Origin of the sequence: Stecheria intestinalis, assembly GCF_009696165.1 — a bacterium.
In the GTDB taxonomy this organism is placed as follows: domain Bacteria; phylum Bacillota_I; class Bacilli_A; order Erysipelotrichales; family Erysipelotrichaceae; genus Bulleidia; species Bulleidia intestinalis.
The window spans coordinates 1-57,671 of sequence record NZ_VUMN01000011.1; the positions used below are offsets into that span (position 1 = coordinate 1).

The following is a 57,671-nucleotide window of genomic DNA, read 5'->3' on the forward strand; positions in this document are numbered from 1 at the left end:
TAATGTGAGGATAACGCAAGTTATCATCATATGTGGATAACTTGCCGAACGCGAGGGAATGAAACCGATCGTTCTCGCCAGAAAGAACTTCCTGTTTGCGGATACAGAGAGAGGCGCGACAGTCAGTACATATTATTTTTCGATTCTGATCTCTGCCAAGCTGAATCATCTGGATCCAGAGAAATATCTGGCATATGTCTTCCGTGAACTGACTGAACATGATCTGAGCCCTGAATCCATAGAACGAGTCCTGCCCTATTCCGATCAGCTTCCCGACACGCTGAGAGTCAGATAGCCTATCAAAGATAATCCCCCCGGCACATCTATGTCTGCTTTTTAAGACGTTGGTGTGCCGGGGTTAATACTATGCAGACCTATTGACGCTTACCCTGCAGCTGAGAATATTCGGCAAAACACGGAGTTTTATTAGAAACAGGATTATTGATGATGGGAGCCGGCTGTAAATCTGATTCCTGCTGAGCAAAAGCCAGATCTACAGCTTTCTTATGCCAGTAGTAATACTTCTTCCTTGGCTCGCCGATCCGCTCGCAGTATTCATCAACAGTAAGTTTCAGCTCTTCACGTTCCTTGAATCTCTTCATCCAGATGGCAAGCTTCATCGCATTTTTATTCATATGCCCCCAAACATCCCATTTTCGTTTTAGGATCTTTGGTACATATTCGCATAGATTTGGGATAATGTATCCGTACTATTTATTAAGCGTTTACGAGTAATTCATGAACTTTCTTTTCCTCCAACACGTATGTTAAAGAATTAACAATGGTTCCAACATTAAGGGATTATTAAAATTAAAAACTGGCCAGTCATTTTATCTATCAGATGAAGTCAATCCAGTAACTTTACTAGAAGAAGAGAAACACAACGCCGTTTTCACGTGCGCATTATCAATGCTAGTTAAAAAAGTTGTTAGCTATCACTTCCAGAAATATTTTACGAAGTATAATTTTTATATGTCCGACTACAGCAAACAGATTGACGCTGAAAACGAGCGCAGACTCAGCGAAATTCTCCAGGAGCTTCCCCAGTTCGCCAAGCTCTACTTTGACGATGCCCGCCGCTCCAAGCTCCCGCGCACCAGGCTTGGCTATGCGCGTGACCTGAAGCATTTCTTCGACTGGCTGCAGACGACGGCAGGATTCCGTGATGTGAATCTGCGCACCGCATCCCCTTCCATCCTGGAGCAGCTCACGTTTGAAGATTTCGAAGAGTACAAGTCCACGATGGAGTATTCCTCGCGGACAGATCAGCGCGGCAGGCCTCTTCTCGCCGAGAGCACTACCCTTGCGCGTCGGCTTTCAGCTCTCAGGTCCTTCATGAAGTTCTATTACACGATCGGCGCGATCAGGCAGAACCCCGCGATGTATATCTCTATGCCGAAGATCGCCAGTCACGAGATCATCGCTCTGGATCCCTCAGACGTCGATCTGATCCTGCAGACCGCAAGGAGCACGGATGGGCTGACGAACAACCAGATCGCCCGGCGCCGCATCACCGAAAAGCGTGACATCGCAATCCTGATGGCGCTGCTTGGCACTGGGATCCGCGTGTCGGAGCTCGTCGGTCTCGACACGAAATCCGTCGACTTCCGCAATGGCATGATCACAGTCACGCTCAAGGGAGGAAACGACGGCCACTCCTTCTTCGGTCCTGAGGTAGAAGCTGCGCTGCAGGATTACATCGAAAACGGCAGGCCCCTTCTGAGACCCGCCGTGAATGATGATGCGCTGTTTCTCTCTGTCCGCCATCAGCGGATGACCGTGCGTGCAGTCGAACTGCTCGTCAAGGATTACACTGAGCGTGCCGGGATCGCAAACGCTGACCGGATCACTCCGCATAAGCTGCGGGCGACCTACGGGACGCAGCTGTACGCAAACTCAGGAGACATCAGACTGGTAGCATCAACGCTGCACCACAAGTCCATCGAGACGACGTCGAAGCATTATGTCAAAGACTCCGAGGATCAGCATGATCAAGTGGTGAAATACTCCAGTAAGATGTTTAAAGAATAGATTGACTCATTGATGAACTGCTCAGATCAGAAGCACTGCAGCCTTGGTTTTGAAAATGAGCGTTTGCGCTGTCAGAATTCTGCATCCAGAGAGCAGGCTATTGACCACGTCCCCGTTACGGACGGTTGTGATTCATATTATCTTATGTTGCAACTATACTTATCAGATTCTTCTTTGCCGCATTAGCTCCTCTTTCGTGATGTGCTCCGCATGCCGGGCGTGTCCATTCACGGGCCTTCAGCCAGCCATAATATCTTCAGCAGGGCCTGTTGTTTACTTCGCCGCATACAAAACACGTCCAACGGGTACATGCATGGTTTACTTTCATAAACATTTCATCAACGACAGGAAAATCAATGCGGAACCCAGGATCTGTCTGACTGGCTATTGTGAATAACCCAAAGAACTGTGGCCGATTCTTGATAGGATATGTATAATAGGAATTAGTCAAAGTCTTTGAACCATTCTTAATAGGGAGGTAATTCTATGGAATATGCTAGACAGAAATATCTGAATATGCTGATAGAAAGAAAATGGAATGGTCTTGTCAAAATTGTGACCGGGGCAAGAAGAGTGGGAAAGTCCTATCTGATGAATGAACTTTTCTATCAAAGCCTTCGCAGTGATGGCGTCCCGGCAGATCATATCATTCGGTTTTCGTTTGATTCAGACGAGGATATCGATCTGCTGAGCTCGTATTATCCCGAACAGGAAACCAAGATCTATACAAAGAAAAATGTCTATGTTGTAAATGCGGCAAAATTCAGAGCATACATCCGCGATCATACAAATGATACCAATCAGTTTTATCTGCTTCTGGATGAAGTGCAGCTGCTGGAAAACTTTACCGGGACACTGAACAGTTATCTCAGGCTCAAAAATTTTGATCTTTATGTGACAGGCTCCAATTCACATTTTCTTTCCACAGACATTGCGACGGAATTCAGAGGAAGAGGATCGGAGATCCATATGCTGCCTCTGACATTCAGAGAATACTGTGAGAACGTTCCTGCGGATCGGGTACAGAGCGCATGGGGTACATATCTGATCTATGGGGGAATCCCGATTGTGGCTCAGATGCAGACAGAAACGGAAAAAACTACCTATCTGAAGAATCTGTGCAGCGAAACCTATCTGAAAGATATTGTTAACCGCAATGACATACGTAAAACGCAGGAATTATCTGATACGTTTGATATGTTCGCATCAATGATCGGCTCACCAGTCAATATGCTGAAGCTTGCTAATACATTTCACTCCATGCACCATAAGGAAATCAATGCTGGAACACTGGCCAAATTTGAAGAACTTATGGAAAACGCATATCTGATTTCTAAAGCGAAGAAATACAGCATCAAGGGAAAGAAATACATCGATCAGCCTTTCAAGCTGTATTTTGAAGACACCGGTGTACGTAATGCCAGACTGAACTTCAGACAGATCGAGGAAACACATCTGATGGAGAACGTCATCTATAATGAGCTGCGTGCACGTGGATTTAATGTAGATGTAGGTGAAATGGATGTAAATGTTCCAACCGTCCGAACAGACGCCAATGGAAAAACAATTTATGCCAGGAAGGCATTAGAAATTGATTTCGTTGCAACCTTGGGCAGTCGGAAATACTATATTCAGTCTGCTCTTTCCATTGCAGATGAAGAAAAGGAATACCAGGAAAAAAGATCCCTGTATGCAATTGATGATTCATTTAAGAAGATTGTTGTGACAAAAAACGGTATGCCCGTGACAAGGGATGAAAAGGGAATTACCACGATGGACCTGTTCACATTCCTTCTGGATGAAAACAGCCTGGAGCTATGATCGTGAATCGGAATCTGCAATTCAGGTAATGCTTATATCTGCTGTGAAAACATTAAAGTCTTTGATTGATTCTCATTATAAAATCCGAAGAAGATTCTGATCACACCGAATCTTCTTTTCTTGTGCGCTTGATTATGCGCTGTTTCTCTCTGTCCGCCATCAGCGGATGACCGTGCGTGCGGTCGAGCTCCTCGTCAAGGATTACACTGAACGTGCCGGGATCGCAAATGCAGACAGGATCACGCCGCACAAGCTGCGTGGGACTTACGGGACGCAGCTGTATGAGCAGCCCGGAGACATCAAGCTGGTTGCATCCACGCTGCACCACAAGTCCATCGAAACGACATCGAAGCATTATGTGAAAGACTCTGAGGAGCAGCATGATCAGGTAGTGAAATACTCAAGCAGAATGTTCAAAGAGTAGGTAGACTGCCTCATCCCATTTGATATATTTTCAGGCAATAAGGAGATTTTCGTTGCTGATTGCATCTCCCATATTCTTGAGATATGAAATGTGCTTATTGTGCTTTTAAAAACTTAATGATTTTTTCTGCTATCAATTTGTGCCCTGTCACATTAGGGTGAAGGCCATCAAAAGTATAATCCTGAGCAAAACTATTCATAGGACCAGAATTATCTCCATACAAATCCAAAACCTGGACATCATCTTTAGCGCAGACATCTTTAATTGCTTTAACATAAGTGCACAAAGGCGGACCAGGCTGTTTCTTTGAGCCATCTCCACGAGAGTCATTTTCATTCAATCTATGCAGAGGAGTAATAAAAAATATAAAAGCATTTGGAAAGTTTCTCTTGAGATATTGAATCAGATAATTCAGTGCGCCGCAAAAGGTGTCAGGAGTTTTATCACTAGTTTTCCCGATAGGTGCATCCCCGTGCCCATAATCATTTGTACCTCCAAACACACACACTATATCCGCGTCTGTGTCCATCGTTTCACATCTCATGCAGAAATCTCTATCTGCCATAGGATCATCTGACGGATATTTTTGACGTGCTATTCTGGTTGCGCAAACTCCATAATTTCTTACAGCTGGTAAGTCCCCTTTCTTTTGAATCAGATTAGGGAAAATATCATCAGGATTATCAATTCCAAAACCATAGGTGATGCTATCACCTAGAATATTCATCTTCTTTCCATTGAGCTCCATTTTTTATCTCCATCCATTTATAGCAATAACAATAAAGCAGCAGAACCGGAATCCCTGTAATAGAAAAAATCATGCAAGCATATGGAAACAGAAAGATAGCTTCAATCCATAAAGTACGTAATACATTAATAGCAATGCAGAGATTGCTTTGATGAAATAAAACTTCTTGTATACGAAGGAAATGACCATCTAATATCATCGGTGTAATAATCTGATAACATAGGAAAATAGCAAGAACTGATTGGCCAAAAATAAGGTATCTAGTTTCAGCAAGGATTGAAAAGGCAAAATATACAGGCATATAAGATGTAAAGAAAATAACCATGTATATCAATCCAATGAGGCAGCCTTCTTTCGCACTTTCTTTATAAAAGCGAAATAACATCCGCGCATTCATTTTAGTGGAAGATTGAAATGAATCTTTAATTGCCTTAAATAATGAACATGTAAAGATCCCTGCATGAAACAGAAGCACTAGTCCTAATAGCAAAAATACTTTTGACTTCAGATGAAGACCAAGCATCAGCAAAGCGAATACCGGTGCTTCAAATAATACATATATTAAGTTTACAGCTTCAAGATTCCATATTTCATCATAGACTTTCTTCCACATACTGCTGGATCACTTCTCTCTGTTTAATGCTGCAATTTTTTCAACTGGGATTTTGGGCTTTCGATCATAAGTAAGCAGCCCATTCTTTTCAGAATCAATATCTGTAAACTGCGTGTAACAATACCCTGCTAAAATCGGGGAAGCTTTAATAGCATCAAAAACATTATTCAGATGAAGGTAATAGCTCTTAGGATCCTGATCAGATGAGTAACCCCAATCGCCTTCTGACATATTGCTGTAATTTAGGGCAATTCCCCCAAATTCAGTCAACAGTATTGGCTCGCCTTTATATTTACCATTTACATATAAATAATGTCCGCCAGGCAAGAACTTCAAAATGTTATCCATGGAAGAATAACGGTTTCTCAAAACATCCTGATTTCCTTCATAGTCGTGAATTGTCAGCAAGTCACTATTAAGATGTTCCCAGCCATCGTTATCAATTACAATTCTAGATTGATCCAATGATTTCGTAATATGATACATTGCTCCACAGTGAGCCTGTTCCATAGCATTTTCTTTTATTTCCTGTATCCCCCACGATTCATTAAGCGGGACCCAGGCGATAATACTAGGATGATTATAATTCTGCAAAATATTCTCAGACCATTCTTTATACATTTCAGCTGCATAACTGCTCGTATATAGATATGCAGAACCGAATTCAGCCCATACAAGCAATCCCATTTTATCCGCAAAATAAAGAAACCTCGCGCATTCTACTTTTTGGTGAATTCTAACACCGTTAAATCCCATCTGTTGAATAAGAGTGATGTCCTTGATGATATCTTCATCGCTCCCAGGTGTCATAAGAGAATCAGGCCAATACCCTTGATCCAGGACCATTTTTAAATAATAAGGGCGATTGTTTAATAGAACCCTGCCATTTTCTACTGAAATTTTCCGCATCCCAAAATAGGAAAAAACTTCATCTATGACTTCACTTTTCTCGTTATACAAAGTATACCGGACATCAAAAAGATATGGATGCTCTGGAGACCATGTAAGATCTTCATAAAAATTCCATGCCGCAATAGCAGTTTGGTTTAATTGGATGGAATAAGTCCCGCTTTCACACTTATTGTGAATTGATAATGTTGAGACAATCTTTCCTTGATAAGATATTTCGGTATCCAGCCTGATCGCCGCGGGCAAATTTAACTGATAGTCAAACCGAACAGATTTTTCATCATAACGAGGAGTTATTCTTACTGAGCAAAGATAAATATCGGATACGAATTCAAGCCACACATTTTTCCAGATTCCTGTTGTATGAGTGTAGAAAATGCTTTTTGGCTTATCCTCCCAATACTGTTTTCCCCTTGTCATGCTCAGATTTTTATGGTCGTCTTCCGCCTGTACTACAATTTGGATACTCTGCTTGTTGTAGATGGCACTCGAAATGTCAAACACAAAAGCTGTCTGCCCGCCAACGTGGGAACCGATATACTGTCCATCAATCCAGACGTTGCATCGATAATCAACTCCATCGAAATGCAGAAGACATTTCCCTGATTTGTTATATTGGATCTCAGTGGTCCTTCTATACCAAACAGAAGAATGCATCTCCGTTTGGTTAATTTCAGACATTTTTGATTCATAACAGAATGGAACAGTTATTTTTTTGTCAAAAATAGGCTGATCAAAGGAGAATTCCCACGTGCCATTCAAATTGACCCAGTTACTTCTGCAAAAGCTTGGATTTGGATGCCCGCAATCCACTATATTTTCACTTGTCTTCATAATAATCACTGTTTCTCCAAAATGAACGTAGCGTCTAACTTGTCCAGGTCTGTGGTTATTGAAGAAATAATCAAATAGCTGTTGTAATGCCTAATATATTGTCCTGAATAATTGTAGGTTTCAAATGAATTTCCTGATGTATCTGAAAGGCCTTCATGCATGATCCATGTAGCATCATTCTTAAACAGATCTGTTCCATCATTCTGAGAAATAATTACCTTTCCATCTTTATGTCGGAGATAATATCCAGGTTGGTCCACAGATTCAAAAGATACTGCATTAGAATCGGCAAGGCCATTGACGAGTTTCCATTGTGAGCTTTTCAAGGCCAAAGATGTTGATTGGTTAGCAATTAGCAATGATCCGGATGTGTCATGGTATACATGACAATCGCTGATGTTAAAGGAACGAAATCTAGCAATGGAATAAATTCTTTCGATCTTCCATAATTGAGTAGCAGAATCAGACAAACTATTTTGTGCAATATTCGCATGCAATGAAGTTGAATTATTTTCTGTGTCCAGGTATAAGCCGCTGCATACATTCTGTATTCGGAAATACCCATTACCAGCCGCAAGGAATCTCCAGCTTTCTGCCGGCGAATAATTCACATCCCATTGTTGAATTAAGGTCCCATCAGCATTCGATCCGTTTGGATTATCCAAAGCCAGATTGCTGAATTGATTAATTAAAGTAAAACTTCCATCTCCATTATCATGAGTCATCCAACTTTGTGTTTTCTCGTTGTTATCAGTCCAGAGGATCATAGTTGTTCCCCATGATGTAGACCCGCCTGCATCATCAAGGCAAAAGTTATTAGCCGAATTAGATATTTTATACTCGGCTCCATTAACAAATATTTGGCCATTCGAAAGGTAGGCAGAGTTTGAACGAATTTCATTCCAACTTCCATTGTAATAGTTATTAATTTCTACCAAATGATTGTCAAAGCCAAGCAATGTTCCACTCCAGCTGCTCCCTTTGTTTTCATTCCTAACCAAAGTTAGAGGCGCTTCTGCCAATTGCCAGCTTTGTCCGTGATCAGTACTCATGAATAATTCGCTTGGTGAGCAAGTATCATTCATTCCTCGCACAAAAATAGTGTCAGCTCCCGTCCCATTATTTAGTACAGCCAATTCTGGGCACTGATGGCATTCATAAGATCCTGATAAAATTAATGTGCCAATATCACTTTGTTCTCCCCAGTTAATACCATCTGAGGAAATCCTGTAACTAACTTTGCCATTATTTCCATCTCCAATATTTTCATAGACCATGAAGTATGACCCATTCGATAGCTTTTCAACCCTGGGCATACCTGGTCTCCACTGAGTAGGGCTGACTCCTCGAACCCATCCTTCAACATACTTTCCAGCAATTATTGAATAGGATCCCCATGTAATTCCTCCATCAGTAGAGATTTCCTCAGCAATGCATTGATCGTATCCTTCTTGTCTCTCATCTGAATAATAGCAAACGAGACTACCATCAGATAGCATCTGAAATTCAGGCTCCCAAACCGTCTGATTATCTGTTCCCCTTGCCGCTAAATCACTATGCTTCTGCCAGGTAATACCATTATCTTCACTACGCCAAATATGAATGCAGTATTCATTGCTACTCCAGTCAGAAGTTGCAAATAGTACAGTCCCAGCCGAATAGTTACCTACGGTCTGAGGTAGAACGTACATTCCGCACATTCCCATTTTGTCACTTGATAACCGTTCCCAATTGGAAGGATCTAATTCACTGACTTGAGTCCACGTTTTTCCATTATCTGAGCTTTTGAAAAATAAATAGCTTTTCATTCCCTGCCAGTTGGAATTTATGGGAAACTCACGGCACCATGTCATAAGAAGATCATTATTATTTAAACGAACACTTCTTTCATAAAAACCATTTGGTTCTGCTGCATTTCCGGAAATTGTAGTTCCCGAAATATCTTCTGCAAGTAAATTTGTTAAAGGAAACAGGAAGCAAGAAAGAATTATGGCAATGCCCCTCATTATTCTTTTTTTCATTTTATTCACCAATTAGTTCACATTGAAAATTGTTGATCGTAGTATTAATTAGCTGCAATCCAACAGAGCCAAACTCGAAATCATCATCTTCATAACTCAGAATTTCTTTATTATTTCTGCCAGAGTAAACTGCTATTTTTTCGTTTTCATATTCCAACAGTAACTGAATTTCGTGAAGGTCAATTTCTACATCTGCTTGTGCTACCAGCACTTCTTCATATCTGGACTTATAGAGAAATGCTTTATGCTCTGTTAGCTTTAGACAATAGCCCACATAAAATTGAAGGCCAAGTATCTCATCATTTCCTTCACCGCCATTTGCAAAATCGTTGCCACGGAAAATGATTCCAACTGTTCCTGTTTCGCTAGAATTCACATCGCCTGTAAGGAGTATTTTCCCGTTATGAAAAACTGTCTTGCTTAAAGGAAATTTCTTGGTCCCTGAAATAGCTTCATACTCAAAGTGTTCCCTCTTTGGCTCAAATATTGGCTCTGCAATAATCCGATTGATTGTTCCATTTGAGCAGTTAAAAAAATACTTAGTTTTTCCCGGGCATAAAGTGATAACCTGTTCAAATCTTTTTTCATTGACTTTTTTGATGCTTCTGTCATTCACAGTCAAATACTCAGCATTTTCTGACGTATTAATTACAAGCAGACATTTTTTATCATCTTCACTTAGAAAATTAAGCACAACATTATTTTTGTCAGAATAGTACTGGTCAAATGGCACATGATATTCAAGGCCTTTCACTTTTATTGCTTCGTTAAATCTGAAAGAGCTGAGGAAAATACTGCCTTTCTTTCCAATCAGTTTTATTTGATATGCAGAAGCAAAACTAATTATTTGTTTCATTACAAGAACTGGCCCGATATGCATGGTGAGCACTTCATTGCAAAGATTCAGTTTAAAGCATTGAAGATTCAAAAAGCTCAACATACTATATGTTGTCTTTCCAATGTTAGTTCCTTTTATTGATAAAGAAACACTGCTATCAAAAGCGGCTATCGAAATATGAAGATCATTGATAATGATTTTAAATTCATCGCTACTTTCTGTTGCCTTAAGCCAGATCTCACCTCTAAAGCTTGAGTTTAGGTTTCCAAGAATTACAGTGCTGGTCTCAGGCACTATCTTTTGTGGTTTCTGCTGGATCTCGGAAGCCCCTGGGATTTCCTGAATTGCTGTATCAGCAGAATAAACACCTACAGTTCCTGATCGCATCATTATCTGAGCAATATTCAAATCTCTTGTCAGATCCGGATTCATGTTGTGGTAAATAATGTAATCCGTATATAGATCAGGGCCAGTTATTGTAGAGCTGTGTCCGAGCCCATAATAAGAATCATCCGTACTAATAATTAGAGGATTATTATTAACTGGCTTAAAAGGGCCTTGTGGTCTATCACTCACTGCAGCGTGAATACGGTATCCATGTGATAAATAATGATTTCCAGTAAAAGTAATATAGTAATAATTTCCTCTTTTTACAGTAAACGGGCCTTCCGTCCAACCGTTTAGATAACAGCCAGTATTAACAGGAGAGCCAATTTCTGTTGGAGAGGCCATCTTTGCACTCAGAATTCCCTCATCGCTTGCCCAATAAAAGTACCACTGGCCATCATCATCAATGAAGACACTGCCATCAATATTGTGCTTAAGGTTATTGGTTATCGGGGAAAACGGACCTTCGGGAGAAATACTTTCTAATACATAATGGCCTGTGCCTGAGGGAGAAGTATAGAGATAAAATTTGCCGTTCCAGTATGTTACTTCCGGTGCAAACGGAACAAGTCCTGGGAAGATATCATCTGAAATTACTGGTCCGCATAGATCCCAGTGAATCAAATCTGTGGATTTCCAACATCGCAAATCCGGATTTGTGCAATAAAGATAGTAAACACCGTCATACTGCATGACAAAGGGATCTGCGAAATCTCCGGACTTTTTGATTGGATTATGATAGTAGTTCATCCTTTTACTCCCGTTAATGCAAAGGATTCAGTAAAGTATTTCTGACACGTAATAAATAGTATCAGTACCGGCAGAATTGCAATCATTGATGCAGCCATCACCATAGGTACATTTGTTTGCTGGATATAGTGAGAATTCATCATAGCTATAGCAACTTGAACCGTCTGTTTTGAAGTGCTGTGAGTAAATACTAATGGTCCGAAATAATCATTCCATGTTGTCATAAACAGCATGATGATATTTGCAATAATTGCCGGCTTGCTTAAAGGAAGAAAAATTTTGAAGTATGCCTGGAAATAATTACAACCATCGATTTTTGCGGCGTCCAGTAGATCAGTTGGAAGTCCAGTCATGTACTGCCTTAGGAAGAAAATATTGTTAATATTGCAAAGCGATGCAGGAACAATCATTGGCAGCAATGTATCAATCCAATGAATCTTTGAATATATAGCAAACAGCGGGACAAGAAGGACAATGAAAGGAACCATCATTGTTGATAGAAGCATCAGAAAGATGGTGTTCTTCATCGGAAATTGAAGCTTTGCAAAAGCAAATGCTGCCATGGTTGATGTAAAAGTTGAAGCTGTCAACACGATAGCACTGATGATAAAACTGTTCTTAATACCAGTAAGCAGATTAGACTCTTTCCAAACATCGATATAATTATTCCAATTAACTGGATTTGGAATCCATTCAGGCGGAATTGTATATACAAGATTCGGGTATTTTAATGAAGTCACAATCATCCAAGCAAATGGAAGCACCATGCTGCATGCTCCAATTGCAATGATAATAAATACAATGGCTCGTTTGATTGATGTTTTCCGCTTCATAATCAATATCCCTCAAATACCCACTTCCGGGAAATTTTGAACTGTAAAAGAGATAGTACCATTATGAGAATTCCAAACAATGTTGCTGCAGCACATGCATACCCCATTTGCGAACTGGTGAAAGCCTTTTGCCAAATATAGAAAACCATAGTACTGACGCCGTAACCTCTGCCTCCATCTGGTGCAAACAACTGTACTTCAACAAACGTCTGCAGCGATCCGATGATTCCTACAATCAGCAGATAGAATGTTGTCGGAGTCAGCAGCGGAAGGGTGATACGGAAAAACATTTGCTTGCTTGTTGCACCGTCTATTTCTGCTGCTTCATATAATGTTTTCGGAATAGAATTTAGTGCAGCTATGTAATATATGGAAATTATGCCGATCATTTTCCAGGAAATCATGATGACAATCATTCGTTTTGTCCATACTGGATCATTCAGCCAATCTGGCCCGGTGATGCCGAAGATTGACAGGAAATTATTGACTAATCCATACTGTGAATTGAACAGCCATTTCCAAATCAAAGCCAGAGCAACAACTGAAGAAATAAATGGAAGATAATAAATAGCTCTGAAAACCTTTTCTCCAAGTATTTTCTTATGGCAGGCGTAGGCAAACAATAATGCAAACAGGATATAGATTGGTACTGGAATAAGCATATAGAACGTATTCTTTAATGAAATCCAGAATTTATGATCCTGAAATAACTTGATAAAATTCTCCATGCCTACAAATTGCCTTTTCGGAGAAAGAATATTCCAGTCTGTAAATCCAGCAAAAATGCAGATGCAGAGCGGCAGGAGGAAAAAGAATAGAAAATATAATATCCCAGGTGTCACAAATAGTAATCCGGCTATATTTTCTTCCCTTTTCAGATTTTTTCTCTTTTTCATAAAACCTCCTGAAATAGTTAACCGAGCGCATATTCTCATACACTCGGTTAACTAACTTTGTTCAATTATTCTCCGTATTTTTCCTTCTGTTCATTTGCTTCATCCAGCAATGCCTGAACATCTGGTTTAATGGATTTGCAATATTCTTCGGCTGTCATTTCACCGTTGTAAACTGCATCAATATTTGAATTGAATTCGTTGAACCAATCCTGATTAAATGTACGAGACTGTGTTGCAAGGCGTGCATGATTTTCCAGAATATCGAATAATACGTCCTTGCTAGCTGGCGCTTTGTCAAAATCCATATATTCGCCATAAGCCATATCCTTTAATGTCGGGATCGCCTGGCCCATCTGATACGCTGTGCGCTGAGCATCTTCATTGAAGCACAGATATGCAGCAAGGTTACATGCAGCTTCTGCATTTGCTGTGTGCGAAGATACTGCAATTCCAGCACTTCCGAACCAGATCTCGCTCTTTCCAGTATTCGGGCTAACCGGCCAATTCATAACATCCCATTCAAAGTCACAGTTTTCCCAGAGATCTGCCAGGCTCCATGTCCCAGCTCCAACCATAGCAAGTTTTCCCTGCTTGAAGCGATCATAATCACTTAAGGATTCTGATTCTGCAACAGTCGGAGCAACGTTATATTTAAGCCTCAGATCAGCTGCCCACTGAAGAGCTTCAGTAAAAGCGGGATCATCAATTTCAACTGTTGTTAGTGTTTCGGGATCAACCCATTCACCGCCATTAGACCAGATCGCTGATTCGAGCGAATAAGCGCCAGACCCATAAATCTTTTCATBGCCTTCACCGCTCGTAAGTTTCTGAGCAGCATCAAGATAATCGTTCCAATCCCACGGATCATCAATTGTAGGAGGTGTAATTCCTGCTTCCTTAAAGAGATCTACATTGTAGAAAATTGGGAATACACTAACATCTTTTGGTAATGCATAGATACTTCCAGATCCTTGATTTTTACCATCATATTTGTAAAGGTCAATCAAAGCTGGCCAAATATTATCTGCGTCGAATATTTCATTGTTTTTCACAAAATCAGTCATATCATATAGATTTCCGGTTGCGGCATATTTCATCATATTGTCTACACCGCAGTAGAAAACATCAGGAGCTTCTCCAGCGCCAAACATTGTTTGAAGTTTTGTATCAAATTCATTATCAGCTACTACGATATACTCAACTTCAACGTCTGGGTACTTTTCCTCAAACTGATCAATTAAAGTTTGGTACGTTTTAATTTCCGAGTCGGTTCCCCATCCCATAAAAGAGATTTTTGTTTTTTCACCGCTCGAAGAAGAACTAGAGACAGCGGATGCACTTACTGTGCTTGCTGTACTTGAAGTATCAGCACCACCACATCCAGCTAACAAAGCCATAGATACAGAAATAGCAGTGCTTAACACCAATGATCTTGTTTTTTTCATCTTTCCCTCCATTTTGTTAAATCGTTGGATTTTATTAATGAATGGTCGCGGCCCAATTTATTAATGATGTTTTCAAATGCATTTTCTGTTTGAATACGGTTTCATTGTAGGCAATTACTCATTTAAATTCAATATTTCTGTTTTATAATATGAAAGCTGTGGAGTTTTTGAAAATTGAAACAGATTAATTATTTTAATTATTTATGCATTTTATATTGCATTTAAAATATGATTTATGGTTTTATTTGCTTAGCGAATCAAGCGCAGAGGCGTGTTATGGCGAAAATTTTATATGTTAGTGCAAATGATGCTGATATCTTATGCAAAGTTGGAAATGCTCTATCATCTCCGACACGAGTTAAAATACTGCAATTGCTTTACTATAAAAGCTATAACGTCAAAGAAATTGCTGCCATTTTAAACATTCCAGCATCAAGTGCAGCGCTGAATGTACGTGTTCTTGAAGAAGCTAATTTAATACAAACGCGTCAGCAACCTGGCAGCCATGGATCAATGAAAATATGCAGTCGAAAAAATGATTATATTAACATCCGCCTTTCCGGAAATGATCCAAACGTAGATCAAGTACGAACATGTTCAATGCCTATTGGCGCATATACAAATTGTTCCATTTCACCGACTTGTGGTTTAGCAAATGAAAAAGGCATGATAGGTTATGACGACAGCCCAAAAGACTTTTTTCTTCCGGAGCGCTTATCAGCTCAAATCTTATGGACTTCATCAGGATTTGTTGAATACAAATTTCCTTATCTCCTTGATCATGATGTAAATCCAAAAAAAATGATACTGAGTTTAGAATTATGTTCTGAAGCACCAAACTACAAAGAAAATTGGAAATCTGATATTACTTTCTGGATAAACAGTATCGAATGCGGAACCTGGACATGTCCTGGCGATTTCGGAAGCAGGCGAGGAAAACTCAATCCCAAATGGTGGGATAATGGCATGACTCAATTCGGAAAGCTGCTTCAGATTGAGATCAACACAAAAGAAACAATCATTAACGGTGTAACATCCTCAAACGTTACAATTAATAATTTTGAATTTGATCAGACAAATCCCATATTGATAAGAATCGGGAATAGGCCAGACGCTAAGTATATTGGAGGATTTAATTTATTTGGATCTGGTTTCGGGGATTATGAGCAGGATATAGTTCTTTCTTTCGTTTATTAATACATATTTCACACAGCATTAGAATGATAAACGCATGGCTGATACTGATACGTTCTTTTGACAGCGCAAACTAAAGATACTAATTACGATCCTTCTTGATTTCATAATAGAAAAAACATACCGATTTCTCCATCTTCCAGCGTATCAGCAACCTCAAAGATCAGAAGGTCTCCATCATTTATTCCAGCCGACGTCATTCCATCGCCGGCTGCGCGAGCTCCAAAATAATCTTTGTTTTCATCAAAGAATTCCTTCGGAATCCACATCGTTTTCTTAGCACTTCGGTCGAAGAAATCCGAAACTTCAGATAGTTCGCTGATATACTTTCCTGCTTCATCCTTGTTCATGCTATTCCTCTCCGGAATCTTTTCGAAAATCCAGGCTTTGGTCTGCTTCTTGTTTTGCTTTCTCGAGCTGTCTCTCAAGCGCCGGCTTCCGGTATTCCTTGATCTTTCTTTCCCGGATCTGGTCAGGAGACTCTCCGTCATAAGTCACGAATTTCTGGACGAGTGAATCCTTGCCAAGAGTCTTGTCCAGCATTTTCTTGATCTCTCTTTCCTTCGCATCTGCTTCTACGATTTCCGGAGTCCACTGGAAGTACACATAATTTGGCTTGGCAGCCCTTCCCCTTCCGATCGGAACCGGCTCAAATCCTGCAGTGATTGTTTTTGCATACATCCAGGTCAGAGATGAGAATTCCGGGATATGTTCTGCCAGATAATTGACAGCCGGATCAATTACCCTTCTCGTCAGTTCTTTTGTCTGATAGCTGTCCGGAACTCCATAGATCTTCCTGAAGTCAGCAATCGTGACAAAATAACGTCCAACCTGTCTCCACTGCTTTAATGAGCGATAAAGCTGCTTGCAATATGTTCCAGACAAAGAAAGATATTCTCTTAATTGGAAGAAAGTAAAACCATTCTGTCTAAGATAGTCATTGAACAGAGGGACAAACTCTTCTGCGACAGAAACAGAAAAATGGTTTCCATCTTCGCGCCGATATGAGGAAAGGAAATTAAATCGAGTATATCCACCATCTGAAGAATATCGATCGCCTGCTTCAATCTTGAACTCGCTGATCTTATCCCAGAGAGAGATCTCCATGTCGATGATCTGTTTTCTTGTCATGTGATAAGTCGGAGCAATCAGCTTTGCCACTTCGAGATCTTCCAGCACAACCCGATTGGTCCCCTGGTACTGAAGCTGCGCCACAATGGTCATCAGTAAATTGTTCTCAGTTTCTGTCAGAGAAGATAGAGAAACCAGATTGAAGTTATTCTGATATTTCACCGTTTTTTTCATGTTATAGACGCGGATACCTCGTCCATAGCTGTTAAGCTTGGGCGGGGAGGAAGTGCCATCCTCCTTCCTTTTTAATGCATGTCAGATCAGTCGCCTTGACTGATTTCCCTGTGTCTAGAATTACGCGAGCCCCTTTGCAATGGGAGCCGTTGACAACGAACCTCTGAGAGTGAAACACAATCGTATCGCCGGGCTGATAGGCATAACGATTCTTCCGAACTGATGTGCGTCCGGAAGAGCACTTATTTCCTCGATAGATGCGCTGATTCTTGTCCGAGCGTCTGCTTTCCCTGCGATTTATCCGTCCACATGAAAGCACAGCGCCGGACTTCTTGGCGCCATCCCGGATATCGATGTATTTTGCATCGTAGAACTTCGCAAGAATCCGGTTATTGCGGCGCTTCTTCTGATAGACAAGCTCTGTTGTCCGATGCCTTGGATGCAGAGAACCCACGCAGTAAGCATCGTTCGCATGCGTCTTTGCAAGATGCAGCGACTTTCTGGTTACAGATGTCTTTGCACCATACTGGATATGGATATCAATCTCTGGGTACTTCAGAACCAGTTCCCGATATATCGCCCAGCGCACGGTGCTCATATAGGTTGCTGCGGCCAGATTGGTGCTCTGCGGCTCCAGACCCCAGAGTGCACCGCCTGGCTTGTGGTTCTTTGCTGTATGGCAATGCTCGCACACTGTTAAGAGATTGCTGATCCGATTGGATCGATATCCCTTCCAGTACCCAATGTGATGCGTATGCAGAATCACGCCATCTTTGACAGATTTACCGCACACCTGACAGGTGTAGTGATCCCTGCTGAACACTGCTTCCCGTTCGGTCTGATACAGGTATTTTGATCCCCGCTGATAGTCCTTCCCTTCCGGGAGCGGCTTCCCATCTGCAATTGCCTGCAGAAGCTGGGTGTCGAACTTTCCCATCTCGAATGTCGCCGAGGTGATCGGCATAACTTTGCAGAATGATTCGAACAGGTTGATCTGGTTCTCCCTGCGATGCCGCAGGGAAGGCGCCATCTCCTGGTTCTTTCTGGACCGGTTGTCAAACCGAGGCTTCCGGTACCGCTGGCGATTCCGTCTTGTACGACGATACTTGCGGCGGTCGTTATGCCGCTCTGGCTCATTGCTCAGCATGTCGTACTGTGCATGGACAAATTCGTGCTTTTCAGACTTGATGGATACGCCGACATGCTGATAGCCCGTATCACAGGCATACTCAATCGGCTGTGTTTTCCCCTCCTCCCGGTCGATTAACCGGATCGTGAAAATCGGACGATAGCATTCAATCGCAGCACGTCCGCTCTTCAAGAGCTTTCGCGCTCTGTAGTTTGAAGTCGGCATCAGCTTCTGACCGGTGCTCGATAGTACTGCAACAGACATTCTCTGATGCCTCCTTTCTGCGGCTCAGCCGCTTTCTTTGTGCCCCGTTAAGGGCAGCTTACGCTTTCTGCAGTCGTATAGACCTGCAGCATCTCGCACTTACGATCACGAAGATCGCAGTAACGGTGGTCCACTTCGCCAATGTTGTCCGCTGGTCGAATGCATCTGCTGTACGTCTCCTACCTCTCAGAGGTTTTTAGCAGCAGATCCCAAGAGGTCTGGACTTGTGGAGCGTCCAGACGTAGCACAGCAGCAACGTAGTGCTCGAAGCACTTAGGCTAATCAACCAGGCTTGAAAAGCTGTAGTAGCCTTTCCAAGCCCTGTCTATAGTCCGCTAGGACTTAGGCGGGGTAGTTGATCCTGATTTCTCCTGGCAATTCTTATCCTAAAAAATTATAAAGAATGGTGCAGGATAAACAAAGGTATTTCCTAAATTTGTACACCATTATGTTTTCTTCCTATTTCTGTACACCTTTTGGAGCCTTCCTGGATCTGTACACCTTTCTTTCCTAGGTCTGTACACCTATTTTCCTATCCTGGTACACCGTTCTTCCTGAATCCGTACACCGTTAGTAAGAAACTTGTACACCGATCTTCTGATTTTCTCGCATATTCTCAACTTTTTTCGGGCACTTAAAGTTTTTAATAGTCTTTTTAAAGATTTGAAATATTTTCCTATAAAGAAAATGCCACCACTGTTCGTCTGGCTTCGAAATGTTACTTTTTGGGTTCAGTTTTCCGCCCTAATTTGCTCAGAATTTAATGGTGTACTATTTCCGAAATTAATTATCAGCTTTTATTAATTCGAACTTGTATTGACCTTTATTAAGCTTTTCTATTTTAAAGAATTCTTCCAGGCCACCAGTGGCCTGATTTAAAATTTCTGCATATTTAAGCCTATTTTTTAACTTTTAGCTAGGAAATTGAATGAATTCATTATTTTTACCTTCTATATTGCATATTCGGCTTTTCTGAATCTAAAAGCCATCATTTCTATCTGTGCTTTCCGATTCAATCAGCCTTAACCGTTCTTGGAATCCAAAGATATTTTTACAGATAATATTGTTTAGGCTTGATTTCTTAAATTATTTTTTGGTGTACTAATTTCGAAAATAATTGGACACTTGTATTAATTTTGCAATTCACAACTAGGCCTTTTGTCTTCTCTCTTTTCATTGTTCCCAGCGACCCATTTCCAACGACAATTGTATTCGTTCAGTCCATCACGATGATCAGCCATTGCCATTAAAATATATACTTCCGGTTAACGTGCTCGCAACATATGCTTTAAGAAATCCTATCATTCGTACAATAAGGATCGAGAATTCCAATTTCTAAACAAAGAGGTCCAGACTTTCTACTACTTGTTTTCATGGGGTCTCATCCAAAAAGGAGCACTAGTAAGAATTGCTTACGAAGGGTTATTAATGAATTTGAGTTCAATCAAAATCAATCTGTTAAACATTTCTTTCTGGAGGAACGGCTTTACTCTAAAGTCTTCTATTTCATGCATGAACGCAGGGGTTCGCTCTCATAATTCTACTGTCAGACAGGTTGCAGGTGATAGAAAACCGGTTTTGCAGAGAGAAGCATCTTCAATGATATTTTCCGTGAAGTTAAATCAAGCCTCTTTTATAGATTTGAGATTCAAAAGGAACACCTGAAATAGGAGGGGATGATATTTATCTGGATATCTGATTGTTGTCCTCAGTTTTCTATTAGGAAAGATTCACCTACCTAGATCTTTTAAATGTTCTTTTAGGTCAAAAATTAGGGCATAGAATGCATCAGTATAAATAACGATATTCCCAGGCCACCGGTGGCCTGACTCACAATTTCCGCATAGTTATGCGGAAAAAATAAGAATCCTAAGTAAAAATCAGGCTTCAATTTTATTAAGTCCAAGCACATTCAGATTGTACACTTGTATATTTTTATTGACTCTGCTTCGAAATACTGATTAAATTGGTAAAGAAGGGAATATGGTATCGGCTTCATTCACTCTTTTCCTCCAGGCCACCGGTGGCCTGACATCGAAAAACCGCATAAATAAGCCATATTTCGAGAAAACAGGGAGAAAATTCAAGAATGGCAGTTCAATATCGGGATACTACATTTCAGAACATATTCGATTCCATTCTCACCGCAACCGGGTTCAATGTTTCAGATGCTTATAAAGTCATCCGCGGCAAGGGAGTGAATATCTCTTACGCTGCACTGACCAAATATATCAAATTCACCAGAGTCCCAAGCTTCACGACAGCCAAAAGCATCCTCTCAGCATTCAACTTCACGATCCAGGATGCAGACCTGGCGGATGTCCTGCAGTATTCAAGAGCACAGCTGAAACGCTACGGCTTCAGCGGCACGCAGTATTATCAGCCCCAGCTCCGCCTGAATCCTGCGCGCTTCGGAGAGTTCACCTCAGCCCAGTTCTCAGATCTTCTGGACATAAGAGTACGCAACGGCGGCTACAGCTCGCTGAATGATTACATCTCAAGCCTGATTGAGCAGGACCTTGCAGCAAACCATTACATTTCCGCAAAGGCGGAAGAAGGAGAGCATCATGACAACTAGAGTGATCGCAATCGGAAATCAGAAGGGCGGCGTAGGCAAGACCACCAACAGCCTGAACATCTGCTATTCCCTGGCAAACACCTATGGGAAGAAGACGCTTCTGATTGATTTTGACCCGCAGGGCTCTGCATCGCTGAACCTGGGTCTCGACATCATCGACTCGGATCTCTACACGATCAACAAGGTTCTTGAACCGTATGTGGTCCGTCAGGAACGTCAGCTTTCCTGGGACGACATTGCTCCGGCAATCGTCACTCCGACGTTCTCCTCCGTGAAGCAGAACGGCATGGAGTGGGTCCCCTATGATGCTCCGTTCGGCTTTGATGTCATTCCTTCGGCCCTGAATCTTTCCGTGGTTGAGATGGAGATGAGCATCATCGGCGGCAAGTATTTCCGCGGCATCATTAAGTCCTCCTACATGCTCGATGTGGTGAACCTGATCAAGGAACACATGGACTACGACTACATCGTGATCGACACTCCGCCCTCTCTCGGTCCGCTGTCCGTGAACGGAATGGCTGCGGCAAAGGACGGCATCCTGATCAGCACGAACATGGATATCATGGCCTTACGCGGAATCGGTCCGTTCATTGAATCCGCAAAGCAGGCGGCCGGCACCGAGGAAGACCACCGCGGCATCATCGGCATCATTCTCTCGCTCTACAGCGACCGCAGAGTCGTGGACCGCAGCATCGACGACTGGATCAAGAAGTTCCTCCCGATCCCGACGTTCTCCTCTCACATCCCGGACAGTGCTGACGCGAAGAAAGCCAACGTCAACAACCGCCTGTTCGCCCAGGTGTCGAAGAAAGCCAAGACCGCCTATGACGACCTCACGAAGGAGATCATGACGATCGTCGAAGACCCCAATGCCGTGATCGGAAACGCAAAGGAGGCAGCACAGAATGGCGAAGAATAGTTTTTCGGCGCTGAATCAGCTGAGCCGCBAGATTCCGGGAACGCGGAAATATGCCTCCGAGACAACGGAGAAAATGCTCTACGGCAATTCGGACAGACCGGTCAACGAAGTCCCGGAGATGCAGACGGAAGCGATCCGCCTCGACCTGATCAAAGAACGTGAAGAGAACTTCTTCTCAGAGGTTCCGGATGATCAGCTGATCGAGAGCATCCGGCAGTACGGCGTCATCAATCCGCTTGCAGTGACGATGAAGGAAGGGGATAAGACCTACACAATCTCCGCCGGCCACCGCAGATTTGCTGCAATGAAGAAGCTCCATGAGGAGGATCCGGAGAACCCGCTCTACACGACGATCGACTGCCGGGTCTATGTGATCACCGATGACCCGGAGAAGCTGAAGCTCAGACGGGAATACATCACGAAGGAACAGGAGGAGGCGATCTATGAGGAATCCAACCTCCTGACCCGTCAGCTGACCGAGCGTGACGGTGCCCGCAACATGAGATACATCTGCTCGAAGTTCAGTGATAAGGAATATGTTCAGAACATTGCCCGCCAGGCGGAAAAGCGCGGGGAGAAGATCTCTCTCGACCGGGTGAACACCTGGAAGCTTGCCGAGACGGTACTTGCCTCCATGAACATCCAGGGCTGGAAGAAGACGAAGATCAAGTATTACATTGCGGTATACAACGCCGGAAGACAGGATCTTCTGGACCAGATTGAAAACGGAACGCTGTCCGTGAAGAGCGCCTATGAGACGATCAATGAAAAGCGGAAGAATGAGCGCAATGCCGGCCGCAAGTCAAACAAGATTGCTCCGTTCAGAAGGGCATCCAAGGAGTTCTTCCTTGAGGCGGAGAAACGGGAATATTCCGCTGCGGAAGTGAATGAACTGAAGAAGATCTACGAATCCCTTGGAAAAATCATTGAAAAGAACGAATAAATCTCACGAGAAGCAGGACAGAAGATCTGAGTCCTGCTTTTATTGTGCCCACGCCGTGGGCAGAAAACTGGTTCCTCTATTTTCGGAAACAGGAAAACGGAAATTTCAGAACGCTGCGAAATAGCCGATTTTGTTTCACGTAGAACAAAAATACATAATACCGTGCATCAATGAAGTATGTTATGATTCTGATGCGGAATATTTATGTTAGAGAGCGTCTATATACAGCAGGTGATCGAGGAGCAGCTGTTCGGCCGCCAGGAACTCTTCAAGGGAATGTCGAGACCGGTGCTGCGCAGGGATGAGCAGGGCAAATTATGCCTTGCGGTTTTTCTGACGCTCTTTTCACTTCACTCCTTTGAAACCGGAATGTTTGAACGACCTAGATACTTCATTCTGGCGGATATCAGCAATGCGGCAGTGAAGGAGTTCATCGACACAAAATACGATCATGATTTTTCGGATGCATCCGGTGAGCGGGACTACGATCTGCGCAGCCGGGAGGATCCGGTCACCAGGAATTTTTATGATGAGACCTACGCGATCCTGGATGACGTGCGGAAGAAATATCTTGAGACCGGAGTGTTTGATGAGCGACGCTATCGCGTCTATCTGAAGCGGATCACAGAACACTGCCCGATTGCCTACCGGAGATTCTTCCGGGAGCTCAGCGTCTAGGAGAGGAGCGATGCATGGAAACATTCGAGAAGAAAGATCAGGTTTATTCGATCCCGCTCGACGTGATCCGCACTCGGAAAGAGAACGGCTACTCGATCGGCGGCATTGATGCGCTTGCCGGATCCATCGAACGCACGGGACTGATCCATCCGATCATCCTGCAGCCGGAGGGAGAGCTCTTCCGGATTGTCGACGGAGAGCGGCGCTTTCGGGCGATGAAGGAGCTCCAGACGCGCTTCGAACAGTCCGGTGACTCCATCCGGGCGAAAATCTACAGCACGATCTCAGCAATTGTCCGCGGAGATCTGAGCGAAGAAGAAGAGACCAGGATCTATCGCGACAGCAACGACTACGCCCGCCAGCTGACGAACTTCGAGCGGATCGTGCGGCTGGATCCGGAAACGATCGACTTACGGGAAGAGAAGTGGCAGAACGAGTACCGCCGGCTCTCAAGGAAAAAGCCGGTAGAGAAGATCCGCCCGACGCGCAGAGAAGTCTCAAAGCTCATCCACCTGATCCTGCTGGAATCGGAGCCGGAGCTGGACATCTCAGAGAAGACAATCCGGAATTATCTCGCGTTTCTGGATCGGTGCGGGCCAGAGCTTCGAGCGGCGACAGTCATGGGGACGATTGCAGTCCGGGATGCGCAGCTGGTCTCCTGGCTGAATGAGGACGAGCAGAGAGATGCGGTGGAAGCTGCCGGGACAGAGTCGTTTGAAGATTATGTGGTGGAAGGAAAATATCAGTCCGGCTCAGATTCCAGAAGAAAGAAACGTCAGAAAAAGACTGCAGACATGTTAGCGGAAACATATACGAAAAAGCTGCTCCGGCTTGAAGCAGACTTTGAGAAAGCCTCGGCCATGGTGAACTCCGAAGAAAACCTGGAGCAAGAAGATCTACAGAAGCTGGAACGCATTAAAAAGATCATGCAGGAGATTCAGGAGTTGAAATAATGCACAATATGCATGCATTATCGAGATAGTTTTCCGAAGGTGATGCCATTTAATGTGCCGTTTTTCTCTTGTGCGCCGCTTCAGTTAGAATCAAATCCCTCAAAATCCTTCTGACCAGTGGCCATTTCTCTGCCGCTTGTTTAACCCAATACAGATAGACGAACTAGTTCAGATAATCCTGCAGATATCTCATTTCTATTCCGATGAAGCGCTAAAGATATCTCTTCAGCTGTGCACACATGTTATAAAAACTGTCGAATAGACTTCAACGGCGGAACACCCCATTTCTTTCTTTCTCAGCTGATGCTCAGTTTCTGTTTCAGTTTCTTACCGGCTGTGCAGCCGCCATCACACAGAATATCGACACCGGCAAGGATCCTAAGCTGCTTCTGACAGATCTGATTTCTGAACAGCGGTGAATGAAGTGTTCGAAAATTGATCATTCACCGAATGCTTTCTGAAATATCGTTTATTAGTTCTGACAGAGATGCCGTTTTCTCTGACAAAGGCTTCCATCAGCGAGACCTCGTAGGAATAGTTCCGTACGATTCTAATCGTTTTTAAACCTTGTCTTCCCCAAGATGAGGTTTTTTACTGTCTGAGGCATTTCCGGAGCTGATTTCTTCAGTTCCGGAAGGTCTGCCGTCCGGATTATCGAATCGAGTAGGAAGCGGTGATTAACCGCTGTCCTCTCACACCACCGTACGTGCGTTCGGCATACGGCGGTTTCAGTACTTAGAACACAAATTGCAGTCGAACCGCAGAATATTCAGGATGAACAGACTCGAAGTCTCTGGATGCAGATGGGCATCCCCATTCTTCGAGTTTTCTATTTGACAGCGCACGCTTGACAGTCGTTGAATGCACTGCCCTGCATGTACCTTTTCGGGTGTTCGCCGCCATGACTGCGTACTGCTTCGGAATGCCAAGTCCTATGAGCTTCCTGTATTTCGTTCTCGGCTTCTTCCAACGCTCCCATATAATCATTCTCATCCTTGTGCGAAGCCACTGGCCCATTTCTTTCCGCCAGCTTCCCAGCTCCGCCACACCGTAGTAATTGATCCATCCGGTGATGCTTCGCTTGATTTCCCGACAAATATCGGAAAACTTTCCCGGACGTTTCCTGTTCGTCATGATTCTGAGCTTCTCTTTGCATTTCTTCCTAGATTTCATGTGCGCATAGATGTGATAATGTCCATCCGCTCTTTTACCCATTCCGAACCCCAGATATTTGAACTTTCCGCCGTTGGACGCCAGATTGACGATTTTACTCTTCTCCCTGTTTACCTTCAGCTTCAGCTTCCCTTCCAGCATCGTGATACTGCCTTCCAGTATTTTCTCTGCGGCCCTTCTGCTCTTGGCCAGTAGAACAATGTCATCCGTATACCTGATTTCCGGTACTCCTCTGCCGTACCAAGTTTGGCACCTGGCCCAAGTTTCAGATCATCACGATCCGCAGTCTTGGCTATAAGGTACATATCGCCGGGTCCAACGATTGAAAAAAAGAAGAATCATTTATTTAGACGTATAATGGAGAAGAGATTAGTCATTTCTTATTGCTTTTTAGCAATATTTGTTTCTGTCTGGACAGCAGAAATGCCATAAGAGAGGGGCTACTTTGTATGGCTAAGAATATTGACGTCAAGCCAACGGACTGGCAAGGGGAGAGTGAAGTATGGGAGAAACTTGGATCTAACCTCCCAAAAAATTATTTGATCTATAATCATAGGACTGTAAAAGGCCAGGAATTCGACTTTTGCGTAGTAGCAGAAAATTTATGCGTTTTTATTGTTGAAGTTAAAGGATGGACAGCCGCAAAAATTTTCGATGTGGTTTCAAATGACCAGATTGTAATTGAAAATTATCCGAAACAGAAATCCCCTTTAAAGCAAGCTGTGATGTATCGAAATAATCTTGTGGAAGTGTTAAGAGATGATCTACAGCTGAATACTTATGTTACCGAATTTGTTTGCTATCCGTTTATTACTGAAGAAGAATACCGTGCAAAAAAGCTGAACTATGTTTCTGAATCTGTAAGTACTATTTTTAAAGAAGATTTAAATGACTCTGTTAAGCTGACTGAGAAATTTGTTAATAAATTCAAGAGCAAACACTCAACGTTACCTCCACTGGATTCCAAAGGTGTAGCGAAATTACGCCATTACTTTGAGCCTAATTATAATCTTAAGGAAGAAAATGAAGAGTTACTGAAACCTTACTCAAAGTTGTATGTGTTTCACAGCCATTTGACAGTTGAAGTAGAAAACCAGATTATCGATGAGTATTTTTCAGGAGTAAAAGTCCAATTATTCGTAGGTGAATTTGAACAATTAAAGGAATTCAAGGAAAATCTCGATGATCGATTTCAGAAATATAATCTCAGCTATGGACATGGAAGTGTATTCCTCGGAAAAAATACTGAGAAACCATCAGAGATAGTAAATAACTCTTTTGAGTTATTTAATCTATCTGCATTTTTTATCCCCGAAATCGATCAAATTGCAGATCATGATATTGTAATCACTGAAGGGAAAATAGATTCTGCACAACTGGCAGTTCTCCATTCATTAAGCGAGAGAAGCAACTTCAATGTGGACCAGTATTTGATTGAGCACAGCGAAAAGGAAAAGAATATCTTGGTAATGGCTGGCGCAGGCACCGGTAAGACTTATTCAATGGTTTCAAGGATTGCTTATCTTTGCAATTGCAGTGATTCGAAAATTCATAGCATTGTTGATGACATTGCAATGATGACATTTACAAATGATGCTGCGGATAACATGAAGAATCGAATAAAAAAGCTCTTCATGAATTATTTCATTCTGACAAGTGATAGTAAATATCTCAGACGAATCGAAGATATCAGCAAATTGCAGATTTCAACCATCCATAAGTTTTCAATTGGCATTCTTAGAAATGCATGTCTTCACCAGGGAATTGGATTTGATTTTGATATTACTTCAGAAATTTATAATCGCCGCAAAATATATTCAGATTATTTGAACAATTATTTGGATCAGAAAAACATAGAAAATCCGGATTTCATTTATCAGATAGGTATGCCCGTTTATAAACTCAGGGATGTTCTGATGGAGTTTTCTGACAAGCTGAAAAACAGAAATGTTGACATTTCTGAAATTAAGGAAGAAATGCTCGGTGAGTCACCAATTGAAATTCCCTATTTTAACGAGCTTATCATGCAGGTTATTATTCCATCAGAGATTCAGTATTCTGAAAATTTAAGAATATCCAATCGATTAGACTTACGTGATTGCATGATAAAACTAGAATCGTTACTGAAAATTACTCCTGTCTTGGATCATAACTTTTCATATAAATACCTATTTGTCGATGAATTCCAGGATACAGATGATGTCCAGATCCGTATTATTCGCGCTTTGCAGAAATCGTTTGGCCCGCAATGTCATCTCTTCGTGGTTGGAGATTTGAAACAAAGCATATATCGTTTTCGCGGGGCAACCTTAAGTGCATTTTCGGTAATCAGGGCTGGGGAAGGAGACTGGATTAGTTTTCATCTGAATCGAAATTATCGTACTGATTCAAGGTTGCTTGAAGAGTATGACAAGATCTTTACGAAAATGAATTCTATGGGTCTTCTTCCTTACCGTGGAGAGGACAAACTTTCCAGTTCAATCAATAAACAATACCCTGAGGATAAGCTGATCGAAAGAATCGAAGTTCATCAAAAAGACCTGAATGGTTTTTATGATGAAATTTTCAAGACGATAAGTGTACAGAAGGATTACATTTCCAAATACGCAATAGCGAAAAAACTAAGTGATGAAGATAATACCATTGCGTTGCTGGTCCGAGAAAATAGACAAGTAGAATCAATTGTTGCGGAAGGAAAAAAGAGAAAAATATTCATCGACGTTTCGAATGGGGGAGATTTATACCAGCAGCAGCCTAGTTTGGATCTGTATAAATTGACGATGGCATTAACACATTCGGAATCTCCTGTATATCTGACAAATCTGCTGATGTCAAATTATGTCAATGCAGGAAAGCAGGTATTCCCAATAGTTAATATGAATATCAGCGATAAGTGTGAAATGCTGACAGAAATGCTTGATCAGTTCTTTATTTCCAGAATGCACATAACATGGAAGCAGTTGATCGAACGTTTTCAGACATATCCCGCACTTGCGGTTCTTAGAGAAGTTTATTTTTCAACTCAGCCATGGGCACAATTTGATTATCTGAATAATGCAAGACAAATCAATTATCGCGAAAATTATGAATGCTTAATCGAAGATATCCAATCTCATTTCAGGAGAGATTTTCTGACGATCAATATGATCAACAAATACCTTGAAATAGAGATAACAACTTACCAATCTGAAAAATCAAGAGAGTCGGGAACTTCTCGGGAAAGTGTCAGAGTAATCTGCACTACGATTCATAAGTCAAAAGGACTTGAATACGGAACAGTAATTCTTCCCTTTACAAATGCTGATATTGCTAAAGAAAAAAATGCCGGGATCAATGCGTATCTCGAAAGAAATCACCTCGCATACTCAATAAAAGCTGAGAAAAATGTTTCTGGTTCAAATTCGTATTTTAAATCTGATAACGAGTTGCAGGAACAAAAACGGGAGGAATCCAGAATTCTATACGTTGCAATGACTCGTGCAATTCGGAACCTTATCTGGTTTGATGACCTGGATCGGAAACCAGTGCTGTCATGGAGCACCCTTTTAGGAAAGGATGATGAACGTGTATGCCAATAAGAATTTATACATATTCAAATCCTTATTGTCTCGATAAGGAGAGCAATTATTGGGAATTCATCAAAGGTGGATTTCAGCTTTGCGTAAGCCAGACGCTGGCAAACGGCATGAGCGGGCTTTATAAGGATTTTTACCTTGGTAAATTGACTACTATTGCCAAATTTATCAATTATTTATTTGATGAATGGCAGGATGAAGGAACGATAGTAAAACAACATGCTGAAATCGATAATCTGATTTCTTCATCAGATTTAAATGGGATAATTCCTGATGGAATTGATGGTGAAAAAGTAAGGGCTTCCCTCCGACTTAACAGGCAGGAGATTTTTAAGAGTATTCGAATTATGTTTGAGCTTGGAATGGATCCTGATGAGATGGATGATTCAAAAATGACTGAAGATCAAAGATATCTGAAAGAGATCTTCAGGGAGATCAGAGAGAGTAAACATTCCGCTTTCTGTTTGAAGGAAAGCTTTACAAAAGAGGAAGTAGATGAAGCGATTTCCGAGACAATCCGTGATGCATTAGGAGATGACAAAGATAAAGAGAAAAAAGCAGCAGAAATTGACAAAGATATTATCGTAGTTCACGGGATACATCAATTCACTCCGCTTATGCTGAGAACGATTGAGGTTCTTTCCGAATCACGTACGGTAATAATGCTTTTTAACTATCAGCCAGACTATTCCAATATCTATCAGACTTGGCTGAATGTTTATCAATGTTTTGAAACTTCCGTCCTTCAGTCGGATCATGTTTTCAGAGTTTCCCCGAAATATGAGCCTGCATCAGACCTTGCTGATGAATTTGGAAAGCTGGTAAATGGCGAAGGCAGGATGATCGTTAATAATGTCACCAACTATGAGATAGTCGAATTTGATAGTATGACAGAATTTGCAGGCTATATCGCTGAACGGTTTGAGAAGGCTTTGAAAACAAGAGAGAAAGATCAGTACAAACGCTCTCCTCTTTATTACATGGACGAGCAGATTTATTCGGCCAATGATGAAGTTAATGATATTTTAAAAATTTACTTCCCTGATCAATTTGGAGAAAGACAGTTTTTGGATTATCCGATTGGTCATTTCTTCATTTCGATCATGAACATGTGGGATCCTGAAACTGGCGAACTTCATGTTAATGATCTCGATGATATTGCTGAATGCTTGTCGTCAGGCATTATTAGTGAACCAGCTAAAGGACAGTTGCTGTCTGCTTTTAATGATTGCAGATTAATCTTTGAAAACGAAACAGATATTGATGGAATGATCCGGTGGCTGAAAAAAATAAAAAAAGAGAAAAAAAGATATGCAGAAAAAGAGTATCTAAATAGAATTGGATACTTTCGTGTTGATGAGAAGCAGATCGATAAATTATCAGAAGGCCTAGATTCATTAAATCAAATTGCTTATAAATTTTTCGAAGATTTCAATTCTGATAATCAGAATTTTAAGAAATTCTATGATAAAGTTCGGGACCTGCTCATCAATAGAGCAATGGAGTCTGACGATTGCAATGAAGAATTTAAAGACATTATTTCTAGAGTTCTGGAGCGATTGAATGAATCAAAACTTGAAGACACTAATGCATCATTTGATTGTCTGAGAGATACTATGCAGATTTATCTGACGCAAGTTGAAAAGAAGAATACGGGAGCTAACTGGATTGCAAGAAATTATGAGCAGATAGATGGCGATATTCTTAGAAATGGAGATCAGTGGACAACACGCACTAACCATTTTGGTTGTATCTCAGATGAAGATATGACGAATTCACGCAATAGAGATTATCCATGGCCTTTAGATGATAATTTTTTTGAGTATGCTCAAGCACCGGTAGATTGGAAGTATCAAGTGTATGTTCATTCACGTCATGAATATAGAAATTTCAAAAGATATGCACTTCTGTATGGGCTTCAATTCAGCAGAAATAAAGTCATTCTCAGCTATGTGAAACATGATAATAAAGAGGATAATGAACTTTATCATCTTTTCAAGATAATGAATATACCTGTCGTTAAAAATACTTCCAGAGTAGCTCTTATGCATCTTGAACCTGTTGCTTATATCACACCTGAATATCAAGGCAGAAGATTTCATTCAATAGATCTTTATAAATTTAGGATGTGCCCATATCGTTTTTTATTAGAAACAGGGATTGAAGATAATACAGTATATTCCGACGATTATTTGCTCAAACAATATTTGAGGGTGATTCTGGAAAATAGCTATAGGATGAATCATCAGAATGAGCATTACTTTGAAGATTCTGCAAGGCAGGAAATAGAGGATACTCTTAATCGGTTGAACCAATTATTTCCATTTGTTGAGCCAATTGACAAAATGGATATTGTGCGTGATGTAATTGCATATATCCAGAATTATGAAGTAAATAAATACACTGGATCGGTTATAGCAGTTAAAGAAAAAGATAAAGAATATATGCTGAAAAGGGAGTATTTCCTTGCTGCGAAGGTAAAGGAATCCTCAGATTATAGCAAACAGATATTTGCTGAAACATCAGATCAGGAAATTAATGCAATGCTTTCAGAAAACATTCTTTGCTTAGAAAGATATACTCAGAAATTAAATCTTTTCTGCAAGCTGTGTGGCGTCAAAAATATCTGTCTCGAAATTTTCCGCTCAAAACCAAGAACTACCCATGAGGAGCGTTGAAAATGATAAAACCTGGAATGTATGTTAGGTGTCCTTATGATTCTGAGGATGAAGAGAATCCAAGGGACTATGTGATTGGAATTGTTCGGAAAAACGATGAGCTAAATGATATCGTCTTAGTTCATTTTAATGATCCATTTCAATATCGCAGCTATTATGATTTACTTTCATCGCCAGAAAAGACATACCGCATTAAGGATGTGATGAGATGTCAGTTTTATAAAAATACTTCTGTCCTTTATAAAGATGAAAAATGTATAGTAGATGCTTATAAATTAAATGCTGAAGATAATTATTACTATTACTATCTTACTGATGAAGATACTGCTAAAAATCTGAAAGTTTGTGAGAAGGAAATAGAAGCTCCTTTTACGAGTGCGAGGGTTGATCCAGCAAAGCAGCTTCAGAGATATGAATTTCAAAACCCTTGCTGGTTATTTGGCAGGACAATTGTAAAGAGAACAGAAAACATTCTTGATCATTCGCTATATGGATTCAAAGAACTTTCTGGGAATAAAATTTTTCTTAAAGCTTATCAGCTCCATGCAATAATGCGCTGCTTTCAAAGTTCAGAAATCAGATATATGCTAGCAGATGAAGTTGGGCTAGGAAAAACTATTGAGGCAATTTCAATTCTGAAACTATATTTAAAAGATAAAATCAATCAAGATGTTCTAATAACAGTTCCGGAAACACTTGTGGCGCAATGGAAGACCGAATTGCTATTGAAGTTTTACTTGAGTGAGGGTGAAAACCTCAATGGCAACATTATTCATGTGAAATCAATTGAAGAGCTAAATGATACTGACGCAGCTCATCAATACACATTTGTTATTGTGGATGAAGTTCATAAATATCTGCGAAATGATCGAGGATATTCTTTGTTACATCAAATCAGCAGAAATTCAGAAAATGTATTACTTCTTTCTGCTACTCCTGTTCATCAGAGAGGAATAGAATATCTCTCTTTGCTGAGACTATTATTGCCTGAAAAATATGATGGATTATCATTAGAGCAATTTGAAAATTTACTAGAAAAGCAGAAATTAATAACTCAGTCCGCTAATCTTGCATATACGTCTATTGGAGAAATGGATGAAACAATAAAAGATTTAGATTCAAGTACGCAGGATTTGCATGATGATGAGGACTGCAGAGATATTTATGATGAGATGATTGAAGAACTTCAGAACCTCGCAGACATGACAAATGATGAAGAATATCAAAGCATGCTGCAAGGTGTAAGGTTTGAAAATGATGATTTTGGAGTTGAGGCTGCGAAGCTGGCGATCTCATATATTTGTGAAAACTATCAGTTTGAAAGCCACATTATCAGAAATAGAAGACAATTCAGTGAAGATGAGTATGCTGCACGCAAATTGATTGAAAGACCATATTCAATTCAGAATACTGATAATTATGAAGAAAGCTTTGCTTACTCTGCATTAAATGAGTGGATCCAGTCTCTTAGTTCAAAAAGTGAAATAGCTTTTATCAAGAATACGTTGCGTCCTCTATTATGTTCTTTTTTCAGTTCGCCATGGGCGTATATTGATGAACTGAAAAAACAGAAAACCTATGGTGTTCAAATAGATGAAAAAGTTTTAAGTGCTGCAGAAATATGGTTAGAATATGAAAACAGTCTGATTGAAAATCTTAATGACTCTATTGATGAGGAAATCCAATCAAGGATTATTAACCTAATAGATTTTATCGAATGCCAGAAATTAGGATCGAAATTCCTGATTTTTACTGATTTTAAATCAACGATGGGAGTCTATTACAGAGTTCTAAAGACAGTATTTGATCCTAATGAAGTAGTTTGTTTTGCTGCAGGTATGGATCGTGATCAGTTAGATCAGAACGTGTATCGATTTCAGAACGGCGAAGATTGCCATATTCTTATTAGTGATAAATCAGGCGGCGAAGGAAGAAACCTCCAATCAGCAGATTATATTATTCATATTGATCTTCCATGGGATGCAAATGAAATAGAACAGAGAATCGGACGCCTTGATCGCATTGGACGAGATCCTAATAGACCTGTATATTCCGTTGTTCCTTATGCTGAAGATAGTTTTGAACAACAGTTATTTAAGTTCTGGAATGAGGGTTTAAATATTTTTGAGCATTCTTTAAGTGGACTTGAAATTATTTCCGAAGAAATTAATGAAACGATTGTTCGCTCTATCGCCGATGACTATCAGTATGGCATTTATAATGCAATTCCTGAATTAATTGAAAAAGCCAAAAAAATGAGGGAACAGGTCAGAAGTGAGCAAATCTTTGATACTGCTGCTTATATTTATAAACCGCTGAACACTGAATTAGATAAGTTGGTGAGATATTATAACGACAACGAAAATGAATTGTTCACTCGCACCATGCTGAATTGGGCTTCATTAGCTGGTTTTCATGGGGAGCATGTATCCAAAAATAGTAAATTAATTAGATTTGACGAACATTCATTCTCTACACGCTCTGCGAGAAACTCTATGCTTATTCCTCCAGACTGGAGTGCATATCTTAGTAGAAAAGATACCGAATATGCTTTTAAAGTTCAGAATGGCTTAAAGATTGATCAGAATAAATATGTTCTAAGGAGTGATCGGCAGATAATTGGGACCTTCGATCGCCAGACGGCAATTGAAAATGATTTTGTCCATTTTTACGCACCAGGTGATGAGATATTCGATTGTATTATCAATAATGCTGTCGAGTCTGCTAAAGGCCAATCCTGTGCTGTTGCATTAAGAAGCCAGTTTAATTGGAAGGGTTTTATTTTTACTTATTCAATAACTCCTGATGAGTACTTGTTACTTGAAAATAATGTTCCATTAATGAAATTAAATGAGTTCCGGCATTTTCTCCCTACTGAAGATCTTCAAATTCCTATCACTGTTGGAAATGTAGATGAAATTGCAACAGACAACAAAGTAATCCAACTATTTAACCTATATGTTAATAAAGGTTATTTCGACGGTAATTCCTCTATAGAGCACTTAGGAAGAAGAGGAAGGAAAGAATCTGGTTATCTTGACATTCCATCAAAATATGGAGTCACAAATATTGAATGGTTTAAATGGAAATATCCAGAAAATGACTGGGCAACATTAGTTGCAACAGCAAAGAAGGTTGCACATAAACAAGCAAACCACAAGTTTTATAAATTATCGCGTATTTCAGAAGCTGAGTCTGAAATTAAAAGGATTAGGGAGGCTAAGAAGAATAGCTCAAAATATTTTTCTGAAGAATTGATGAATGATTCTGAAGATGAATATGATATTGTCCTGAAAAGTATTAAAGAGCCGAAAATCACTCTTGAATCTGCATGTTTCGTCTGGATGGTAAAAGATGAATAAAGAAAAAATCAAAGGCGCAATTGAAGAGCTATTAAACTTTGGAAAAGATTTTAATGAAGAATTACTTTCTCATGATGCGAATCAGCCGTTAGAAAACTTCTATGCTCATACTGTTGAAAGATTTCTTAATACTTATAAAGGTTATATTAATGCAACGTATTCTGAGGCTGACTATCTGTGTTCTTTAAGAAACCTTCTGTTAGTTTTTGATTTTAACTTGAAAATTTACGATGATTCAGTAATTAGTGACAGATTTGGAATTTATCAGAATGCATCCACAAAAGAGATCTACGCTACAGTGAATGTTCCTGATTATGTTGCAAGACCAGAATTTGTCAGCCGTGCTTATGTTAGAAACTTTGTATATCGTTCTTCCAACGAGAGTGCACGATATAATCTTGTGACGAATCCTTATATCAATAATCTGACCAACTATAAAACTTTCAAAACACTTGCACAGAAATTAGCGGTAATGGGGGCGCTGAAACTTCCTTTTGGCTATACGTCTTTAATCTGTTTGCCAACCGGTGGAGGCAAGAGCTTAATTACACAAACAGTTGCCTACCAGAATGAAGGGTTAACTATTGTGGTTGTTCCAACTGTATCACTTGCTATTGATCAGGTTAAAGCTACGAAAAAAGCAATAAAGCATAATACAGATGAAGAAGTATTTTGCTATTATTCAGGAGTTAAAAATAAGGAGAGAATATTTCAGACCCTTCAACAGAAAACGGCGAGGTTACTCTTTATCTCCCCGGAAGCTCTTCTTAAGAACGATACCTTCAAGAATCTCATAAATGAAGCAAATAGCTCCAAATATTTGAAGAATATCATCATTGATGAAGCACATACAGTAATTGCTTGGGGCTCATATTTCAGAGTGGAATATCAATGTCTTGAACCTTGGCGTAATAAATTAATGCGTTTTAATCCGGGGATCAGAACATATTTACTGTCAGCAACTTTTACGGAAAATAATGTCAGACTGTTAAGAAAAATGTTTTCTGATGGTACTCGATGGGTTGAAATTAGATGCGATAGTTTAAGGCACGAGCCAACCTTTGCTTTGGTCAAGGCCAAGGGATACTATGACAAGCAGAAGAAGTTAGTTCAATTGATTGATTGTTTACCAAGACCAATGATTGTTTATGTCTCTTCTCCTGATGCAGCGAAAGTGCTAAAAGAGAAGCTCGAAGAAAAGGGCTACTATAATTTTCGCTTATTTACTGGAGAAACAGAATCATCAGATAGAGAAAAGATCATTAAGGAATGGAGCGAGAATCAGTTTGATTTATTGATTGGAACATCTGCCTTCGGAGTTGGGGTGGATAAGCCAGATGTTCGTACAGTTCTGCATGCATATGTTCCGGAAAGCCCTGATATGTATTATCAGGAACTTGGGCGTGGCGGACGTGATGGATTGCCTTGTCTGAGCATGCTGTGCTTGAATCCTATTCGTGATATTGAAGATACAGAAGGAAAAGGAATAAAAGCATTAACTATTGTTAAACTGTTTGGCCGCTGGTGGACGATGTTGAATAGCAAAACATCCCACAGATCAAATGATTTAATTACAATAGATACCTCTGTAAAACCACATTACAGTAATAAAACGACAGTTGTAGGCAATCAAGCAGATCGGAACTGGAACATTTATGTCCTTCTGTTTTTAAGAAGGCATGATTTTATAACGATTGAAGATATTGATTATCAGAGCAATACAGATCAATATTGGTTCCAGATAAAGATTCTGGATGAGAGACTATTTGATGATCGGGTAAAACAAGACTATCTCGAAGCCGCAAGAGAAGATGAAGAAAAACAAACTGAAGGGGATCTTTCTCTTCTTACTGATGAAATTCTAAGAGGACAAGGATGCTGGTCAGAAATGTTTTATTCGACATATAAGCAAGTCTCAGCTTATTGTGCTGGTTGTATGGAGCATTCTGAGCCAAGAAATGATGAACCAGACAGATTTCCTTTAATTAAATCAGTAAAATGTCCACAATTCGTTTCTGAACATAATGATATCCTTGGAAATAATAATGAGATAATTATTCAATTTGAATCTAATGAAACTGAGGCATTGATAAAAAAACTATCTAGCTCAAATGTAAAGATATTTGTTGCCGATAACAATTCAATTCTTGAGCAATTCCCAATAAATACTGATAAGAAAATTATTATTTTCGGAATAGATGAATTTTCAAAGTTATCAAAAATGGAATGCACCTATTTCTTATTTGGAGCCATTGGAGTTTTTTACAGTTCTGAAAATTTTTTGAAGATTCGAAGATCAGTAGATAGATATTTAAATCTTCATGCAGGTAAAGTGATTGATTTGATAACGAGTACTATTACAGAGTCAGTAGAATACAAAATGATGATTGAAAGTACAGAAGCAACGAAATACAAATTAGACATGTTCGGAGGTGAATAAAATGTTTGGTGAAAAAATTTATACCGAACCAGTCCCGGCCAGAGTGTACGCTTTATATAAAGCTGCAAAAAAATATAATGTCTCTCAGAATGAATTGAAGGAACTGATGGAACCGCCAGCTTTATCATCAGGGACAAGCTATTTTTCCAGAATATTAGAAGCTGCTAAAGAATTGCAATTAGTGGACATTCAGGAAAATAAAGTCTGTGTAATTGCAGAGATAAAAGATAATAAGGAATTTAAAGATTACTGTAGGAAAACAGTATCAAGTATGACGGACAGTCAGTACTTTGAAGTGACTAATTGCATTTGTGAGATGAATACTGAGATCCTTCATTTCAAATCTTTATCTGGGAACGATCTGATCAGCACTATCAACAGCAAGGTAAGTCACCCTGTGGATGAGAATAACATGCGTGGATGGCGGCTTTGGGTAGATGTTCTGGGATTAGGAAGTATTTTTGAGGCGAGCAAAGCTATGGAATACTTACCTAATGCAGCCGGGCTAATTACAACGGCCATGAGATTTGCTAATTTCAGACGTGGTGATGTTATTTTGATAGATGATTTTATTCAGCGTATCACTCCCGTCATTAGACTTGCAGGGAAAAATGATACAGATAATAGAAAATTCAATTACTGTATTTCAAACGGGCTGCGTTTCCTTAATGATACAGGGATTATAACATTGCAGCATAAACAGGATCAGGCAATTACCTGGCAATTATATAATCTGAGAGATGATAGTAGTTATTCTGAGCCGATCTCTTCAATTATCATAGGGGGACTGAAATGAACATTAACATTGCAAAAGAAAGAATATCAGAAGTCCTAAAGGTTGATACGATCAATAGCTCAGCTGGAGATTTTCTCGCTACACATGTGCCTGTAACGAGATTGAATGTTTCTCTTCACTATGATCTGACACCGACTGAAAGAAATCGCTTCTTCAACGAAGAAGATGTTTACCGGCATGAGATTTATCCAACTGAGAGTCATCGCTTTGTGATTGTAAAAGGTGAAAGCGGCACTGGGAAATCACATTTAATCAGATGGTTCGATGCAAAGCTCGAAAGTAATAAACCTGAAAATGAGGTCGTTTTGCTGGTCCGCCGCGATGACAATACTTTAAAGGGAACAATTGCACAGTTATTGAAAATGGAGGAGGTAAAATCACTTCCGAATAAAGATGTTTATGATCGACTCACCAAAGCTGTAGCAACAGTTTCAGAACAAACTTTGAAGCGTACAATCTATTCTTATTATCTTGTCGAAGTAAAAGGTGATCTGGATCAGAGTGCAGAGTCCAGAGGAGAATCAGTATTATCGAGAGTAGATAAAAAGAATTTAATTGCATTGCTGAATAATTCAATTTTCGAAGAAAAAATGATGGAGGATGGAGGGCCAATTGACAGGATTTATTCCAAAATTGAGAGCACGAAAAAAATAAAAGAGAGCGATGTGAATGCCCAATTTCTTGCTGATGATTTTCTCATTGATATAGATTTGATTGAGAAAATGCAGGAGTCAGACTCTGAAAACAGAGTGATTGTATTTGCAAAGAAAATCGCTCAGAAAGAGGAATTACCTGGAATAATATCTGCCTATTTAAATCAATTTACAGATACAGTCATTCAGCGCACGTCTGGGCTAGAACCAGGTGATTTCAAACAGATATTTTCTGAAATTAGGAAAGAACTCTATAGACAAGGTAAAAATCTGACATTATTTATTGAGGATGTTACATCGTTTACTGGAGTCAATACTGCTTTACTTGATGAGCTCGTCACAGAACATACTGGCATGTATGAAACAGAACATATGTGCAGAATCAATTCGATAGTTGGAGTTACTGAATATTATTATTCTAATTATTTCAGAGATAATCATAAAGCTCGTGTCACGAAATTCATCACTGTACCTGCAAATCAATTTGATCAAAATGAAGATAGATTAATTGAGTTTTTTGCTCGTTATCTCAATACGATGTCCTTGGAAAGAAAGGTAGTTGAAGCCTGGGCAATGAATGGCGCAGATATGGATGATTATCCTATTCACCAGGCAACAGAAGTAGGACATTGGGATTATTATAAGTTTAACAATAAACAGATCAGTCTATTTCCATTCACCACACATGCAATTTGCTGGCTTTATAATAATAAATTATCCGAAAACCGAAAAACTCCAAGATACATTATTACTGATATCCTTGACCCTTATGTGAAAGAGGCATTACTTGCTTTTAAAGAGTTTCCTAAAACCGATGTTACGATTAAGGACCCGAAAGAAATAGGATTCCAGGCAACTATTTACCAGAGAAATGATATTTCTGAAAGTGAAAAACAACGGTTAGCACGCTTAATGATCATTTGGGGAAATGCTTCGAATGATACCTACCGGAGTGAGGATAACATTACCTATATTGGAGGAGTTGCAGAGGATGTTTATGCCAGCCTGAATTTGCATGTTAAAGCTGGCAAAGAAGTTAAAGTGGTAAAACAAGATACTGAAATTCACGAGCTGAGAACTGAATATCGTGTACAGAAAGAAAAAATAAGCACGGAAGTCCAGGATCAGTTTGCCTCTACTGTTGGACTATTGAATACATGGGTTCAAAACAAAAATTATAAGATTAATGTGGGAGCATCAACAAATCAGGTAATCATGTTGTCACATGCGCGAGACAATATGACGAATTTTCTTTTCTCATATATTGATTGGGCTTCCGAAGGAATTTCTCAAGAACTAATAAACAGAATAGAAAGTAAAAATAATACTTTCCGACTAATTAGTTTTGAAAGGCAGACACGAATTCCAAAGTATTCCGTCTACGTTCTTCCTGCAACTATTGAAAGTACTTTGGTTGTTGAAGATTTTATCAAGTGGGAAAGCTACGGGAATTATTCATGGGATTTTGAAGGAGGAGACTCAGCTCTTTACCGTGTGATTCGTTGGTCAGGATCAATTCGCGAGGAACTGATTCAGAAGATAAAAACGCTTGGTGGGCCGGGAGCAAATTATTATAAGTATGCGTTTTCAATTAACTATTATCAGGCGATAATGAGTGGAGCATATACAAAGCGAAGCAGTATAAAAAACTTCAGCTATCAAGATCTCTTGGACCAGCCAATAATTGCTGATCAAAATAATGGACATACTCAGGCTTGGAATAATTTATATTCATACTTTGAAACTGAGGATTATAGAACTTCTGTCAGAAATACAGTATTACAGTATTTCAATATTCAGCAGGGTGCAGCATCGAATTCAAAACTTATTGAACTGGATGCTGTCGGATTCATTAAAACTTCAAAAGATGTAATCTCTCAGGGAATGACATTTGATGAAGATGATTTATCTGCAGAAGATCCTGTGATTTCGCGCTCTAGAATTGCAAATAAACTACTTGAAATCCAGCAAAAAATCGGAAGAATTGCAGAAACAGAAATTGAGGAAATAAATAAAAACTTTACTTCAATAAAAGAATATATTAGTGAAGATGAATTGGGCTTTGACTCTTTGGAAAAATTTTTCAAAGAGATTGTTGACTTCTATCTTGCTGTTCAGCGCAGCAATATAAATATCAGTGATAAATCAAAGCAGGTTTCTGAGGTGAGTCGTTATTTAAAGCAGATTGCATCATCAATCGAAACAATCCAATTAATTTCTCAGAAAGAAAATGTTATTGATAAAATATTGCTCCTGTCACGTGATCCACTTAAATACGTTTCGATGTTTTCAAGCTTACTTGACATGATTTCTGCAGATATAAAGAAAGTTAATACACAAGTAGAAGACCGAATGAAAAAACTAAATCTTTCTGGGGGAGAAGCTGAATCTTCTAAATATCAATCTGAAAAGCAGAAAATTGATGAAATGAAATCTATGATGATCGGAGCAGAAAAATGATGCTAACTGACGAAATAAAAGATGTAACAGAAAAAATCAATGAGCTTAATCGTCTAGAGAATAACAAGCAAAACGAAGAAGACCAGCTAAGAACAGACAATTCATTTCGAGATAATACTGAAATGCTTTATAAAGACTATCTAATACTAAAAGAAGCAAAAAACAGATTAGGCTTTGAACTGAGTGAGGACACCGCCAACATTTTTGATAAATCTATTCAATGCCTTGATCAATGCATTACTGGTGGGAAAGCGCAGGAAGATGCTGTTCAGAATACTAATAAAATAATTGCTGATCTTGAAAAGAGACTGCGTAAGGAATGGACAAGTTTTTATAGGAACAAAACAGTAAATCCTTCCAGGCAACTTGACGTCGGGAAAAGCTTGCTGTCTTTGGAAGAATATTCTGAGCATCGAAAAAATATAGATGGAGGGCAAAACTGGTCGGATTTACCTCTAACTGATAATCAAGGAAAAACTAAGCTTCAAAAGTGCGCAGATAGTATTGCCTATGCAGGAAGTCTTCTGAACATGCTGAAAATTACCGATGGTGTTCGGCAATTTCTCATTAGGGTGAGCAAAGGGGAAGCCACTGTTTCTGATCTTGATGATGAGGTTATTACATGGATCCGCTCGGAACATAGAGAAGATATGTTCGGCATTACATTTAAGTGACGGTTAAAATTTGAAGGAAAAAATTATATACTTAAGTAGTCAAACCATAACTACTTAAGTATTTTTTTGGGAGATGTAAAAATGAACTACAGTTACCATTTTCCTGTTGTTCGTGGAAAACAGGCAAATAGAGAATACTACATTGCAATGGTTCCTCTAAAAATGATATCAAAACTGTTCCCAGAGGATGAAGAGTATGTTCCACCTGAGTTTAGAGCGCAGCGTAAGCTTAATGAGGGACGCGTTCCAGTTATTGCAAAATATATCTTAAATAATAGAGATTCCTATGTATTTTCAGCATTAGCTTCATCAATTGACGGAGATTTTTCGTTTGAATCAGATAACAATAGTAGCGATACTGGAATGTTAAATGTTTCAATGGATGCACGATTTCTGATCAATGATGGACAGCATCGTAAAGCCGCAATCATTGAAGCACTAAAAGAGGATCAAAGCCTCGGCGAAGAAACTATTCCTATTGTATTTTTCGAAGATAAAGGCTTAGCACGGAGTCAGCAGATCTTCACGGATTTGAATAAAAATGCAGTGAAAACATCAAATTCAATTTCTGAGTTATATGATTCGCGGGATTCTCTTGCTGTGGTAACGCGCAAAGTGATTCAGAGCATAGAATTTCTAAATTCTTATACTGATAAAGAAAAAGATAACCTTGGCAAGTATTCTTCCAATATCTTTACGTTAAATACATTTTACTCTGCAAACAACTACGCTTTAGGCAAGAAGGATGCAGCACCTGCAGATGAGTTGTTCTTGAAGAGATTCTGGTCACTTGTCGTTGAGCATATGCCTCAATGGCAGGAAATCATGAAGAAGGAAGTCTCAAAGGTTGAAATCAGAGAAAAATATATAGTGACTCAAGGAGTGGTAATCCAAGCGCTTGGCCTATTAGCGAACAGCTTGAAAAATGTTAAAGCTGATGAAATGGAGAATTATTTGATTGGTCTTGAGACAATTAATTGGAAACGATCTGCTCGGATTTGGCTTATGCGTGCGGTTGGTCAGAACGGGAGAATTATTACAAACAAGAAAGCAGTTTCATTAATCTCGAATCAAATAAAAAAATCAATTGGTATTCCTCTTTCTTCAAAAGAATCAAAGCTTGAAAGAGAACTTAAAGAAATGCGGAAAGAATAATAGGTGAGAAGATGAGCTCTACACTTACAAAAGATTCAGTACTAGGTTTAATGGATACAATTCGCAAATTGTATTTAGCAGATGATATTCCATGGGTTATTGGTTATTCTGGCGGAAAAGATTCAACGGCTACACTCGAATTGGTTTGGATGGCACTCAAAGAACTCCCTTCTGAGCAGCGGAAAAAACAAGTTCATATTATTAATACTGATACATTAGTTGAATCTCCTGTCGTAGCAAAATGGGCACATAACTCTCTGAAAATGATGGATAAGCAGGCTGCCCTTGATAATCTTCCATTTATTACTCATATTCTATATCCCGATTTTAAAAATACTTTCTGGGTGAACCTAATAGGAAGAGGATATCCTTTTCCACGGAAAAAATATCGCTGGTGTACAGATCGTCTGAAGATAGAGCCAGTCAATAATTTTATTAAAGAGAAAATTGCAGAGCATGGTGAAGTTGTACTTGTTGTTGGAACAAGAAAAGCTGAGTCAAGCAGACGTCGGCATACAATGGAATACTATGAAAAAAAGAGGGTGAGAGAATTGCTGAGCCCAAATCCGACATTGGCAAATGAATTGGTTTTTTCACCTCTCTCTGAATGGTCAGATGATGATGTGTGGGTTTTCCTGATGCAATATAAGAATCCATGGGGATATTCCAATAATGATCTGCTGACATTATATAGAGGGGCAACTGCGGACAATGAATGTCCGTTGATGTATGAGAAGAATCTTCCGACATGCGGGAATAGCCGCTTTGGCTGTTGGGTTTGCACAATGGTTGCCCAGGACAAGTCAATGGCTGCAATGATCACAAATGATCAGGAAAAGGCATGGATGACACCAATGCTCGAATTCCGTGATTATTTTGGAACCGATGATGATACTGATCGGAATAGAAGAGAATTTAAACGAAAGAACGGAAGTCTACAGGGAAGCTATAAGAGATTGTTTCACGGCCCCTACAACAAAGAATATCGAGAAATTTTCTTGCGCAAATTGTTGCAGACAGAGAAGAAAGTAAATGAATTGTGCCCGGAAGAATTCAAAGGAATAAAGCTGATTACAATTGAAGAATTAAGAGAAATCAGAAGAATCTGGCATAATGATTTTCATGAATTTGACGATATGGTTCCTGTAATTTATAAAGAAGAAACGGGTCATGATTTTGATGATCCATATTGGTCTGGAAATGAGACATATACTTTTGATGAATGGCAGATTCTTAAAAAAGTATGTGAGGAGTTTCCAGAGGAAACACAACTATTTGAGATGGCATATTCGATCCTTGACACAGAATTAAAAACAAATGGAATAAATCAACGCAAAGGGGTCGTTGAAGCAATGATCAAAGAAATAAAAAAGAACTTTTACAAGGATGAGGATGATGCTCTTTCATATTATCGGGAGAAGGTTGTTCGTGCAGATCGATTTGATGCTGTAGATAAAAAAGACGCCAAGTTTCTTATTGATTACGTAAAAGAGGATCCTGGAGAGGACGTAGACATATGATTATCCGGAGATTAACATTACATAATTTCGGAGTTTATGCCGGGCAGAATGAGTTCTTGTTTTCCGGGAAAAAACCTGTTGTCTTAATCGGCGGATTAAATGGTAGAGGCAAGACAACCTTCTTGAACGCAATCCTCCTTTCGCTATTCGGAGAAAACTCAATTGCGTATAAAGAAAGTAAATATCATACATATGGTCGATATCTGCAGTCATTTGTGAATTCGTCTGACAGGACCTATTTTACGTATGTTGAAATTGAATTCCTGATGGATTACTTTTCAACAGATAAATACATTGTTCATCGTGAATGGGATGGCAGTAAGCAGAGAACTTCTGAAATCATCTCAGTATATAAGAATGGAGAAAAAGATAGTTTCCTGACGGATAACTGGGATATGTATATTGAGAATATTCTTCCGAGTGCACTGTCGAGTTTCTTTTTCTTTGATGGTGAGCAAATTGCAAATTTGGCGGTTGATGAAACTAATGAGCAGATCAAGGATTCAATTAAGTCTCTGCTCGGAATAAATGTGATAGATACAGTTCAGAAAGATTTAGGCCGAGTTGAAAGAAATGTCAGTAAAACTCTAGGGGCAAAGTTGAATCAGGCTGAGGCTGACAGGTTACTAAACGCTGTAAATACGGCAAAATCAGCGCTGACTGAACAAGATAAAAAAATAGAGTTAGCAAAAAAAGAACTCCAGGACACTGCTCAGAAACTTGAAGAAGCAGAATTAAAATATCGTTCTCTTGGAGGAGAAGCCTATGAAAAGGAGGCAGATAATCGAGCAAGAAAAGAAAAACTTCAAGCCGAAGTTAAACAGTATGATCAGAATCTGTTAAATATTGCTTCTGGAGTTTTACCGATGGCTTTGGTGCCTGAATTGATTGATGCAATTGATCTTCAGTCAAGAAGAGAAGCAACATCCGAAATTAATAAAATAGCAGCACAACAAGTAAGCCAATATGCAGAAAAATATGGTACTGATGAATCGGTAGAAAAATTCGTAAGGTACATACAGAGCCAGGCTGCAAAAGATCAGGTAAAAACAATATATGGGTTAACACCTTCATCAAAGCTTGGTGTACATCAGCTCAATTCATCTCTTCTTGAACAATCTGTTTTAGAAGCAAAAAAGGCNATTAGAGATCGAAATTCAAAGTTGAAAAAACTATCGGAAACTGAAAACTACTTATCGCTTGATCTTGATGGTAAAAAATTGGGGAAGATATCTGCTTTAAAGAAATCACTTGGGGTAAGAAAATCAGAGCTTGAAGCATCTTTAATTACGATGGATGCAGAGCGTAGGAATCTTCATGGCATCGAGATAAAAGCTTTATCGGAGTATAATTCCTTCATTGAAAATGAATTAAATACGATTAGTACTTCTGCTGATTCAGAGAGAATTCTTAAATACACAAATCTGTTAAACAAAGTGTTTGATCAGTACAAAGTGAAATTGCAGGAGAACAAGCTAAGTGTTTTGGCAGATACAATTACTAAATGTTATAAGAAGCTTGCAAATAAGAAGAATTTAATTGATAAAATTGCAATAGACCCTCAGACATTGGATTTTTCTTATTACGATAAGAATAAGAATATTGTCTCTAATTCATCATTATCCGCGGGTGAGAAGCAGATGATGGTTCTTTGCATATTGTGGGGCCTTGCAATCTGTTCGAAAAAGAAACTTCCAGTAATTATTGATACTCCGCTAGGAAGAATGGATTCAGATAATCGCAAATCTTTAATAAAAAAGTATTTTCCTAATGCAAGCGATCAGACCATTATTCTTTCAACTGACACTGAAATAAATCGTGAATATTACGAAATGATGAAATCAAGTATTGGTGATGAATACACATTAATTTACGATGATTCTACTAATAGTACCAGTATTCGAAAAGGTTACCTGTTTGAGAACGAGGGTTGAAGATGATTAAACAGATAAAATTGTCAAATGAAGAAAAAGAGAAAATCTCTCGCCTAAAAGGGAAAACAGGTATACAAAACTGGAATATCCTTTGCAGGTGGGCACTATGTTATTCTCTTTCTGAAAAAAGCATTCCTACTGATATTCCCATTACCTTAGATAGTAATGTTGAGATGTCTTGGCAAACCTTTGCTGGTGAATATGATGAACTTTATTATGCGCTTGTTAAAGCATGGTGTATTCAGATGGGACTTTCAACAGATGATGAAACAGTAGATAAATATTTTAAGCTGAATCTTGATCGAGGAATAAAGCATTTGACTGGGACTGGCCTAATCAAAAGTATGAATGATCTTCTCGGTCTTGCTGTGGAGAAAAAGTAGAATGAGCGTTTATCTGGATTATAATGCTTCGGCTCCAATTGAACCGCGAGTTCTGAATCGGATGATCGATGTATATAAAAATGATATTGGCAATGCAGATAGTCGGACACATGACTTTGGAGATCATGCACGGCAGGATGTTGAAGCAGCAAGGAAGCAAGTCGCAACGCTACTTGGCGTTCAGCCGGATGAAGTGTTTTTTACTAGCGGAGCAACCGAAAGTAATAACATTGCAATTCAGGGCTTGCGGAAATATGCCGAAAAAACCAATAAGAAGCATATCATTACAACTGGAATTGAACATCATGCAGTTCTAAATACAGTAAAAGCAATGTCTAGTGAAGGCTTTAATGTTGAAATAATTAATCCCGATACAAGCGGGAGGGTGTCAGCATCAGAGATAGAAAAAAGGATTCGCCCAGATACACTCCTTGTTTCGGTAATGCATGTAAATAATGAGACTGGAATTATTCAACCGGTTAAGGAGCTCGGAGATTTCCTTTCGGAAAAATCTGTATTATTTCATATTGATGCGACGCAGAGCTGTGGGAAACTCGTCAAGGAAGTGAAAGAACTTGAATATGACATGCTTTCTTTCAGTGCCCATAAATTAATGGGCCCTCAGGGAGTTGGAGTTCTTGTGCTTCGCAGAAAGAATTACCAATTGCCGCCGGTGTCAGCAATCATGTACGGAGGACAACAGGAAAAAGGAATTAGGCCTGGAACAATTCCTGTTGCTTTGGTTGCTGGATTGGGAAAAGCTTGCGAGATAGCTGAAAAAGAATATAAGAAGAATAATGAAAAAGCAAAGAAAATAAAAGATCGTATTCTCGATACTCTTAACAATTCCGGCGTTAAATATCTGATAAATGGAGACCAGAATTACTGTGTAAATACTTCTATCAATATTTGTTTTCTAGGTGTTTCTTCTGAGGCTTTGATGATGTCAACAAAGCAATTCTGCAGTATTTCAAATGGCTCTGCTTGTACTTCTGAAAGCTATGATCCAAGTTATGTGCTCTCAGCGATGGGACTCCCTGTAGATCGGATTGAAAGTTCAGTACGTATCAGCTGGGGACCACAATCAGATGAAGAAGAAATTGTTAAGCAGTTCTCAAATCTGCTTGAAGTCTGCAAGAACTTTCAATAGTAATGCTTAGGCGACTTCTTATGCTGATCTGAAATTATCAATTCTTTCCATTGGAAAAAGTCTGACATCGGACTAGCATCTTCAAAATCTGACATCAGACTTTTTATTTGGAGGTTTGCATGAAGTCTTCAAGTGCTGAAACGATAAAGGAATTGAACCTGATCTGTTATGCCTCTAGTATGATGTCAATTTTCAGCCCAGGTTGTTTGTCCCTGGGCTGCTCTGCAAACAGGAGAAAAGAATGGACGAAGTTTGACGGCAGATCTATTGTACAAGCCGGTCGCTAAATCATCATACGAACGTGTTTAAATTGCACCGTGGATTTATAATTAGGGAAAGAAAAGAAGATTGTGCTTCCTACTTCTTCTATTTCAAAACTCTGAGATATCCAGTAGATGACGATTTGCTGCCGCAACCAGACGATCATGCATCTCATCTCTGAGATCCTCCGGAAAGATGATCGTCATTTCATCCAGAAACCTGGAACAGAAAAGGATGGCCCCGATCCGCGTAACTCTAATGGTGAATTCGAAATGATTATCATCCGTCCTGTACAGGGGTACTTCTTTTCCAAATTGGTCGATCACATAGTCGAGCATCCGCTTTTCACAGAGAAATGTCACACTGATCCTTTCGCCTGAGAACATGAACAGCTGGTTTCCAGCGTATCCCGCAGCATCTTCCGTGTAGTCAAACTGCGAGCATGGGATGTCCAGCATCCGCAGGTTTTCGATCCTGTCCAAGCGATAATGCATGAGGCCTGGATGTTTTCCCCCGGTCACGACTAGATAAAACTCTGAGTTGGCAAAAGTGATGTAGCGCGGCTCCACGATGATCATCGTGGTGTTGGCCTGGTGCAGCTCTTTGTCGAAGTCATAATGGTAGTAGTCGAACGTGACCTTCCTGTTCTTTGCAATCGCATTCATGAGCAGCTCCACCTGGATGATGAAATTCTGGTGGAGCGTTTTTCTTTCGTTGGACCGGAAGATGTTCATCCGGAGCTCATTGTTCTTGTAGCGGCTTGTCAGACGCATGAGCTTCTGAATCAGCTGCTCGCTTTCCGGAATGTTAATGAAGCCGAGACAGTGGATCATGGAGCAGAGCAGGATGATCTCTCCCTGATCGAGGAAGAAACGCTCAAGGTAATATCCTCGGCGATGTGGATCATAGACAACCGTGAAGCCGAACTCCTGGATGTCTCTGATGATGAGTCCGAATGTCTTTCTCCTGATGCTGATTTCGTAATCCTCGAGAAGCCGCCGTTCGATTTCTCGGCGGGGCATGCAGTGGTCCTGGTCTGTGTTCTCGATCAGTATGATCACTACAGCAGCCATGGTGCGTCGATCGTGCATAGAATTCCTCCTTAACGAAAAAAACAGCCGAGCGTTTGATCGGCTGTTGGTCAGATGCGGATGAATCTGCTATCGGTTTTCCCTGGCAGCTTTCTGAACGGAGTCGAGGTCGGAGGGATCAGGTCGGTATTCCATGATGTCTCCGGGCTGGCAGTTCAGAATTGCGCAGAGGGTGTTGATTGTCTTGGTGCTGAGGTAATTATTATGATGGATTCGGTTAAGCTGGGATCGCGAGATCTGGTAATTCTTCATCAGTGAATACTGGCTGATACCGCGAGCTTTCAGAAGGTCCCAGAGTTTGTCATAGGTAATCATCAGCTTCATCGTAGAGATAGACTCCGTATCTAGATAGTTCCCATATATGGAGCCTATTTTGCGTATTAATCATGTGAGGTGTACCCTGCAGGGAACAGGTGCTGAACATTAATGATTCAGGAGGAAACATGAGTCGCGGACAGAACCGGTCGGGTCATATGCCGGAACCTTCGGATCGCAGGCGATGATTTATTCTATTTTTATGAATGATGCGGAATTCAGCATTCTGAAGAAGGAAATCGGGGAACGGATCAGCAATGAGAGGTCCATCCGGAAGATCAGTCAGAATGAGCTTGCCAAGGACATCAGCTATTCCAAGGCGCAGATCGGAAAAGTGGAGCGCGGGGAATGCATGATCACGGTTGAGATGGCTGTCGTGCTCAGCGCTTATTTCGGAGTTTCACTGGACTATCTGATCCTCGGGAAAGAGGATCAGGATCCGGAAGGGGTGCTTCGAGCGGTATATGACCGTCTGGATGAGACATTTTCCGACATCATCTTCTATCTTGCATGCCATCTGCTGGGACATAGAAATGCGCACAGGAGAAGGCGATGAAGCGGCAGGGATCCCGGCGGAAGTCCTATCCGTTCATCAAAGTTTATCTCGACATTGTAAAATGTGCGGAGTTTCAGAAGCTGCTGCAGATTCCGGTTTACGGCATGCAGGCAGCTTATCTTTATATTCGGCTTGCGCTGTACACCACCAATAACGGAGGCGTGCTCACGGAGCGGATCGGCGAAGAGGAGATAGATCTTTCTGCTTCGGATCTCGTTCAGATCGTGAATGCGGCAGGTGCGGATCTTGCCACGGTGAACATGCTCGTGAATTCGCTGAAGCAGTGTCACCTGCTCTATCAGAATTCCTTCGGGCATCTTGCCGTCACTGGATTCTGCTATACCGGGGATCCTGCGGAGCCGTCGCTTCATAATGCAGAGCGTCCGGATGAGGTCGTTCGACCGCTGGGCAACTGGATGGAGGCAATCGATCGAAGAGTGATCGCGGCAGGGTTCCGGGAGAAGGCAATTGCAGGAGGCATCCTTTCGATCCCGGAATATTCAGAAGCGGAAGTGATGACTTATGGAGAAATCGTGGAAGCGATCGGCTTGCCGCGAAGGACAGTGATTGACCATATCCTGAAGCTTTCAAAGAAGCATCCGGATGCAGTGATCACAGTGAACAGCCGGATCAAGAAATTCCGGAAGTGCTATCTGGATGAGTTGAAGGAAACATTCGCCCAACTTCCGCCTGAGTCCTGCCGAAGTTCCGCCTATGCAGAACAATCTGAAGCAAATGCTAAAAACATGCATGAATATGCGGAAAATGAAGATCCGCCTATGAATCGCCCAGGCTCCGCCCATGTTTCGCCGAACGCACAGAAGAAAATAAGAACTCCAGAAGAAAAAGAGGATGATGGAGTTCTGGATCTTCAGTATCTCTACAGCATCGCGCTGGATTTTCCGATGAAGGCAAACGAGAAGTCGCTGCTTGCAGGCATGCTGAGAGAATACGGGAAGGATCGGGTGCTGGAGGGGCTGAAAGCAATCCGGGCATGGGAGAACAATCCGGCGTATGATCCGGTGCAGAATCCGGTGACAAGCATTGCATATCTGAAGACTGTGCTGGAGAGGACCAGGAAGTCTGCGGTCCCGGCCATTGATGAAGCAAGAGATATCTCAGGAAAGGCTGCAGAGGTCGCTGAGGCTGCTTGCTGCAGAAGAGAAGCACTGATTGCAATCTTTGAGTTTCTGAAGCCATATTGGTCAGATGAAGAGCTGACTGCGGCAGTTCGGGAATGCTGTACGCTCCAGAGAGAAATCACGAGAGAAAACATTGATGACTGCCTGCGTCATCCGGATGGAGCGGGATGCTCATGAACCGAAAGAAGCGTGTTGCCTTTGAACGGGTTGCACGGCAGTACCGGAATTATCAGCGGGAGCTTGCCATGCTGAAGAAAGAGGAGCACCAGCAGGAGTGGCAGACTATGGCGATGCAGGCGCTTGAGGAAAACATCGCAATGACGGAACGAACGCTTTCTCAGATCCGTTTGAAGCATGGCGAAAAAGCGGAACAATTAACGCGCGAGTGGCTGATCGAGCGGAAAACGCAGGCGGAGATTGCTTCAGAAGCTGGGATCAGTGAGCGACATCTGCGTAGACTTTTGGAGGCTTATCTGAATGATGTGCTTGGTGAGGATGAATGAGCAGAATGCGGTGGCGGTCACCAGAAAGTTGCTCGCTGCTTATCCATCGCTGAAGAAAGCAGAGAAAGAGTTTCGCGACAGGCTCACAGCGGATGAGCTAAGACTTGCGGATTATCGATCGCCGTCGTTTGAGCACATCGGATCATCTGGGGCAATCCACGGGGGATTTTCACTCGTGAATCTGCAACGAAAGGATCTCGACGAAGACTGCTGGAACTTCTGCCATGATCTACTGGAATGGGAAATAAGGGTGATCCAGTCCATTTCGGAAATAGAAGCCTGGATGGTACCCATGTTGTACAAAATCTATTTCGGCGGAAATGGGATGAAGCGCGTTACCATGGAGTATGGAATTGATTATCAGAGCTTTCGGAAGGAAGAACGGAATGCCCTCCACCAGGCGCTCAGCGTAAGATGTGGAGAAAATGTGGAAAACTTCAACCGACTACAAGATCGTGCGATAGAACAGGGAATGATGAGGTTGATTGAAGAACGAATTCATTGATTAACAATTGATTCATCAGACCTCTCGAAGAAGGATCATAAATTTGGAACAGTAACTTGCAAAAGACTAAGAGCATAATGTACCGAAAAATAGTTTTTAACCATAACTATTATTGTAAGAATCATTTAGGAAGTTGATAAAAGACTTTCACTTGCTGAGAGGAGCCGAATATGTCCGGTTTTCCGTATTGCTTACGAAAAACAGCATGTTAAACTTAAAATAGTTTCCTGGTTGGGAACATACTCTCGGATACAGCGATCCCGTTTGGGGGTCGCTTTTTACGTTGAAGGAGGCAGAGGATGAAACAGATCCGAAAGATGGGAGATCTATTACGAAGCATCAAGAAAAGCGAAGTTCCAAATACTATTTTTCTCATTTACGACCTCAAGGAATATCAAATCTTCGAAAATTCCTGTAGTTCCAGGAATGCAAAGAACCTTCTGAAGAATGCGCAGCTTACCAGGGACTCTCTGAATGCGCGCGACCTGATCAGAGGCGGAAGACTCCATGATGCGGTAAGCAATCTGGATCTTTCCTACTATGATTCCTTTGACTACAGCGGGCTTCATATCTATACGGCAGTCGTCAATGCGGATGATGACGCAAGAAAAGCGCTGCAGCGTTCTGAGCGTGCCATTCCGGAGGACGCATGAAGGAAACACGGCAGAATGCAGAGCTGAACGCAAAAGCAGAAGCGGCTGATTCAGAAAAGCCGAATCCGGGACGCACTGAACGGCTGATTGCAGGAAAAACCTGCATCGGCCGCATCCGCAGAGCGAGGCTGAAGGATGGAACGCTTCTGAATGATGTTCCGGTGTATTACGGAAATGCGGTATTTCTGAAAGAGGGATCAAGGTTTCACATGGAGCCGGAGACATATCGGAAGATGCTGAGCATCTTTCTTTCGGAGTCTTCCCGCGGAAAGCATTTCATGATCCCGAGCAGGGAGGAGTCTGATGAAGCATGCAGAATGTGTTTCAGAGAAGAGGATCCGGATGAACCATCTGTAGATTCTGAACGAGCGGTCCCGACAGAGCAGAAGCCTGAAGAACAGAATCGGACCTCGGAGGCCACGGGCACTCAGAGCTCTGAAAAACTCTCAACGTCGGACCAGACGCAGTCAGAAGATCAGGCATCAGTTTCTGACCCGGCCACTTCCAAAGAGAGGAGCGTGAATGCAGGAAGCCCGGAACCGAATCGCTCCGACGATGATCAGTCGGCTGCAGTTCAGAATGCTGCTGCAGTGGAGAACGGAGGTGATTCTGAGGTCAAAGAAGCTGGAGATCGGCATGAACTTGATGCTCCGGCGGAGGCGGATAGACAGCGGCAGAAAAAAACTGAGTCTTCAGGGGAAGCCATNCATGCAGACGTCAAGGATTCCAGGACCTTGAAAACGCTCAGGCGGATGAAAACCTTGACTGTCGTCTCCCTGGCTTTCTCTGCGGTTCTTCTTCTGATCCTTGCCGGTGTGATCCCGAATCCTCTTTCAGGAGTCCTGAACACGAGCGTGAATGTGATCGCTCTTGCAAAGGATGTCTCTAAAGGCGAGGCGATCCAGGAAGACGATTTAACCAGTGCTCTGATGCCGGCGGATCAGCTGGAGAGAATCAGCGCTCCTGACACCGTGGATGCTTCCGGATCCGTCACTTCAGGGAGCGCAGTACTCTGGAGCAGCAGGAGCTCCGTCATCGGAAAGTATGCGTCTGCAGAGCTTCATGCAGGAGATGTCCTTCTTTCGTCAGACTGTGTTCTTTTGAGGAACAGCACGACGATGATGGAACTGAATGTGGATGGGAAGACGGTGTATATCCCTGCATCTGCTCTTGATCCGTCAAAGGCAGAGGTAAAGCTCTATGCAATCGTAACGTCTTCGGATGCAGAAAGCAGACAGAGCAGCTATGCCGTGGATCTTGGAACGCTTAAGCTGAGCGGAGAATCTCTGGAGGATATTCTGAATGCGGAGGGGAAATCGGTTCTCGAAACCATCCAGGGAAATTAGGCAGAGATCATTTCGCACTTACATTTGCAAAACATGCATGTATGATTCAGATCAGATACCAGAAGATTCAAGGCGGTCCGTTCCGGGAGACCGCTTTTTTCATAGCATGATTGACCCAGCACAGGAAAGGAACTGGAAGGAAAGCATGAGAAAGTCAAAGACATTACAGAAGGCTCTTGCGGCGGCGCTTACGATGCTGCTGGCTGCAGGAACCTGGCTTCCGGCCTCGGCGGAGGGGTCCGCAGGCACGCCGGATCCATCACCCTCCTCAGAAGTCACGGAAGAAACCGCATGGGCTTCATCAAGCTCGTCAGAAACCCCGGCGGCAGGCATCAGCAGCGCAGAGCCTGCGGGCGTCAGCGAAACGCCATCAGCCGGGAAAATGAATGAAACCGGAGAGGCTTCCGGCACTGCTTCAGAAGAAGAAACCGGACAAGCGCAGAACAGTCCGGAACCATCTTCCTCTGTCAGCCCTGACGCAGAAAACAGCGCAGGAAATTCAGGGAGCACGCCGGCATCGTCGCCTGAAGCATCTTCTTCTGCATCCGCTGAAGAAACCTCAGCTCCGTCGGCCAGCGCAGACATCGAGCCTGTTACGCCGGAAGAAACCCCGGCAGAGACAGAGAACACCTCAGGTCTCTCCCTTGTCGTTCCGCAGGATGACGAAGCATATGCCGCAGCAGTCGCAGAGCTCGACGATGATCCTTCGCTCAGGCTTACGGTGACGACCGGACAGGATCTTTCTTCCGTGCTGAATTTCGGGAAGGGAGTCTGTTACTCCGGCACATATCTCTTCGTCTTTGATTCGACAGAGGCCCGTTTGAAAGCCGAAGCGGCAATCCAGGCGGCACTTGGATCCGATGGAAGAGTGCTGGAAGACGAAGTCATGGAGATCTGCGGGTATGGCAGCTCTCCTTTCATCTCCCGCGCTTCAGAAGACACCCGGATTCCTGTTTCCAAACTCAGCAGCGCAGAGGACGATCCGGTTCTTGTTGCCCTGATCGACACCGGCGTCCGGGCCGATCTTGCAGACATGTCCGTGAACTTTACTTCTGATCCGGATGAGGACGCAAACGGACACGGCACTGCGATGGCTGAGATCATTCATGGCACCGCGGGAGAGAAAGCCCACATTCTTTCCATCAAGGCGTTCGGCGATGACGGCAGAGGCTCTCTTGCTTCCGTGACCGCCGCAGTCCGCTTTGCAAAGAATGCCGGCGCGGACATCATCAGCCTTTCTGCTTCCATCAAAGACTCCAAGCGTACGGAAGCGTTCAAGGAAGCGGTGACCTCCGCATGTGCAGACGGAATCATTGTCGTGGCGGCGGCAGGAAATGCAGGTGCAGATGCTTCGGAGTATGCCCCGGGAAATCTCGAATGCGTCGATACGGTCGGCGCAGCGTATCCGTTAAGCAATACAAATGCAGCTGCAGCAGCACCGTTCTCCAACTGGGGCGATGCAGTCGACTACTGGTATCTTGCTTCGTCCACTTCAGAAGCCGCCGCAACGGAAGCAGCAATCCTTGCAGCGGGCCTTGAAGATACGGGATGGGAAGACAGCGGAAACTGGTACCGCTATCGGACCGTACGCTATGCCGACGGGAGCCAGCATTCCGAAGAAGACACAGCGCTTTATGACTCCGGAGACTATGAGCAGTTCCTGACTGCCAAGCGCGTCAATCCGCCGGGATCAGGAAACATCGGCGTCAACCGCGTCGGACCGTATGATCCGGTAAGCGGAACCTATCCGAACTCGACGTTCTATTACAAGCCGACCGGAGAATCCGTCCGGTGTCTTGATCCGTCTCTGACCGCAGACTACGATGCGACGTACGTTCCGGACTACAGCACCAGCGTCAGCTATCGTTCCGAGACTTGGACTTATCCGGACAGCCGCTACAGCGGCACCGTAACGCAGCACACCGTCGCGCTGAACCCGTCGTCCACGGACCCTTATACGCCTGGCGAAACCTACACCTATGCAAACACGGACTCTTCGACGGATCTTTCGAAAGACGGCTACTACATCCGCAGCATCACCGTTTCTACCGGTGATCAGAGCGCGGTGAGCGCCTGGATCGAAGGGAACAGCGTCAAGGTGAAGATCCGTGCCGATGCCGAAGAGATGCCGGACGGGATTTCAATTGAGATTCAAACTGACCGCACGGTGATCGGATCCTGCCGCGTGAGCTTCCGCACCACGACGAAGACTGCCTCCAGGCTGAGCGCAGGGGCGGGCAACCAGCCGTTCTCTCTTCCGGGTTCCCTTTCAGGAGGAGATTCCACGGAAGAAGAAACCGGACGCGACTGCAGTGCGACGCATCTGTATTCCGGGGCAAAGCTCACCATGCAGGTGATCCGCGGAGGCGTGGATCTTTTGAAGCAGGATGCAGATCGGATCCGCACTTCTCATCCTGGAAACGCACAGGGAAGCGCGACCCTTGCAGGGACGGAATACACGATCATCAACACCCGGAATCAGCAGCCTGTCGCAAGATTTACGACGGATGAAACCGGAAAGCCAGCGAAGCTTACCTGGCGGGCGGAAGGAACCGGAACAGCTCTCGACGGGAATCTATTGAAATGGGGAGATTACCTCATCACGGAAACGAAGGCGCCGGAAGGATATTTTCTGAATCCCGACTGGTCCTTTTATTTTGAGGTCCGGGAGGATCAGAGAATCTATCATGCTTCCTCAGACGGATCCGGAACCAACGGCGGCACGGTTCTTCAGCAGGTGATCCGCGGCGGCATCGAAGTGACGAAATATGACACGGAGCGCTATGTGTCTCCGACGGAAGAAGCGAGAAACACGCCGCAGGGCGATGCATCG

Annotated in this window: 44 protein-coding genes (1 of these 44 running past the window's edge); 29 read left to right on the plus strand and 15 right to left on the minus strand. The window is 41.6% G+C overall.

Translation table 11 applies throughout. The annotated features are described in order from the left end of the window. Positions 1-58: 58 nt before the first annotated feature. Positions 59-295, plus strand: a complete 237-nt coding sequence (locus FYJ51_RS05830) for a transposase domain-containing protein (RefSeq protein ID WP_154504159.1) — start codon at positions 59-61, stop codon at positions 293-295. A gap of 79 nt (positions 296-374) precedes the next feature. On the opposite strand, the gene FYJ51_RS05835 is transcribed toward FYJ51_RS05830, so the two are convergent. Beyond that, positions 375-635, minus strand: coding sequence for a hypothetical protein (locus FYJ51_RS05835; protein ID WP_154504161.1), 261 nt, complete (start codon positions 633-635; stop codon positions 375-377). A 337-nt stretch (positions 636-972) separates the two neighbouring features. Here FYJ51_RS05835 and FYJ51_RS05840 point away from each other — a divergent pair, with 337 nt between their 5' ends. The 3 genes from FYJ51_RS05840 to FYJ51_RS05850 all read left to right on the plus strand — a co-directional run bounded on the left by FYJ51_RS05840 (position 973) and on the right by FYJ51_RS05850 (position 4,276). Continuing rightward, positions 973-2,031 carry a tyrosine-type recombinase/integrase gene (locus tag FYJ51_RS05840; RefSeq protein WP_205946211.1) on the plus strand — a complete coding sequence of 353 codons (1,059 nt, stop codon included), beginning with the start codon at positions 973-975 and terminating at the stop codon, positions 2,029-2,031. Between the two features lie 486 nt (positions 2,032-2,517). Beyond that, the gene (locus FYJ51_RS05845; RefSeq protein ID WP_154504165.1) at positions 2,518-3,852 is read left to right on the plus strand and encodes an ATP-binding protein; all 1,335 of its coding nucleotides are present in this window, start codon (positions 2,518-2,520) and stop codon (positions 3,850-3,852) included. A gap of 139 nt (positions 3,853-3,991) precedes the next feature. Continuing rightward, positions 3,992-4,276, plus strand: a complete 285-nt coding sequence (locus FYJ51_RS05850; protein ID WP_268892639.1) for a tyrosine-type recombinase/integrase — start codon at positions 3,992-3,994, stop codon at positions 4,274-4,276. 94 nt (positions 4,277-4,370) lie between these two features. On the opposite strand, the gene FYJ51_RS05855 is transcribed toward FYJ51_RS05850, so the two are convergent. From FYJ51_RS05855 to FYJ51_RS05890, 8 genes are all read right to left on the minus strand, one after another. After that, positions 4,371-5,024 (minus strand): SGNH/GDSL hydrolase family protein, encoded by a 654-nt coding sequence (locus tag FYJ51_RS05855; RefSeq protein WP_154504169.1) that lies wholly within the window; start codon positions 5,022-5,024, stop codon positions 4,371-4,373. After that, a complete protein-coding gene (locus FYJ51_RS05860) occupies positions 4,987-5,637 on the minus strand; it encodes a hypothetical protein (RefSeq protein ID WP_154504171.1) in 651 nt (216 codons plus the stop codon). Before FYJ51_RS05860 ends, FYJ51_RS05855 begins: the two co-directional genes overlap by 38 nt. Before the next feature lie 9 nt (positions 5,638-5,646). Further along, entirely contained in the window at positions 5,647-7,380 is a 1,734-nt protein-coding gene (locus FYJ51_RS05865; protein ID WP_154504173.1) for a glycoside hydrolase family 2 protein, read from the minus strand. 5 nt (positions 7,381-7,385) lie between these two features. After that, positions 7,386-9,401 carry an AbfB domain-containing protein gene (locus tag FYJ51_RS05870; RefSeq protein ID WP_154504175.1) on the minus strand — a complete coding sequence of 672 codons (2,016 nt, stop codon included), beginning with the start codon at positions 9,399-9,401 and terminating at the stop codon, positions 7,386-7,388. 1 nt (position 9,402) lies between these two features. Then, entirely contained in the window at positions 9,403-11,376 is a 1,974-nt protein-coding gene (locus FYJ51_RS05875; RefSeq protein WP_154504177.1) for a glycoside hydrolase family 43 protein, read from the minus strand. Further along, a complete protein-coding gene (locus FYJ51_RS05880) occupies positions 11,373-12,209 on the minus strand; it encodes a carbohydrate ABC transporter permease (RefSeq protein WP_154504179.1) in 837 nt (278 codons plus the stop codon). The genes FYJ51_RS05875 and FYJ51_RS05880 overlap by 4 nt, the downstream gene beginning before the upstream one ends. 2 nt (positions 12,210-12,211) lie before the next feature. After that, entirely contained in the window at positions 12,212-13,105 is an 894-nt protein-coding gene (locus FYJ51_RS05885) for a carbohydrate ABC transporter permease (RefSeq protein ID WP_205946213.1), read from the minus strand. 65 nt (positions 13,106-13,170) lie between these two features. After that, on the minus strand, positions 13,171-14,550 hold the full coding sequence (locus FYJ51_RS05890; protein WP_205946214.1) for an ABC transporter substrate-binding protein: 1,380 nt from the start codon (positions 14,548-14,550) through the stop codon (positions 13,171-13,173). A 276-nt stretch (positions 14,551-14,826) separates the two neighbouring features. On the opposite strand from FYJ51_RS05890, the gene FYJ51_RS05895 reads away from it, so the two are divergent. Next, positions 14,827-15,747 carry an ArsR/SmtB family transcription factor gene (locus FYJ51_RS05895; protein ID WP_154504183.1) on the plus strand — a complete coding sequence of 307 codons (921 nt, stop codon included), beginning with the start codon at positions 14,827-14,829 and terminating at the stop codon, positions 15,745-15,747. A 101-nt stretch (positions 15,748-15,848) separates the two neighbouring features. Here the strand turns inward: FYJ51_RS05895 and FYJ51_RS05900 are convergent, their stop codons facing one another. From FYJ51_RS05900 to iscB, 3 genes are read right to left on the minus strand one after another with little or no spacing between them, the layout of a single operon-like run. After that, positions 15,849-16,094, minus strand: coding sequence for a LexA family protein (locus FYJ51_RS05900; protein WP_154504185.1), 246 nt, complete (start codon positions 16,092-16,094; stop codon positions 15,849-15,851). 1 nt (position 16,095) lies between these two features. After that, on the minus strand, positions 16,096-17,037 hold the full coding sequence (locus FYJ51_RS05905) for a RepB family plasmid replication initiator protein (RefSeq protein WP_205946215.1): 942 nt from the start codon (positions 17,035-17,037) through the stop codon (positions 16,096-16,098). Between the two features lie 43 nt (positions 17,038-17,080). Then, a complete protein-coding gene (gene iscB / locus FYJ51_RS05910) occupies positions 17,081-18,442 on the minus strand; it encodes an RNA-guided endonuclease IscB (RefSeq protein ID WP_154504189.1) in 1,362 nt (453 codons plus the stop codon). A 2,089-nt stretch (positions 18,443-20,531) separates the two neighbouring features. Here iscB and FYJ51_RS05915 point away from each other — a divergent pair. The 5 genes from FYJ51_RS05915 to FYJ51_RS05935 all read left to right on the plus strand — a co-directional run bounded on the left by FYJ51_RS05915 (position 20,532) and on the right by FYJ51_RS05935 (position 24,513). Beyond that, positions 20,532-21,020 carry a hypothetical protein gene (locus tag FYJ51_RS05915; protein WP_154504191.1) on the plus strand — a complete coding sequence of 163 codons (489 nt, stop codon included), beginning with the start codon at positions 20,532-20,534 and terminating at the stop codon, positions 21,018-21,020. Continuing rightward, complete coding sequence (locus FYJ51_RS05920) at positions 21,010-21,939, plus strand: ParA family protein (protein WP_154504193.1); 930 nt, start codon at positions 21,010-21,012, stop codon at positions 21,937-21,939. Before FYJ51_RS05915 ends, FYJ51_RS05920 begins: the two co-directional genes overlap by 11 nt. After that, positions 21,926-22,882, plus strand: coding sequence for a ParB N-terminal domain-containing protein (locus FYJ51_RS05925; RefSeq protein ID WP_154504195.1), 957 nt, complete (start codon positions 21,926-21,928; stop codon positions 22,880-22,882). The genes FYJ51_RS05920 and FYJ51_RS05925 overlap by 14 nt, the downstream gene beginning before the upstream one ends. Positions 22,883-23,086: 204 nt before the next feature. After that, the gene (locus tag FYJ51_RS05930) at positions 23,087-23,560 is read left to right on the plus strand and encodes a hypothetical protein (protein ID WP_154504197.1); all 474 of its coding nucleotides are present in this window, start codon (positions 23,087-23,089) and stop codon (positions 23,558-23,560) included. Between the two features lie 14 nt (positions 23,561-23,574). Beyond that, the gene (locus FYJ51_RS05935) at positions 23,575-24,513 is read left to right on the plus strand and encodes a ParB/RepB/Spo0J family partition protein (RefSeq protein ID WP_154504199.1); all 939 of its coding nucleotides are present in this window, start codon (positions 23,575-23,577) and stop codon (positions 24,511-24,513) included. A 735-nt stretch (positions 24,514-25,248) separates the two neighbouring features. Here the strand turns inward: FYJ51_RS05935 and FYJ51_RS05940 are convergent. Continuing rightward, positions 25,249-25,827 (minus strand): group II intron maturase-specific domain-containing protein, encoded by a 579-nt coding sequence (locus FYJ51_RS05940; RefSeq protein ID WP_154504201.1) that lies wholly within the window; start codon positions 25,825-25,827, stop codon positions 25,249-25,251. A 308-nt stretch (positions 25,828-26,135) separates the two neighbouring features. On the opposite strand from FYJ51_RS05940, the gene FYJ51_RS05945 reads away from it, so the two are divergent. From FYJ51_RS05945 to FYJ51_RS06000, 12 genes are all read left to right on the plus strand, one after another. Continuing rightward, positions 26,136-29,264 carry a UvrD-helicase domain-containing protein gene (locus FYJ51_RS05945; RefSeq protein ID WP_154504203.1) on the plus strand — a complete coding sequence of 1,043 codons (3,129 nt, stop codon included), beginning with the start codon at positions 26,136-26,138 and terminating at the stop codon, positions 29,262-29,264. Next, positions 29,255-31,939 (plus strand): hypothetical protein, encoded by a 2,685-nt coding sequence (locus FYJ51_RS05950; RefSeq protein ID WP_154504205.1) that lies wholly within the window; start codon positions 29,255-29,257, stop codon positions 31,937-31,939. The genes FYJ51_RS05945 and FYJ51_RS05950 overlap by 10 nt, the downstream gene beginning before the upstream one ends. Positions 31,940-31,941: 2 nt before the next feature. After that, a complete protein-coding gene (locus FYJ51_RS05955) occupies positions 31,942-35,301 on the plus strand; it encodes an SNF2-related protein (RefSeq protein WP_154504207.1) in 3,360 nt (1,119 codons plus the stop codon). Continuing rightward, entirely contained in the window at positions 35,294-37,741 is a 2,448-nt protein-coding gene (locus FYJ51_RS05960) for a DEAD/DEAH box helicase (RefSeq protein WP_154504209.1), read from the plus strand. The genes FYJ51_RS05955 and FYJ51_RS05960 overlap by 8 nt, the downstream gene beginning before the upstream one ends. Position 37,742: 1 nt before the next feature. Beyond that, positions 37,743-38,537, plus strand: coding sequence for a hypothetical protein (locus FYJ51_RS05965; RefSeq protein WP_154504211.1), 795 nt, complete (start codon positions 37,743-37,745; stop codon positions 38,535-38,537). Then, positions 38,534-41,650 (plus strand): ATP-binding protein, encoded by a 3,117-nt coding sequence (locus FYJ51_RS05970; RefSeq protein WP_154504213.1) that lies wholly within the window; start codon positions 38,534-38,536, stop codon positions 41,648-41,650. The genes FYJ51_RS05965 and FYJ51_RS05970 overlap by 4 nt, the downstream gene beginning before the upstream one ends. Continuing rightward, a complete protein-coding gene (locus FYJ51_RS05975) occupies positions 41,647-42,324 on the plus strand; it encodes a hypothetical protein (protein ID WP_154504215.1) in 678 nt (225 codons plus the stop codon). Before FYJ51_RS05970 ends, FYJ51_RS05975 begins: the two co-directional genes overlap by 4 nt. 81 nt (positions 42,325-42,405) lie before the next feature. After that, on the plus strand, positions 42,406-43,479 hold the full coding sequence (gene dndB / locus FYJ51_RS05980) for a DNA sulfur modification protein DndB (protein WP_154504217.1): 1,074 nt from the start codon (positions 42,406-42,408) through the stop codon (positions 43,477-43,479). 11 nt (positions 43,480-43,490) lie between these two features. After that, on the plus strand, positions 43,491-44,999 hold the full coding sequence (gene dndC / locus FYJ51_RS05985) for a DNA phosphorothioation system sulfurtransferase DndC (protein ID WP_154504219.1): 1,509 nt from the start codon (positions 43,491-43,493) through the stop codon (positions 44,997-44,999). Beyond that, positions 44,996-46,933, plus strand: a complete 1,938-nt coding sequence (gene dndD, locus FYJ51_RS05990; protein WP_154504221.1) for a DNA sulfur modification protein DndD — start codon at positions 44,996-44,998, stop codon at positions 46,931-46,933. Before dndC ends, dndD begins: the two co-directional genes overlap by 4 nt. Before the next feature lie 2 nt (positions 46,934-46,935). Continuing rightward, positions 46,936-47,316 (plus strand): DNA sulfur modification protein DndE, encoded by a 381-nt coding sequence (dndE, locus tag FYJ51_RS05995; RefSeq protein WP_154504223.1) that lies wholly within the window; start codon positions 46,936-46,938, stop codon positions 47,314-47,316. A gap of 1 nt (position 47,317) precedes the next feature. After that, positions 47,318-48,466: a cysteine desulfurase family protein gene (locus tag FYJ51_RS06000; RefSeq protein ID WP_154504225.1), complete on the plus strand. Its 1,149-nt coding sequence runs from the start codon at positions 47,318-47,320 to the stop codon at positions 48,464-48,466. Between the two features lie 371 nt (positions 48,467-48,837). Here the strand turns inward: FYJ51_RS06000 and FYJ51_RS06005 are convergent, their stop codons facing one another. Together FYJ51_RS06005 and FYJ51_RS06010 are read right to left on the minus strand one after the other, a co-directional pair. Beyond that, positions 48,838-49,818, minus strand: a complete 981-nt coding sequence (locus tag FYJ51_RS06005; RefSeq protein ID WP_154504227.1) for a helix-turn-helix transcriptional regulator — start codon at positions 49,816-49,818, stop codon at positions 48,838-48,840. A 69-nt stretch (positions 49,819-49,887) separates the two neighbouring features. After that, positions 49,888-50,142, minus strand: a complete 255-nt coding sequence (locus FYJ51_RS06010; RefSeq protein ID WP_235897239.1) for a helix-turn-helix domain-containing protein — start codon at positions 50,140-50,142, stop codon at positions 49,888-49,890. 175 nt (positions 50,143-50,317) lie between these two features. On the opposite strand from FYJ51_RS06010, the gene FYJ51_RS06015 reads away from it, so the two are divergent. The 7 genes from FYJ51_RS06015 to FYJ51_RS06045 form a co-directional block, all read left to right on the plus strand. Continuing rightward, positions 50,318-50,689: a helix-turn-helix domain-containing protein gene (locus FYJ51_RS06015; RefSeq protein WP_154504229.1), complete on the plus strand. Its 372-nt coding sequence runs from the start codon at positions 50,318-50,320 to the stop codon at positions 50,687-50,689. Next, the gene (locus tag FYJ51_RS06020; protein WP_154504231.1) at positions 50,686-52,008 is read left to right on the plus strand and encodes a hypothetical protein; all 1,323 of its coding nucleotides are present in this window, start codon (positions 50,686-50,688) and stop codon (positions 52,006-52,008) included. The genes FYJ51_RS06015 and FYJ51_RS06020 overlap by 4 nt, the downstream gene beginning before the upstream one ends. Continuing rightward, positions 52,005-52,334, plus strand: a complete 330-nt coding sequence (locus FYJ51_RS06025; protein WP_154504233.1) for a hypothetical protein — start codon at positions 52,005-52,007, stop codon at positions 52,332-52,334. The genes FYJ51_RS06020 and FYJ51_RS06025 overlap by 4 nt, the downstream gene beginning before the upstream one ends. Beyond that, entirely contained in the window at positions 52,327-52,839 is a 513-nt protein-coding gene (locus FYJ51_RS06030) for a hypothetical protein (RefSeq protein ID WP_154504235.1), read from the plus strand. Before FYJ51_RS06025 ends, FYJ51_RS06030 begins: the two co-directional genes overlap by 8 nt. 299 nt (positions 52,840-53,138) lie before the next feature. Beyond that, a complete protein-coding gene (locus FYJ51_RS06035; RefSeq protein ID WP_154504237.1) occupies positions 53,139-53,492 on the plus strand; it encodes a hypothetical protein in 354 nt (117 codons plus the stop codon). A 752-nt stretch (positions 53,493-54,244) separates the two neighbouring features. Then, positions 54,245-54,838: an SAF domain-containing protein gene (locus tag FYJ51_RS14000; protein ID WP_456243039.1), complete on the plus strand. Its 594-nt coding sequence runs from the start codon at positions 54,245-54,247 to the stop codon at positions 54,836-54,838. A 145-nt stretch (positions 54,839-54,983) separates the two neighbouring features. Beyond that, positions 54,984-57,671: the 5' portion of a SpaA isopeptide-forming pilin-related protein gene (locus tag FYJ51_RS06045; protein ID WP_205946216.1), read on the plus strand. It continues 2,271 nt past the right edge of the window; 2,688 of the gene's 4,959 nt are visible here — the first part of the coding sequence; it begins with the start codon at positions 54,984-54,986; its stop codon lies beyond the right edge, outside the window.

What these genes read in the sequence shown, in the direction of transcription:
- FYJ51_RS05830 (WP_154504159.1), top strand. Translation starts at nt 59, where the DNA reads ATGAAACCGATCGTTCTCGCCAGAAAGAACTTCCTGTTTGCGGATACA.
- FYJ51_RS05835 (WP_154504161.1), bottom strand. Translation starts at nt 635, where the DNA reads ATGAATAAAAATGCGATGAAGCTTGCCATCTGGATGAAGAGATTCAAG.
- FYJ51_RS05840 (WP_205946211.1), top strand. Translation starts at nt 973, where the DNA reads ATGTCCGACTACAGCAAACAGATTGACGCTGAAAACGAGCGCAGACTC.
- FYJ51_RS05845 (WP_154504165.1), top strand. Translation starts at nt 2,518, where the DNA reads ATGGAATATGCTAGACAGAAATATCTGAATATGCTGATAGAAAGAAAA.
- FYJ51_RS05855 (WP_154504169.1), bottom strand. Translation starts at nt 5,024, where the DNA reads ATGGAGCTCAATGGAAAGAAGATGAATATTCTAGGTGATAGCATCACC.
- FYJ51_RS05860 (WP_154504171.1), bottom strand. Translation starts at nt 5,637, where the DNA reads ATGTGGAAGAAAGTCTATGATGAAATATGGAATCTTGAAGCTGTAAAC.
- FYJ51_RS05865 (WP_154504173.1), bottom strand. Translation starts at nt 7,380, where the DNA reads ATGAAGACAAGTGAAAATATAGTGGATTGCGGGCATCCAAATCCAAGC.
- FYJ51_RS05870 (WP_154504175.1), bottom strand. Translation starts at nt 9,401, where the DNA reads ATGAAAAAAAGAATAATGAGGGGCATTGCCATAATTCTTTCTTGCTTC.
- FYJ51_RS05875 (WP_154504177.1), bottom strand. Translation starts at nt 11,376, where the DNA reads ATGAACTACTATCATAATCCAATCAAAAAGTCCGGAGATTTCGCAGAT.
- FYJ51_RS05880 (WP_154504179.1), bottom strand. Translation starts at nt 12,209, where the DNA reads ATGAAGCGGAAAACATCAATCAAACGAGCCATTGTATTTATTATCATT.
- FYJ51_RS05885 (WP_205946213.1), bottom strand. Translation starts at nt 13,105, where the DNA reads ATGAAAAAGAGAAAAAATCTGAAAAGGGAAGAAAATATAGCCGGATTA.
- FYJ51_RS05895 (WP_154504183.1), top strand. Translation starts at nt 14,827, where the DNA reads ATGGCGAAAATTTTATATGTTAGTGCAAATGATGCTGATATCTTATGC.
- FYJ51_RS05900 (WP_154504185.1), bottom strand. Translation starts at nt 16,094, where the DNA reads ATGAACAAGGATGAAGCAGGAAAGTATATCAGCGAACTATCTGAAGTT.
- iscB (WP_154504189.1), bottom strand. Translation starts at nt 18,442, where the DNA reads ATGTCTGTTGCAGTACTATCGAGCACCGGTCAGAAGCTGATGCCGACT.
- FYJ51_RS05915 (WP_154504191.1), top strand. Translation starts at nt 20,532, where the DNA reads ATGGCAGTTCAATATCGGGATACTACATTTCAGAACATATTCGATTCC.
- FYJ51_RS05920 (WP_154504193.1), top strand. Translation starts at nt 21,010, where the DNA reads ATGACAACTAGAGTGATCGCAATCGGAAATCAGAAGGGCGGCGTAGGC.
- FYJ51_RS05930 (WP_154504197.1), top strand. Translation starts at nt 23,087, where the DNA reads ATGTTAGAGAGCGTCTATATACAGCAGGTGATCGAGGAGCAGCTGTTC.
- FYJ51_RS05935 (WP_154504199.1), top strand. Translation starts at nt 23,575, where the DNA reads ATGGAAACATTCGAGAAGAAAGATCAGGTTTATTCGATCCCGCTCGAC.
- FYJ51_RS05940 (WP_154504201.1), bottom strand. Translation starts at nt 25,827, where the DNA reads ATGCTGGAAGGGAAGCTGAAGCTGAAGGTAAACAGGGAGAAGAGTAAA.
- FYJ51_RS05945 (WP_154504203.1), top strand. Translation starts at nt 26,136, where the DNA reads ATGGCTAAGAATATTGACGTCAAGCCAACGGACTGGCAAGGGGAGAGT.
- FYJ51_RS05950 (WP_154504205.1), top strand. Translation starts at nt 29,255, where the DNA reads ATGCCAATAAGAATTTATACATATTCAAATCCTTATTGTCTCGATAAG.
- FYJ51_RS05955 (WP_154504207.1), top strand. Translation starts at nt 31,942, where the DNA reads ATGATAAAACCTGGAATGTATGTTAGGTGTCCTTATGATTCTGAGGAT.
- FYJ51_RS05960 (WP_154504209.1), top strand. Translation starts at nt 35,294, where the DNA reads ATGAATAAAGAAAAAATCAAAGGCGCAATTGAAGAGCTATTAAACTTT.
- FYJ51_RS05965 (WP_154504211.1), top strand. Translation starts at nt 37,743, where the DNA reads ATGTTTGGTGAAAAAATTTATACCGAACCAGTCCCGGCCAGAGTGTAC.
- FYJ51_RS05970 (WP_154504213.1), top strand. Translation starts at nt 38,534, where the DNA reads ATGAACATTAACATTGCAAAAGAAAGAATATCAGAAGTCCTAAAGGTT.
- FYJ51_RS05975 (WP_154504215.1), top strand. Translation starts at nt 41,647, where the DNA reads ATGATGCTAACTGACGAAATAAAAGATGTAACAGAAAAAATCAATGAG.
- dndB (WP_154504217.1), top strand. Translation starts at nt 42,406, where the DNA reads ATGAACTACAGTTACCATTTTCCTGTTGTTCGTGGAAAACAGGCAAAT.
- dndC (WP_154504219.1), top strand. Translation starts at nt 43,491, where the DNA reads ATGAGCTCTACACTTACAAAAGATTCAGTACTAGGTTTAATGGATACA.
- dndE (WP_154504223.1), top strand. Translation starts at nt 46,936, where the DNA reads ATGATTAAACAGATAAAATTGTCAAATGAAGAAAAAGAGAAAATCTCT.
- FYJ51_RS06000 (WP_154504225.1), top strand. Translation starts at nt 47,318, where the DNA reads ATGAGCGTTTATCTGGATTATAATGCTTCGGCTCCAATTGAACCGCGA.
- FYJ51_RS06005 (WP_154504227.1), bottom strand. Translation starts at nt 49,818, where the DNA reads ATGCACGATCGACGCACCATGGCTGCTGTAGTGATCATACTGATCGAG.
- FYJ51_RS06010 (WP_235897239.1), bottom strand. Translation starts at nt 50,142, where the DNA reads ATGAAGCTGATGATTACCTATGACAAACTCTGGGACCTTCTGAAAGCT.
- FYJ51_RS06015 (WP_154504229.1), top strand. Translation starts at nt 50,318, where the DNA reads ATGATTTATTCTATTTTTATGAATGATGCGGAATTCAGCATTCTGAAG.
- FYJ51_RS06020 (WP_154504231.1), top strand. Translation starts at nt 50,686, where the DNA reads ATGAAGCGGCAGGGATCCCGGCGGAAGTCCTATCCGTTCATCAAAGTT.
- FYJ51_RS06025 (WP_154504233.1), top strand. Translation starts at nt 52,005, where the DNA reads ATGAACCGAAAGAAGCGTGTTGCCTTTGAACGGGTTGCACGGCAGTAC.
- FYJ51_RS06030 (WP_154504235.1), top strand. Translation starts at nt 52,327, where the DNA reads ATGAATGAGCAGAATGCGGTGGCGGTCACCAGAAAGTTGCTCGCTGCT.
- FYJ51_RS06035 (WP_154504237.1), top strand. Translation starts at nt 53,139, where the DNA reads ATGAAACAGATCCGAAAGATGGGAGATCTATTACGAAGCATCAAGAAA.
- FYJ51_RS14000 (WP_456243039.1), top strand. Translation starts at nt 54,245, where the DNA reads ATGAAAACCTTGACTGTCGTCTCCCTGGCTTTCTCTGCGGTTCTTCTT.